This is a genomic window from Burkholderia pyrrocinia (genome assembly GCF_003330765.1).
Taxonomy (GTDB): domain Bacteria; phylum Pseudomonadota; class Gammaproteobacteria; order Burkholderiales; family Burkholderiaceae; genus Burkholderia; species Burkholderia pyrrocinia_B.
On record NZ_CP024902.1, the window covers coordinates 2,713,394 to 2,767,397 of the forward strand.

64 protein-coding genes, 2 tRNA genes and 1 pseudogene (2 of these 67 cut by a window edge) are annotated in these 54,004 nt (G+C 62.5%); 26 read left to right on the forward strand and 41 right to left on the reverse strand.

Annotation, left to right across the window (positions count from 1 at the left end):
• The 4 genes in view from CUJ89_RS13125 to CUJ89_RS13140 are tightly spaced (at most 5 nt apart) and all read left to right on the forward strand, a layout consistent with a single transcriptional unit that may run on beyond the window.
• Window positions 1–162: the 3' end of a DUF4123 domain-containing protein gene (locus tag CUJ89_RS13125; protein WP_114177694.1), read on the forward strand. 342 nt of this gene lie to the left of the window's left edge; the window shows 162 of its 504 coding nt (coding positions 343–504); its start codon lies off the left edge, out of view; the stop codon is at window positions 160–162.
• Window positions 155–622: a hypothetical protein gene (locus tag CUJ89_RS13130; protein ID WP_114178603.1), complete on the forward strand. Its 468-nt coding sequence runs from the start codon at window positions 155–157 to the stop codon at window positions 620–622. The genes CUJ89_RS13125 and CUJ89_RS13130 overlap by 8 nt, the downstream gene beginning before the upstream one ends.
• Window positions 510–1,097 carry a restriction endonuclease fold toxin 5 domain-containing protein gene (locus CUJ89_RS39080; protein WP_201752239.1) on the forward strand — a complete coding sequence of 196 codons (588 nt, stop codon included), beginning with the start codon at window positions 510–512 and terminating at the stop codon, window positions 1,095–1,097. Before CUJ89_RS13130 ends, CUJ89_RS39080 begins: the two co-directional genes overlap by 113 nt.
• 5 nt (window positions 1,098–1,102) lie before the next feature.
• Window positions 1,103–1,837 (forward strand): immunity 52 family protein, encoded by a 735-nt coding sequence (locus CUJ89_RS13140; protein WP_114178604.1) that lies wholly within the window; start codon window positions 1,103–1,105, stop codon window positions 1,835–1,837.
• A 39-nt stretch (window positions 1,838–1,876) separates the two neighbouring features.
• Here the strand turns inward: CUJ89_RS13140 and CUJ89_RS13145 are convergent.
• A pseudogene (locus CUJ89_RS13145) lies at window positions 1,877–2,453 on the reverse strand (DNA adenine methylase); the annotation flags it as partial.
• Window positions 2,454–2,558: 105 nt separating this feature from the next.
• Here CUJ89_RS13145 and CUJ89_RS13150 point away from each other — a divergent pair.
• The 3 genes from CUJ89_RS13150 (at window position 2,559) to istB (ending at window position 6,150) form a co-directional block, all read left to right on the forward strand.
• Window positions 2,559–3,947 carry an ATP-dependent nuclease gene (locus tag CUJ89_RS13150; RefSeq protein ID WP_114177696.1) on the forward strand — a complete coding sequence of 463 codons (1,389 nt, stop codon included), beginning with the start codon at window positions 2,559–2,561 and terminating at the stop codon, window positions 3,945–3,947.
• Window positions 3,948–4,351: 404 nt separating this feature from the next.
• A complete protein-coding gene (istA, locus tag CUJ89_RS13160) occupies window positions 4,352–5,380 on the forward strand; it encodes an IS21 family transposase (RefSeq protein WP_114175274.1) in 1,029 nt (342 codons plus the stop codon).
• Window positions 5,377–6,150: an IS21-like element ISBcen13 family helper ATPase IstB gene (istB, locus tag CUJ89_RS13165; RefSeq protein WP_114175276.1), complete on the forward strand. Its 774-nt coding sequence runs from the start codon at window positions 5,377–5,379 to the stop codon at window positions 6,148–6,150. Before istA ends, istB begins: the two co-directional genes overlap by 4 nt.
• 157 nt (window positions 6,151–6,307) lie before the next feature.
• Here the strand turns inward: istB and CUJ89_RS13170 are convergent, their stop codons facing one another.
• The 32 genes from CUJ89_RS13170 to CUJ89_RS13325 form a co-directional block, all read right to left on the reverse strand.
• A complete protein-coding gene (locus tag CUJ89_RS13170; RefSeq protein WP_114177697.1) occupies window positions 6,308–7,099 on the reverse strand; it encodes a DNA adenine methylase in 792 nt (263 codons plus the stop codon).
• Window positions 7,100–7,266: 167 nt separating this feature from the next.
• Window positions 7,267–7,761, reverse strand: a complete 495-nt coding sequence (locus CUJ89_RS13175; protein WP_114177698.1) for a DUF2514 family protein — start codon at window positions 7,759–7,761, stop codon at window positions 7,267–7,269.
• On the reverse strand, window positions 7,758–8,252 hold the full coding sequence (locus CUJ89_RS13180; protein WP_114177699.1) for a glycoside hydrolase family protein: 495 nt from the start codon (window positions 8,250–8,252) through the stop codon (window positions 7,758–7,760). The genes CUJ89_RS13175 and CUJ89_RS13180 overlap by 4 nt, the downstream gene beginning before the upstream one ends.
• Window positions 8,253–8,254: 2 nt before the next feature.
• Window positions 8,255–8,539: a holin gene (locus CUJ89_RS13185; RefSeq protein WP_114177700.1), complete on the reverse strand. Its 285-nt coding sequence runs from the start codon at window positions 8,537–8,539 to the stop codon at window positions 8,255–8,257.
• 86 nt (window positions 8,540–8,625) lie between these two features.
• On the reverse strand, window positions 8,626–9,675 hold the full coding sequence (locus CUJ89_RS13190; protein ID WP_114177701.1) for a phage late control D family protein: 1,050 nt from the start codon (window positions 9,673–9,675) through the stop codon (window positions 8,626–8,628).
• 9 nt (window positions 9,676–9,684) lie between these two features.
• The gene (locus CUJ89_RS13195; RefSeq protein ID WP_114177702.1) at window positions 9,685–9,891 is read right to left on the reverse strand and encodes a tail protein X; all 207 of its coding nucleotides are present in this window, start codon (window positions 9,889–9,891) and stop codon (window positions 9,685–9,687) included.
• On the reverse strand, window positions 9,866–10,744 hold the full coding sequence (locus tag CUJ89_RS13200) for a phage tail protein (protein WP_114177703.1): 879 nt from the start codon (window positions 10,742–10,744) through the stop codon (window positions 9,866–9,868). Before CUJ89_RS13200 ends, CUJ89_RS13195 begins: the two co-directional genes overlap by 26 nt.
• Window positions 10,745–10,756: 12 nt before the next feature.
• Complete coding sequence (locus CUJ89_RS13205) at window positions 10,757–13,192, reverse strand: phage tail tape measure protein (protein ID WP_114177704.1); 2,436 nt, start codon at window positions 13,190–13,192, stop codon at window positions 10,757–10,759.
• 80 nt (window positions 13,193–13,272) lie between these two features.
• A complete protein-coding gene (locus tag CUJ89_RS13210) occupies window positions 13,273–13,575 on the reverse strand; it encodes a phage tail assembly protein (protein ID WP_114177705.1) in 303 nt (100 codons plus the stop codon).
• 86 nt (window positions 13,576–13,661) lie between these two features.
• Window positions 13,662–14,165, reverse strand: coding sequence for a phage major tail tube protein (locus CUJ89_RS13215; RefSeq protein WP_114177706.1), 504 nt, complete (start codon window positions 14,163–14,165; stop codon window positions 13,662–13,664).
• Between the two features lie 10 nt (window positions 14,166–14,175).
• Window positions 14,176–15,345 carry a phage tail sheath family protein gene (locus CUJ89_RS13220; protein ID WP_114177707.1) on the reverse strand — a complete coding sequence of 390 codons (1,170 nt, stop codon included), beginning with the start codon at window positions 15,343–15,345 and terminating at the stop codon, window positions 14,176–14,178.
• Window positions 15,346–15,418: 73 nt separating this feature from the next.
• On the reverse strand, window positions 15,419–16,198 hold the full coding sequence (locus CUJ89_RS13225; protein WP_114177708.1) for a tail fiber assembly protein: 780 nt from the start codon (window positions 16,196–16,198) through the stop codon (window positions 15,419–15,421).
• Window positions 16,199–16,213: 15 nt separating this feature from the next.
• Complete coding sequence (locus CUJ89_RS13230) at window positions 16,214–18,208, reverse strand: phage tail protein (protein ID WP_114177709.1); 1,995 nt, start codon at window positions 18,206–18,208, stop codon at window positions 16,214–16,216.
• The gene (locus CUJ89_RS13235; RefSeq protein ID WP_114177710.1) at window positions 18,196–18,774 is read right to left on the reverse strand and encodes a phage tail protein I; all 579 of its coding nucleotides are present in this window, start codon (window positions 18,772–18,774) and stop codon (window positions 18,196–18,198) included. Before CUJ89_RS13235 ends, CUJ89_RS13230 begins: the two co-directional genes overlap by 13 nt.
• The gene (locus CUJ89_RS13240; RefSeq protein ID WP_114177711.1) at window positions 18,764–19,660 is read right to left on the reverse strand and encodes a baseplate J/gp47 family protein; all 897 of its coding nucleotides are present in this window, start codon (window positions 19,658–19,660) and stop codon (window positions 18,764–18,766) included. Before CUJ89_RS13240 ends, CUJ89_RS13235 begins: the two co-directional genes overlap by 11 nt.
• Window positions 19,657–19,992: a GPW/gp25 family protein gene (locus tag CUJ89_RS13245; protein WP_114177712.1), complete on the reverse strand. Its 336-nt coding sequence runs from the start codon at window positions 19,990–19,992 to the stop codon at window positions 19,657–19,659. Before CUJ89_RS13245 ends, CUJ89_RS13240 begins: the two co-directional genes overlap by 4 nt.
• Entirely contained in the window at window positions 19,992–20,192 is a 201-nt protein-coding gene (locus CUJ89_RS13250; protein ID WP_114177713.1) for a hypothetical protein, read from the reverse strand. Before CUJ89_RS13250 ends, CUJ89_RS13245 begins: the two co-directional genes overlap by 1 nt.
• A 60-nt stretch (window positions 20,193–20,252) precedes the next feature.
• Window positions 20,253–20,933, reverse strand: a complete 681-nt coding sequence (locus CUJ89_RS13255; RefSeq protein ID WP_114177714.1) for a phage baseplate assembly protein V — start codon at window positions 20,931–20,933, stop codon at window positions 20,253–20,255.
• A 3-nt stretch (window positions 20,934–20,936) separates the two neighbouring features.
• Window positions 20,937–21,461 carry a hypothetical protein gene (locus CUJ89_RS13260; protein ID WP_114177715.1) on the reverse strand — a complete coding sequence of 175 codons (525 nt, stop codon included), beginning with the start codon at window positions 21,459–21,461 and terminating at the stop codon, window positions 20,937–20,939.
• Window positions 21,451–21,981, reverse strand: a complete 531-nt coding sequence (locus CUJ89_RS13265; RefSeq protein ID WP_114177716.1) for a phage tail protein — start codon at window positions 21,979–21,981, stop codon at window positions 21,451–21,453. Before CUJ89_RS13265 ends, CUJ89_RS13260 begins: the two co-directional genes overlap by 11 nt.
• Before the next feature lie 2 nt (window positions 21,982–21,983).
• Complete coding sequence (locus CUJ89_RS13270) at window positions 21,984–22,271, reverse strand: hypothetical protein (RefSeq protein ID WP_114177717.1); 288 nt, start codon at window positions 22,269–22,271, stop codon at window positions 21,984–21,986.
• 1 nt (window position 22,272) lies between these two features.
• Window positions 22,273–23,268, reverse strand: coding sequence for a major capsid protein (locus CUJ89_RS13275; protein WP_114177718.1), 996 nt, complete (start codon window positions 23,266–23,268; stop codon window positions 22,273–22,275).
• A 73-nt stretch (window positions 23,269–23,341) separates the two neighbouring features.
• A complete protein-coding gene (locus CUJ89_RS13280) occupies window positions 23,342–23,686 on the reverse strand; it encodes a head decoration protein (protein WP_114177719.1) in 345 nt (114 codons plus the stop codon).
• A gap of 30 nt (window positions 23,687–23,716) precedes the next feature.
• Window positions 23,717–24,805 carry a head maturation protease, ClpP-related gene (locus CUJ89_RS13285; protein ID WP_114177720.1) on the reverse strand — a complete coding sequence of 363 codons (1,089 nt, stop codon included), beginning with the start codon at window positions 24,803–24,805 and terminating at the stop codon, window positions 23,717–23,719.
• On the reverse strand, window positions 24,802–26,292 hold the full coding sequence (locus CUJ89_RS13290) for a phage portal protein (RefSeq protein WP_114177721.1): 1,491 nt from the start codon (window positions 26,290–26,292) through the stop codon (window positions 24,802–24,804). Before CUJ89_RS13290 ends, CUJ89_RS13285 begins: the two co-directional genes overlap by 4 nt.
• Window positions 26,289–26,495 carry a phage head-tail joining protein gene (locus tag CUJ89_RS13295; RefSeq protein ID WP_114177722.1) on the reverse strand — a complete coding sequence of 69 codons (207 nt, stop codon included), beginning with the start codon at window positions 26,493–26,495 and terminating at the stop codon, window positions 26,289–26,291. Before CUJ89_RS13295 ends, CUJ89_RS13290 begins: the two co-directional genes overlap by 4 nt.
• Before the next feature lie 9 nt (window positions 26,496–26,504).
• Window positions 26,505–28,616, reverse strand: coding sequence for a phage terminase large subunit family protein (locus CUJ89_RS13300; RefSeq protein WP_114177723.1), 2,112 nt, complete (start codon window positions 28,614–28,616; stop codon window positions 26,505–26,507).
• On the reverse strand, window positions 28,501–29,022 hold the full coding sequence (locus tag CUJ89_RS37710) for a MarR family transcriptional regulator (protein ID WP_152036618.1): 522 nt from the start codon (window positions 29,020–29,022) through the stop codon (window positions 28,501–28,503). Before CUJ89_RS37710 ends, CUJ89_RS13300 begins: the two co-directional genes overlap by 116 nt.
• Before the next feature lie 505 nt (window positions 29,023–29,527).
• Entirely contained in the window at window positions 29,528–30,115 is a 588-nt protein-coding gene (locus CUJ89_RS13310; RefSeq protein ID WP_114177725.1) for a zinc finger-like domain-containing protein, read from the reverse strand.
• Window positions 30,116–30,337: 222 nt separating this feature from the next.
• The gene (locus CUJ89_RS13315) at window positions 30,338–32,851 is read right to left on the reverse strand and encodes a VapE domain-containing protein (RefSeq protein ID WP_114177726.1); all 2,514 of its coding nucleotides are present in this window, start codon (window positions 32,849–32,851) and stop codon (window positions 30,338–30,340) included.
• Window positions 32,852–33,125: 274 nt separating this feature from the next.
• Window positions 33,126–33,509, reverse strand: coding sequence for a hypothetical protein (locus CUJ89_RS38520; RefSeq protein ID WP_114177727.1), 384 nt, complete (start codon window positions 33,507–33,509; stop codon window positions 33,126–33,128).
• 1 nt (window position 33,510) lies between these two features.
• Entirely contained in the window at window positions 33,511–34,038 is a 528-nt protein-coding gene (locus tag CUJ89_RS13325) for a phage regulatory CII family protein (protein ID WP_201752311.1), read from the reverse strand.
• Window positions 34,039–34,427: 389 nt separating this feature from the next.
• On the opposite strand from CUJ89_RS13325, the gene CUJ89_RS13335 reads away from it, so the two are divergent.
• From CUJ89_RS13335 to CUJ89_RS13380, 10 genes are all read left to right on the forward strand, one after another.
• Complete coding sequence (locus CUJ89_RS13335; protein WP_114177730.1) at window positions 34,428–34,856, forward strand: transcriptional regulator; 429 nt, start codon at window positions 34,428–34,430, stop codon at window positions 34,854–34,856.
• Window positions 34,857–35,312: 456 nt separating this feature from the next.
• Window positions 35,313–35,531, forward strand: coding sequence for a hypothetical protein (locus CUJ89_RS13340; RefSeq protein ID WP_114177731.1), 219 nt, complete (start codon window positions 35,313–35,315; stop codon window positions 35,529–35,531).
• A 50-nt stretch (window positions 35,532–35,581) separates the two neighbouring features.
• Window positions 35,582–35,944, forward strand: a complete 363-nt coding sequence (locus CUJ89_RS13345) for a beta-hexosaminidase (RefSeq protein ID WP_114178605.1) — start codon at window positions 35,582–35,584, stop codon at window positions 35,942–35,944.
• Window positions 35,944–37,293 (forward strand): ParB/RepB/Spo0J family partition protein, encoded by a 1,350-nt coding sequence (locus CUJ89_RS13350; protein ID WP_114177732.1) that lies wholly within the window; start codon window positions 35,944–35,946, stop codon window positions 37,291–37,293. The genes CUJ89_RS13345 and CUJ89_RS13350 overlap by 1 nt, the downstream gene beginning before the upstream one ends.
• On the forward strand, window positions 37,290–37,739 hold the full coding sequence (locus tag CUJ89_RS13355) for a hypothetical protein (RefSeq protein WP_236654893.1): 450 nt from the start codon (window positions 37,290–37,292) through the stop codon (window positions 37,737–37,739). The genes CUJ89_RS13350 and CUJ89_RS13355 overlap by 4 nt, the downstream gene beginning before the upstream one ends.
• 1 nt (window position 37,740) lies before the next feature.
• Window positions 37,741–38,199 carry a hypothetical protein gene (locus tag CUJ89_RS13360; protein WP_152036619.1) on the forward strand — a complete coding sequence of 153 codons (459 nt, stop codon included), beginning with the start codon at window positions 37,741–37,743 and terminating at the stop codon, window positions 38,197–38,199.
• A 12-nt stretch (window positions 38,200–38,211) separates the two neighbouring features.
• Window positions 38,212–38,913: an ead/Ea22-like family protein gene (locus CUJ89_RS13365; protein WP_114177735.1), complete on the forward strand. Its 702-nt coding sequence runs from the start codon at window positions 38,212–38,214 to the stop codon at window positions 38,911–38,913.
• The gene (locus CUJ89_RS13370) at window positions 38,910–39,140 is read left to right on the forward strand and encodes a hypothetical protein (RefSeq protein WP_114177736.1); all 231 of its coding nucleotides are present in this window, start codon (window positions 38,910–38,912) and stop codon (window positions 39,138–39,140) included. Before CUJ89_RS13365 ends, CUJ89_RS13370 begins: the two co-directional genes overlap by 4 nt.
• Window positions 39,141–39,219: 79 nt before the next feature.
• A complete protein-coding gene (locus tag CUJ89_RS13375; protein ID WP_114177737.1) occupies window positions 39,220–40,641 on the forward strand; it encodes a hypothetical protein in 1,422 nt (473 codons plus the stop codon).
• Between the two features lie 2 nt (window positions 40,642–40,643).
• The gene (locus CUJ89_RS13380) at window positions 40,644–41,555 is read left to right on the forward strand and encodes a DNA adenine methylase (RefSeq protein ID WP_114177738.1); all 912 of its coding nucleotides are present in this window, start codon (window positions 40,644–40,646) and stop codon (window positions 41,553–41,555) included.
• A 6-nt stretch (window positions 41,556–41,561) separates the two neighbouring features.
• Here the strand turns inward: CUJ89_RS13380 and CUJ89_RS13385 are convergent, their stop codons facing one another.
• Window positions 41,562–42,698: a site-specific integrase gene (locus CUJ89_RS13385; protein ID WP_201752240.1), complete on the reverse strand. Its 1,137-nt coding sequence runs from the start codon at window positions 42,696–42,698 to the stop codon at window positions 41,562–41,564.
• 174 nt (window positions 42,699–42,872) lie between these two features.
• Between CUJ89_RS13385 and CUJ89_RS13390 the strand changes: the two genes are divergently transcribed.
• From CUJ89_RS13390 to CUJ89_RS13400, 3 genes are all read left to right on the forward strand, one after another.
• Window positions 42,873–42,947, forward strand: a tRNA-Arg gene (locus CUJ89_RS13390).
• A gap of 297 nt (window positions 42,948–43,244) precedes the next feature.
• Window positions 43,245–43,321: transfer RNA gene (locus CUJ89_RS13395), tRNA-Met, on the forward strand.
• A 202-nt stretch (window positions 43,322–43,523) separates the two neighbouring features.
• Entirely contained in the window at window positions 43,524–43,868 is a 345-nt protein-coding gene (locus CUJ89_RS13400) for a hypothetical protein (protein WP_114177740.1), read from the forward strand.
• A gap of 43 nt (window positions 43,869–43,911) precedes the next feature.
• Here CUJ89_RS13400 and CUJ89_RS13405 read toward each other — a convergent pair whose 3' ends face one another.
• Entirely contained in the window at window positions 43,912–44,652 is a 741-nt protein-coding gene (locus CUJ89_RS13405) for an SDR family NAD(P)-dependent oxidoreductase (protein WP_114177741.1), read from the reverse strand.
• Window positions 44,653–44,767: 115 nt separating this feature from the next.
• On the opposite strand from CUJ89_RS13405, the gene CUJ89_RS13410 reads away from it, so the two are divergent.
• Entirely contained in the window at window positions 44,768–45,382 is a 615-nt protein-coding gene (locus CUJ89_RS13410; RefSeq protein ID WP_114177742.1) for a TetR/AcrR family transcriptional regulator, read from the forward strand.
• Between the two features lie 39 nt (window positions 45,383–45,421).
• Here the strand turns inward: CUJ89_RS13410 and eco are convergent, their stop codons facing one another.
• Window positions 45,422–45,922 (reverse strand): serine protease inhibitor ecotin, encoded by a 501-nt coding sequence (eco, locus tag CUJ89_RS13415; RefSeq protein ID WP_114177743.1) that lies wholly within the window; start codon window positions 45,920–45,922, stop codon window positions 45,422–45,424.
• A gap of 143 nt (window positions 45,923–46,065) precedes the next feature.
• Here eco and CUJ89_RS13420 point away from each other — a divergent pair, with 143 nt between their 5' ends.
• Window positions 46,066–46,389, forward strand: coding sequence for a hypothetical protein (locus CUJ89_RS13420; protein ID WP_114178606.1), 324 nt, complete (start codon window positions 46,066–46,068; stop codon window positions 46,387–46,389).
• Window positions 46,390–46,594: 205 nt separating this feature from the next.
• Here CUJ89_RS13420 and CUJ89_RS13425 read toward each other — a convergent pair whose 3' ends face one another.
• Window positions 46,595–46,996 (reverse strand): hypothetical protein, encoded by a 402-nt coding sequence (locus CUJ89_RS13425; protein WP_114177744.1) that lies wholly within the window; start codon window positions 46,994–46,996, stop codon window positions 46,595–46,597.
• 117 nt (window positions 46,997–47,113) lie between these two features.
• Between CUJ89_RS13425 and CUJ89_RS13430 the strand changes: the two genes are divergently transcribed.
• The gene (locus CUJ89_RS13430) at window positions 47,114–47,494 is read left to right on the forward strand and encodes a DUF5594 family protein (protein WP_114177745.1); all 381 of its coding nucleotides are present in this window, start codon (window positions 47,114–47,116) and stop codon (window positions 47,492–47,494) included.
• Window positions 47,495–47,653: 159 nt separating this feature from the next.
• Entirely contained in the window at window positions 47,654–49,021 is a 1,368-nt protein-coding gene (locus CUJ89_RS13435; RefSeq protein WP_114177746.1) for an MFS transporter, read from the forward strand.
• A 31-nt stretch (window positions 49,022–49,052) separates the two neighbouring features.
• On the opposite strand, the gene CUJ89_RS13440 is transcribed toward CUJ89_RS13435, so the two are convergent.
• From CUJ89_RS13440 to CUJ89_RS13450, 3 genes are all read right to left on the reverse strand, one after another.
• The gene (locus CUJ89_RS13440; protein WP_114178607.1) at window positions 49,053–49,646 is read right to left on the reverse strand and encodes an AAA family ATPase; all 594 of its coding nucleotides are present in this window, start codon (window positions 49,644–49,646) and stop codon (window positions 49,053–49,055) included.
• Complete coding sequence (otsA, locus tag CUJ89_RS13445) at window positions 49,639–51,060, reverse strand: alpha,alpha-trehalose-phosphate synthase (UDP-forming) (RefSeq protein ID WP_114177747.1); 1,422 nt, start codon at window positions 51,058–51,060, stop codon at window positions 49,639–49,641. The genes CUJ89_RS13440 and otsA overlap by 8 nt, the downstream gene beginning before the upstream one ends.
• 141 nt (window positions 51,061–51,201) lie before the next feature.
• Window positions 51,202–51,399, reverse strand: a complete 198-nt coding sequence (locus CUJ89_RS13450; RefSeq protein WP_114177748.1) for a hypothetical protein — start codon at window positions 51,397–51,399, stop codon at window positions 51,202–51,204.
• A gap of 286 nt (window positions 51,400–51,685) precedes the next feature.
• Here CUJ89_RS13450 and CUJ89_RS13455 point away from each other — a divergent pair, with 286 nt between their 5' ends.
• Both CUJ89_RS13455 and CUJ89_RS13460 read left to right on the forward strand, forming a co-directional pair.
• The gene (locus CUJ89_RS13455; RefSeq protein ID WP_114177749.1) at window positions 51,686–52,237 is read left to right on the forward strand and encodes a hypothetical protein; all 552 of its coding nucleotides are present in this window, start codon (window positions 51,686–51,688) and stop codon (window positions 52,235–52,237) included.
• Window positions 52,234–52,728 (forward strand): hypothetical protein, encoded by a 495-nt coding sequence (locus CUJ89_RS13460; protein ID WP_114177750.1) that lies wholly within the window; start codon window positions 52,234–52,236, stop codon window positions 52,726–52,728. Before CUJ89_RS13455 ends, CUJ89_RS13460 begins: the two co-directional genes overlap by 4 nt.
• Before the next feature lie 69 nt (window positions 52,729–52,797).
• Here CUJ89_RS13460 and CUJ89_RS13465 read toward each other — a convergent pair whose 3' ends face one another.
• Window positions 52,798–54,004 carry the 3' portion of an AAA-associated domain-containing protein gene (locus CUJ89_RS13465; protein ID WP_114177751.1) on the reverse strand. It continues 131 nt past the right edge of the window, so the window shows 1,207 of its 1,338 coding nt (coding positions 132–1,338); its start codon lies off the right edge, out of view; the stop codon is at window positions 52,798–52,800.

A 54,004-nucleotide genomic window follows, 5' to 3' on the forward strand; every position in this document is an offset into this window, starting at 1 on the left:
CCGGATGGACGCACTGCCCTTCTCCGCTTCTACGATGCCCGCATCATGACCGACATCGCGTCGCTGATGGAATTCACGCAGCGCATGCAGTTCTTCGTCTCGACGTTCAACTGGCTCGTCGAAGTAAATGGAAAACTGAATGGAGTACACCCGCATGCTTGAGCTGACAAGCGAACAGATCGCCGGCCTTGCCGGGATCGACGCACGCGGATATGTCGAACGCACTCGACAGGATCTCGTCAAAACGGACCCAAAGTTGGCAGACGACGGCACCCTACCCACGCGCCTTTGGAACGCATACATCGCTGCTCGACAGCTCGGCATTCAGTCCGATGAGAACGTCGCGGCGTTTCTTCGAATCGAGGTATACGCTCCGAAGTTTTACGAGAAGCCGGCCACGCGCGCGTGGCTGACTCGGCCCGGACGCTCGGCCGACGAACGTTTTCACGATTACCTACGCGTCATGAAATGGCGCATCGAACATCAGGACGACAAGGGAGGGGCTGAGCATGGCGGGATTGGTGGTGCCGGCGATCGAAGCGGCGATAGTGGAACTTGGACCAGTCTTGGCTCGCGCTGGAACCGCCTTATTGGGCGGGGCCGCAGTGGCCGGGACGGCTAGTCTGTCGGGAGACACATCGAAAGACGCAAGTAAGGCAGAGCCTGCCGTCCGTGCCATACCGCGTACAGGAGAGAGTTGCAAGAAGTGCCCACCTGAGGCGGGGAGCATGCAGCGCCGCAACTGGAGCATGAGTGACAACTCCCGAGAGTATCAAGGGCGAATTACGGGGTTCCCCTATAGCGTTGAAGAGGCCTGGAGCATGGAATGGGCCTGGCAGCGCGACTTCGACGGCTTTCGACCGGAAAGCTGTTTGTTGATAGAAGCGAAGGGAAAGTACGATCAGTTCTTGAAGAAGGACGATGTACCGTACACCAAGACCTTTGATGACATGGAGGAGCAGGCTGGAGCTCAGGCCGCGGTTGTAGATGATCATCCTCCTGCGAGGTTGAAATGGTATTTTCAGACGGAGCGGACTTGGAACTACATGAGAACGCCGCTTGCCCGTCTTCGCGTCGAATCAGAATGGGTGCCCTGACAAACATGGAAATAGTTACGCAATTTCGTAGCCCTGCCGATTTCGCCCAGCTTGGCGATTTTGCGGCTCACCTTGTCCGTCTATGGCCAGTGGTTGAGGCCATGTCACGCGAGGACGAACGTTTAGGGCAGTGGTGGCTGAAGGCGGATACCGAGGAAGAAGCCCGTCTGTATCCCATGTATGAAGCGCCCGGCATACCTTCGACAGCCGTTTTGGCAGTCTTGGCGCAACGGTACGAAAAAAAGGTGGACCTTCCTAAAGTATTTGGCTTCTGGAATGGTCAGATGGACGCGGCCGACAGCGCGAGGCTGAAGTTTGCCATCGATGCGAAGAGGCGGCCCAGCGAGGTAGAAATTGGGCTACCGGCACAGAGCGCAGTCTCGGCGGACGAGCGCAGCTATGAGGGCGTGGCTAAGATAGTGTCCGCGATGGTCTCGGTTTATGACCCGATGTATGTCTCTGTTTCACCACGAGAGTATTTTCCCCGGCAGGTGTTTGATGACAAGCCGGGCGTTGGCTGGATGCTGTATCTCCCGAAGCTCATCACGGCACAGCAAGTCCCGGAAGCACGCGAATTGATTCCAGTTCCCGAAGCCGGTCGGAAGCAGACCGGGACGATCATTGTGAGCGTCCCAGATGCCGTTTTTTCAGTGGACAACTCCGAACACGTCGAGGTTGCCAACCGTATCGAGATTCGGCTCGTCGACCAGGACCTTCTGCCCAAATTCGCTGACCTGTAAGCACAATGCCGGCGCGAGAATCCGCGCCGTCATCGTCGGTTAGAACAGCCCCACGGGCTGCGCCGCGTCATCCCAACTGAAGATGATCAGCTCGTTTCGGTCGACAGCCTCAACCCCGACCGTGTACTGGATCGGCACGATCTCGATGTAGAACCCATCGAATACGCGTCGAATGTCAGGGTGATCGTTGAGACTCACAATCGCGCGACCTTTGAGACGACGCAGTCGTTCGGCCATCTTTTCGTATTCCACGAACGGGAACGGCACACCATACCCCTGCGTCTCGTGATACGGCGGGTCGAGATAGAACAGCGTGTGCGGCCGATCGTATCGGTCGATACACGCTGCCCAATCCAAACGTTCAATGAAGGCGTTCGCCAACCGATGATGCGCCGCCGACAGATCCTCCTTGAGACGAATAGGATCAATCCCGGCGGGGCCAACGTCTTTGACCCGAACGTCTGCCCTTCGAGCTTCCCGCCAAAGCAACTTTTCTGCGGGTAGTAGAACCAGCAACTTGCTAGATACTGGTGAGGGTATCCGGGACCACCTGTTTGAGCCGCTCAACCACCTGTCGGCTCTTCAGCGCCGGCTTGAACTGACGCACAAACTCCTCCGGAGGAGGCTAGACATCGTGACACAAGCCCCGAAGCAAAATCGGTGACAAAATTGCAACCGAGGAAGTACTATTTACGCACCACTACTACGGGACCACAAGAATATGGCGTTCTTTGAGAACTCAAGTCGCAAGGACGAACTTGGCTACGAAGACAATAAAGAGATACCAATCAAGTCGATCGCAGGCATTGAAATTAAAAATTTCCGATCATTCAAGGATCGCGCCGTGCGGCTAGGAAGTCAGGTAACTGTAATATCAGGTCGAAACGGAACAATGAAGACCTCGATCATGGGCCTAATTGCGCACCCTTTTACCAGCGATGCAATTGATACGTTTGGAAAGCCTCTCAAAACAACACTTCGCAACGTTTTCAAATTATCACCAGATTTCGACAAAGAAACGTACGAATATAATCTCGTTATTGATACAGGCAAGGATACGCTTTTAAGCGAGCCAGTTCAGATCTACCCTGATAGCACTGATCGACACCGAGTCGTTGTTTCAGGGGCAAAAGATGGGGATGGCAACTTTACCTACAACACATCCTTCCTCAATCTGAGGCGATTGTTTCCACTCATTGACACCCGAGCGGAGCCGACCAATTCAACGATGACATTGAAAAATGACGAAGGAAGTCGCCTAAAGGATTATTACGAAACGATTTTTCCTAGCAGCGCATACGATCAATTTACACCGGTTAGCGACGCAAAAGGAACACTAAAAACGACGTTCGCGCCCGTTGGCAATCAAGCAAGCTACGACTGGCATTCAATTTCCTCTGGCGAGGACAATCTCGGCGCAATTTTTAACCGACTCATCGGATTTCAACGCGCCTACGATAAAAAGCAAAAGACTGGAAACGGCATTCTTTGCATTGATGAATTCGAAAGCAGCCTACATCCCGTGGCGCAACTTCGCCTATTCGACTATCTCTATCGATGGTCCGGCGAACATAATGTCCAAGTGGTGATTTCAACACACTCACTACACTTAATATCACATGTGTACGCAAAGCACGCACCAAACCTGACGGCCGGACGCGTGGTCCTAAATTTTGTTAGCAAATCGACCGCCAGCAACAAAAATTATCCGATCCTCCACAACCCGCCTTACGAACTCGCTTATAAAGAGCTAACTCTGCAAAACCCCATACAGGCAGCAGAGGCCAGAAAGGTAAACGTCTACTGCGAAGACGACCTTGCGATCCATTTTGTCAAACACGTTGTTAAATCAAGGATCGTACTCAGTGCAATTAATTTTCACAGCTCCCTAGATCCCGAATCAGGAAAACCGGGAACTGGTTACTCAGCATTGAGATCAGTATGCATGCAGTACCCCTTGCTTCTAGAAAATTCGCTTGTAATATTTGACGCAGATGTCCCAGCAACCGTGACAGACAAAATCAAGAAGAAAAATCTTTTCCTGAAACTCCCTGACGCGGAAAATCTTGCGATCGAAAGGCGAATTATCGCCTTCATAGCAGAATTATAAAATGACGATCATTTTTTTACGAAATTCAATCGCGAGCAAGAGGCGTTTTTTGACAGCTTCAAACAAAGTGGCATTAAATCTCTCACACCGGCCCATATCAAGGATGCGAGCAGAATTAATATTGAAGCGTGTAAGCGGTGGGCGAACTCGGACAAGGCAGCTTTCAAGCGCTATGTGACTTACTACTGCAACAACCACCTAGATGGCGAAACGTTTCAAAGTGATTTCATTCACCGACTGAACAACATCATCTCCTCTTTTGGTCTCCCGAACCTAACGGCCTAGCCGACCTCCGAGAATAGCCAGGGCGATTGTTGGGCGCAAAGTAATAATGAGCCACTTCGCGCGAAGTAAATCTGAGCCACCTTTCAGTACAGTCAGCCTTTTGCGCGCAAAGGCTGGCGATGCTCCAGAAGGAACAGTGGATGCAAATCCATGTGCTCAAAGCCCAGGGCGTATCGGAGCGCGAGATCGCGCGGCGCCTGGGTATTTCTCGCAACACGGTGGCGCGGTACCTGTCGGCCGAGGAAGTGCCTCGCTACAAGCCGCGTGAACCGCGACCAACCAAGCTCGGAACGTTCGAGGCGTACATCCTCGAGCGCATGAGCGCGGCAGCACCCGAGGTCATCGCCGCGCCGGCGCTATTGCGCGAGTTGCGTGCGCGCGGCTACGACGGCCAACTGCGAAGCCTGCAGGCCTTCATGAACGCGCATAAGTCCGTGCCGAAGCCGGATCCGGTCGTGAGATTCGAGACCGAGCCCGGCCGGCAGATGCAGTGCGATTTCGTTGTCTTCCGCCGAGGCACCGACCCGCTTTACGCCTTCACCGCCACGCTCGGCTTCAGTCGGTGGCGCTGGGCACGCTTCACCACCGATGAACGCGCCGAGACGCTGGTCGCCTGTCATCATGCGCTGTTCGAAGCCTTGGGTGGCGTTCCTTGCGAGATCCTTTACGACAACGCCAAGACCATCGTTGTCGAGCGCGATGCATATGGCGACGGTCAACACCGCTGGCACGCCGGCATGCTCGATCTGGCCAAGCGGTACGGCTTCCTGCCCAGACTGTGCCAACCGTACCGCGCGCAAACCAAAGGCAAGATCGAGCGATTCCACCGCTATCTGCGTGGCAATTTCTATGTGCCGCTGGCGAGCCAGCTCAAGCAATCCGGCTTAATGCTCGACGCCGTGACTGCGAACGTCGAGGTGAGTAAATGGTTGCGCGACGTGGCCAACCAGCGAGTGCATCCGGTTACAGGGCTGGCACCCGCGATTCTGTTGGAGCAACGAGAACGGGCTTGCTTGCGCGACATGCCAGGCTACGCGGTGCCCCGATTGCCGGCTCGTGCCGTCGCTCGGCCGCGCGTTGATCCCGCGATGTCGATCCAGCACCCGTTGTCCGTCTACCAGCAATTACTGACCGAGGTGCGCGCATGAACTTGCAGCAGGAACGCATCGACGGGCACTGCCAGAGTTTGAAGCTCGAGGGGCTCATGCACCGATACATCGCTCTGGCCAGCGACGCCGCGGCCAAGCAATGGAGTTTCCTCGACTTCCTCGAGAACGCGCTCGCGCACGAACGAGAGACGAGGCAAGTGCGTTCGCGGCAAACACTGGTGCGCATGGCGGGGTTTCCCGCTATCAAGACACTGGATGACTACGACTACAGCTTCGCCGTCGGGGCCCCACGCAAGACGATCGACGAGCTTGCCACCCTGCGCTTCATCGAGCGAGGCGAGAACGCCGTGTTGCTTGGTCCGTCAGGCGTGGGCAAGACGCACCTCGCGATCGCCATCGGATACGCCGCAACGCAGGCCGGCATCAAGACGAAGTTCATTACGGCGGCGGATCTAATGTTGCAGCTCGAGGCCGCACGCCGACAGGAGCGATACGACGCGGTACTTCGACACAACATTCTCGGCCCGAGGTTGCTCATCGTCGACGAGATTGGCTATCTGCCGCTCTCGGGCGATCAGGCCAGCCACTTCTTCCAAATCGTCGCCAAACGCTACGAGCGCGGTTCAATGATCCTGACCAGCAACCTTCCGTTTGCGCAGTGGGACGAAACCTTCGGCGGCAACACCACACTGACTGCAGCGATGCTCGACCGCATCCTGCACCACGCCCACATCATCCAGATCAAAGGAGACAGCTACAGACTGAAACAGCAGCGCCAGGCCGGTCACGTCTGGTCATCGAAGAAGTAACGACTGGCTCAGTTTTACTTTGCGCGATCAGGCGCGAAGTGGCTCAGATTTCAAATGCGTTTGACACGATTGCACCATCGCCCTGACCGAACTCCTAAATTGACGCTCGCGGCCTTCTGGTCAGCGCAGCAAAACTAGGACGCCGAGCGCCCTTTGCCTAGAAAAGTCCAACAGGCTGCGCCGCGTCATCCCAACTGAAGATGATCAGCTCGTTTCGTTCAGCCGCCCTTCCACCTCCACCAACGGTGTATTGAATCGGCACGGTCTCGATATGAAATCCGTCGAACACGCGCCGAATGTCGGGATGGTCGTTGAGGCTCACGATCGCGTGCCCCTTGATCGACCGCAGACACTGCGCCATCTTCTCGTACTCCGAGAACGGAAACGCCACGCCGTACCCTTCCGTCTCGTAATACGGCGGGTCCAAGTAGAACAGCGTATGCGGCCGGTCGTATCGATCGATACAGACTGCCCAATCCAGACGCTCCACGAACGTGTTCGCCAAACGTAGGTGTGCCGCAGACAGTTCCTCCTCGATGCGCAGCAAGTTCAGGCCGGGCGGCGTTGTCGTCGCCGTGCCGAATGACTGCCCTTCCAGCTTCGCCCCAAAGCAACTTTTCTGCAGGTAGTAGAACCGGGCAGCCCGCTGAATATCGGTGAGGGTTTCTGGAAGTGTCTGCTTGAGCCATTCGAACACCTGCCGGCTCGTCAGGGCCCATTTGAATTGCCGCACGAACTCCTCTAGGTGGTGCTGCACGACGCGATACAGATTGATTAGCTCGCCGTTAACATCGTTGACTACCTCGACCTTCGCTGGCGGCCGAAGGAAGTACAGCGCTGCCCCGCCCGCAAACACCTCGACATAGCAATCGTGTGCCGGGAAACGCGGGATGATGTGATCTGCGAGACGGCGTTTGCCGCCGATCCAAGGAATGATGGGAGTTGCCATTGTGAAAGCCGATTTTAAACTTGGTGTAGAATCCGGCCCGCCTACGTAGGTAAGCAGGGCCATGGCTGATTCACTGGCACAAGCAGTGGAAAGGCGGCCGGGCGAATGCGCAAACATTCTCCCGGCCGCCCTGTTTCTTTCGAAGCCTCCCGGCCTCGATTGCCGCGCTACTGCGGCAGGTTGGTTTGTGCGTCGCCGTTCAATGCGTTGTAACTACGCTCGCACTGCTGGCCGGCGATGCCTCGCTCGTCAGCAATCTTCGCCAGCTCTCCCGCGCGGTCGTCAGTCCGGCCGAGCACGTCGGCAAGCAAATCGATGGCGTCGCCGGCTGCCGAGCCTCCGGCGGAAGCGCCGGCACGCCGAACGTCGGCAACGAGCGCGGCGACTTGCTTGCGCAGGCCGTCAGCAGCACCATCGGCAGCGCGAGCATCAGCGCGTGCCTGATCACGTTCTTTCGCAGCATCGGTTGCGATCTCCTGTTGTGCCGCCAACCGGCGGCGAATTTCGTTACGCTCGGTCGTCAGGTCATCGATCTGCCGCGCCTGATCCGCGACCTTCGCGGACTGGTCGGCGTCACGATGCCCCTTGAAATACCCGCAGGCCGATCCGGCAACGATGCCGGCGATGACGAGCAGCCAGATACGCGGATCGATCCATGTCATGCGATCACCTCCCCGCCGGCCGCGCGATACGCGGCCAGCAAATGCTCGATGTCGTTCTCATGCTGGCCGTACCCGGCCCCCGGCAGACTGGCCCATACGTTCGACACCTTCGCGACCGCCTCACGAAACCGCCCGGCATCAATCAACGGCAACGCGCCGTGCTCGCGGAGCTGCTGCAGCGCGTACCTGTCCTGCGACACCGGCCCGAAGTCCGGCAGCTTCATCTGCGCCTGGTAGATCCGCCACCAGCGCGTGAGAATCTGATAGCGGCCGGCCGCCGTCGACGGCACCCGGATCTGCCGGTTGAGAACGTTCGGATGCGTCGCATAGTCCGAGAACAGCAGCGGCCGCGACGACGTCGAACCAACCAACACGTTGTAACCGTCGTCTGACTTCGCCAGCAGCCCCGACCCGATCTCGCTTACCGCGATGGCGTCGAGAAACGCCACACGGTTCTTTCCACCTGCACCGGCCACACTCATTCGTGCCATCTTCATTTCTCCCCAAACAATCGCTTCGCATTCCGACGCAGCAGCACTTCGAGGTACTGCGACCCCACAATGCCGAGCGCACTCCCGAGACCGAGCAGCGCGAGCGGCGGCAGATCCGGGATCTGCAACAGCGCAAGCCCGGCCACCATCGACGTTGCCGATCCCAACACGGCCCGGCCGGCAACGAGCCGAAGCGTCAGTTGCTCCCCGCCTACCAACACCTTCGCGATGCCGATCAATCCGCCCAGGATGATCAGCTCCAGAATCGTCTTTTCGTGGTCTTGCATCGGTTCCCCTTAGCCCGATAAAAAGAAAGGCCGCTCCGGTTGCCCGTGAGCGGCCTGCACATACAGCGCACAACGTGTGACTGGCGTTACTGCGGCGCCGGCACCACCAGATTGATTTTCTTGCCCGGCTTCTTCCCGTGTCCGACCTTCGCCTTCCCCTTGTTCCCTCCGTTCAATGTAACGACCGTGATCCACCCCCGCGACGCGTACGTGTGTTCGACCGACTCGATCAGAAACTCGCCGTCTACGCCGGTCTTGAACCCCTTCAGCGCGATCGTCTTCTCGGCCGACAGATCTGCGCGGCCGCGCATCGTGAGCCTGCTCGTCGACGTGTGCCGATTGAGCGTCGCCAATCGCGACGTCGCACCGGCTTTCGCCGCCTCAGGACTCGCGAATGCGTGGCGCTCGGTATGCACCGCGGACGCACCTGGCGGGGCATCCGGATTCGGTATCGTGAGATCGATCTTCTTCCCCGTCTTGCGGTTGTGCACCTTCGTACGAACGGCCGCGAAGCTCGCGCGATCCGGGAAGTTGATGTCATAGTCGAGCAGATCGCCGGGCGTGAGCGTCACGACCGGCAGCGGCTTGCCGCTCGCGCTCTTGCCGCCACCGCGCGGCAGCACGATCAGCTTGCCGGCCTTGACCGTCGCCGTTGCACCGTACTGCCGAGCCACGCGCGTGATGAAGTGCAGGTCGCTCTCACCGAACTGATCGATACGCGGCACGACGACGTCGACGTCGCACGCGGCCGACCATTTGTTCCGCCGCGCGATGTCGCCGACGATGTCCGCCAGCTTCACATTCGACCAGCTCCCGTATCGTTGCGTTTTCGATGTCGCGCGCATGTTCGCCGGTTTGCCCTTGATAACTACGCTGGCCGGCGGGCCGCGCACGCCGACCTCGTCGACCGCATACTCGCCGAGCATTGACAGCCCCTGCCCCTCCCAGCCGATCGACACCTTCAGCGTCGCGCCCTTCGGTGGAAACTCGATGCGGCCGTCGCGATCGTCGAGCGTGATCGTGCACTCGTCTGCGTCTAGACCGGGTTTGTCGATCGACCGTATCTCCAGCACGCGATCCTGTATCACCTTGGTCACGTCCGCGCCGTTCGCGATGATCTGAAAAATCGCTTCCATCGCACCTCTCTATGTCCAGAGCTGGACCGATTCAACACGCGGCGCTTCGAGATCCGGCAGCAATATCTCGACGCCGGCCGTGAACGGCTGCGCTCGAGCCGCAAGCCCCGGATTCGCGTCGTACACGGCCTCGACCGTTCCCTGCAGCGTCCCGTAATACCGAAAGCAAAGCGTGTCGAGCACGTCGCCGTCAGACGTTCTTAAAGTCTTCGCCATAGCGGCCGAACTCCACCGAGAAAGTTTGCTTGCGCGGCAAGCCGTCGACGAGCAGCGCGTCCTGCTCCTCCTCGATCGACTGCAACAGCCAGCGACCGAGCACTTCGCCGTCGCCCGTCGTGAGCTGCACGGGCTTCATCCGGCCGCCGATCGCCCGCAATCGGTTGATCTGCTTCGTACCGGCCCCGAGCGCCGGGAACACCACGCCCGACAGCGTGATCGTCTCGCCCCCTTCGCTGACCGCCTGCAACGCCTCCTGACGATTCAGACGCTCCTGCGTTGCCACGCGATACCGCGTCGCTCGCCGCAGCTTGTCGTGAGCCGCCGTCGACAGGTTGAAATGGAACGCTTCGCCCGCGTCCGTCGTCATCGACATCAGGTGCGGCGTGCTCGACGTCGCTCCGTCGAACAGTCCAGACAGCATCGAGCCGACGCCTGTCGACTTGATCACGTCCATCACCGCTGAGTCCTTCAGACCGACCGCCGCGTTGAACTGATTCCACGCACCGCCAAGCGCCGACTTCACGCTGTCGGCGGCAGCCTGCACAAGGGGGAAATTCGATCCGTCGACGGCCTTCAGAATCGAGCCGATCGACGCCTGCGTCGCGTTGAAGCTGCGCACGACAGCGCCGACCTGCGGAAACAGATCGGTCGCCACGGACAGCGCGCTCGTCGCGCCTGTCAGCAGCTCGGCCGCGCTGCTCAGATTGCCGGTCGCGAGGCGTTGCAGCACCTCGACCGTCGACATGCTCGCCGCGCGATTCCGATCGAATATGCGGACCATCTGACGCACACGCTCGGTCGCGATACCTGCCTGCGTCGCCGCCCCCGTGATCTGCCGAATCACATCCATTGCACCCTCCCCTTACATATGCGGCGCATCGAACATTGCCGTTCGACTGTTCGCCTTGCGTTGGTGCTCGTCCATCATTCGCGTCAGTTGCGGGCTGACCTGCGCAAGAAACTTGCTCGCCATGTCGGCGTCGTTCGCCTCGATCTTCACGTGGAAGACCGGCGCGAAAGTGTTGGTCTGCTCGATGCGCGGCCCCGGCCGAGCGCCGACACCCGCCCCGTCTGGCGCGAGTGCCTTCGCTTTCGCAATCGCCGCCACGCTCGCAGGCGTGTCGTCCGTCTTGCGGTCCAGCACCTTGCGCGAGATCGCGCTGAACAGCTTGTCGCCGGCAAACGTCCCGACCGCCCCACCGATCACACCGAGCACCGCCGATCCGATCGGCCCGCCGAGCGCACCCACCATCGCGCCGACCTTCGCGCCCATCACGCCACCGGCAAGGCTGCCCGCGATCCCCGCGAACCGGTTCGCCTTCTGCTTGCTGGTGTCCGTGCTCGACGCGACGGCGTACGCCTCGCGTGCCGCCAGACCGAACTTCAGCACCGTGCCCGCCACGGCGAGCTTTCCGGCGTACGGCGCAACACGGCCGAACAACGCCCGGCCAGCGCTGAAGATGCGCCCTATCCGACCAGCCCGAGCAGTAGCACGACGTGCGGCGCGGCCGGCCCGCCCACCGCCGAGCAGATCGCCAAGCCCGCCCCCACCAGCGCCCCCGCCGGGCATGTTGACGACGAACACACGCTGCACACTGCCAGCGGCACCCGCAGCCCCGCCGAGCGCATCGAGCGCCCGCCCAACGACCCCGCCCCGAGCACCGGATCGCCCCGCAGCCGCTCGGCCGCCACGCGCGAGCACCGTGCCGCGTGCGATGTCGAACAAGCCCCGGCCGATGCTCCAAAGTGCCTTTGCCCCACGAGCGGCGATCACTGCCCCCGCGACGCCCACAACAGCGGCCGTCGTTTTCGGGGCAGCGTCTGCCGTCGACTGGATGCCGCTACCGACCGCCTTCGCAGCATCGCCCACGCGATCGGTAATCGGACGAAGCGCGTCGCCGATGCTGCGCATCGCGTCGTCCCATCGCTGCCCGACCTCGCTCCAGATCTGCTTTGACGTCTCACGACGGGCCTCCAGATCCTTCTGGATCTCGCCGCTCGCCTGCTGCGCGTTGCGCTTCAGGTTGCTGTACAGCTCCGCGTTCTGCATATATGCGGTCAGCGCGGCCTTGACCTGCATGTCGTTGAACAGGTCGCCGGTCTTCATCGTCTCGGCGAATGCAGCCATCTGCGCCTGACGCTTGGCCGGGTCCATCTCCGAATTGAACTGCTTCGCCGCCGTCGCGAGCTGCTTCGCCTTGGCCGGATCGACGCGCTCGATGTACGCGCGTGCGAGCACGAACGACGCCTCCAGCGTCGACCAACCCTTGCCGATCGCCTCGCGCATCTTCGCCTGATAGTCGACGCCGGCCTTCGCATAGTTGCGTTCGGTCTCGCCCGAGCCGATCTTCGAGAACCAGTTTTTGAGGTTGTTCGCGGCTTCGTCCGAACTGCCCGCCGTTTTCATCTGCACCTGGAGCATCGCCCCGAGCTGCGTGACGGAATCCTGACCCGTGATACCGATCTTCTTCATTTCGGCGAGCAGGACCGGAAACCATCGCGCCATATCGACGGATTCGAACGACCCTTCCTTGCCGAGATACGCGATCGCTTCCAGCGCCTTCGCCATCTGGCGCGGGTCGACGATCTCCGCGTTTTGCTGCAGCGCTTGGATCATCTTCGCGGTCTCGACCGTCGTCGCGCCTTGGCCGATCGAGAACTTCGCGACCAGCGGCGCGAAGTTGAGCGCCCGATTCAGATCCATGCCGCCCGCGACCATCTGATTGACGGCGTCGGCCAGCTCGTTGCGACCGATACCGTTCGCCCCGGCATCGCGCCGGATACGCGAGCCCATCGCAGCCTCTTCCTGCGTGCGCGCAATGCCCGCCTTGATCGCGATATCGCGAATGATCGCCTGATAGTTCGCGGAGATCGTCGCCGGTACAGCGACGGCAGCCGTCAGCTTCATGGCGTCGCCCACCACACCGCGCCCGGCCTCCTGACCGGCTGCCAGTCGCTCGTACCCGGACGCCTTCAGATCCAGCCCTCGCGTCGTCCGGCCGAGCCGCGCATACGCGCGATCGAGCCGGTCGACCTCGATGCCGGCATCGCGCAACGACTTCAGATTGCTATCCAGCTTGCGACGGATGCCCTCCGCCGCGCTGTCGCCCGTCGACTGCAGCCGGCGGAACTCATCCTGCAGGCGCATCGTCTCGCCGATCTGGCGCTGCCAGAGCCGCGAGTCGTTCGCCCGCTTCTTCATCGCGTCGATCTTCGACGACGTGTCGGTGATCGCCTTCCCGAACGTCGCCGACACGGCCCCGCCGATCACGATGCCAAGCGCTAAGTCTTTCGCCATCCCGGCCCCCTCAATCCGTCAACCACCACAGCATGTCGTCGACCGTCATCTCGTCGATCGACATCGACGACATACCGAACTCACGCACCAGCCGCTTCGCCAGCGCCTTGAGCGTTTTTGGGTCCAGCTTTGCGTACGGGTCGAAAGGAGTAATAGGCGTCCTGCACGCGCTCGTAATCGGCCATATCCATCGCGTCGAGATCGCTCGGCGCAACATCAGCGAGCGACGCGAACAGGATCAGCTCCTGTTCCTCGGCATCGTTAGGCGCGAGCTTCTGCGCACCGCGCATATCGCGCACCTTCGGCCGGCGCATCGTGAAGGTGTCGCATTCGACGCCGTTGAGATTGATCGGATAGTCGAGCTTGACGATGACCTTTTCCATTGCGGTTCCTGAAATGAAAAATGGCGAGCCGTCGGCTCGCCATTGATTGAAGAAAGTAGCTTTGCTACGTGTCCGTCGAATGACGGTTACATGCCGAGACCCTTGCGGACCTCCGCGAATTGGTCGACGCCGTTGATCACGCGCTTGCACGCGAAGACATCGATCTCGTGCACGATCGCACCGGCGACTTCCATCTTGTAGTAGTCGCACGACACGCTGAACTTCGCGTCGACCTTTTCGCCGGGCTTCCATTCGCCCGGATCGACTTCGTACAGCATGCCGCGCAGATATACGGCGACGTTCTTCGTCTTGCCGCGACGGTCCATGAAAACCGCGCGAAAGACACCGTTGAACGCCCCCTGATCCACCAGCCCGAAGAAGCGCAGCACCTCGTATTCCATCGTCGACATTGCGAACGACGCATCGAGCGCTTCCATGCCCTGATCGGTCTTGACCGTCGCGTCCATGCCGCCCGCGCGGAAGTCATCCGTCTTGATCTTCAGTTTCGGCGGCGTCATGCTCGTCGCGCGGCCAGCGTACCCCCGCCCGTCGACGAACGCATTGCAGTTGTGCAGAGTTTCCGGAATCATCGCATCTCCCTTAGATCTGGTTGTCGAGCACTTCGGTCAGCCACTGGTTCGTGACCTCGAAGCGGAAAATCGGGTTCTCGGCCGGCGGGACATCCGTGAAGCGAATATTCCAGTACACCTTGCCGTCTTCGAGCTGGCTCGCCGTGTTCAGCAGCGGGTCCGGGTAGACCTCGAAGTTGATCACGGCGCCCTGACGCTTCAGGTCGCGCATGAACGCCTGCAGGCCCTCGGTAACGTCGCTGACGTACGTCGCCGTGATGCCACGGTCCACCGCCCACTTGTGCCCGGCCTGAACGGCGTCCATCACGATATCGAGCGTGCGCACACGCGTGACGAACTTCCATTTCGGATCGGCCGACAGCGTGCGGTTCCCCCAGAGGCGATAACCGCCGTCGCGAATGATCGTCGTGATGTTCGCGTTGTTGAGCAGGTTCGCGCGGCAGGTCTCGTCGCCGTCGAGGTATTCGATCGGCCGGCCCGTGCCCGTGATCTCGACGATCTCCTTGTTCGACGGCGACGCCCAGAAGCCGATCTTCGCGTCGGTCTGACAGAACAGACCCGCCGTGTACGTCGACGCCGGCAGCGAGATCTCGCCGTTCGTGGCGTTGTCCCATGCCTTCGCGCCGGGGTCGACCATGTACAGGCGCTTGCTGCCGAAATTCTTCGCGTAGGCAATCGCTGCCTCGTCGTCGACGTTCGGGCCGTCGATCACGGCGATCGCTCGCAGCTTGCCGGCGAGCGAGTCCGCCGCCGTCGCGACCGGTTGCTTGGACGTATGCCCAGGTGCGATCAGCAAGCGCGGTTGCGCATTGAAACGCGACTTCGCATCCAGCAGTGCCTGCATGCCGGTGCGTGCGCCGCCGGCCGACACACCCCCGATGATCGCCGACGTGAGCTGCGCAGCATCAGCCGCTGCCGGCACACCAACCGCGATCACCACCGCGCTGCTCTGCGCATAGATCGCACGGGCAGCCCGAGCGATCGCGCTGTTCTCGCCGAACGCTCGGACCGCCTCGCCGGGGCTCGTCAGTTGCACCGGGACATTCGGCTGCGCCAGATCGGGGCCGGGCGTGTAGGTGTCGGCCATGCCAACGACCGACGACGACGGCACCGCAATCGTGCGCGGGCCGCTGTCGACGATGGTCGTCGTGATACCGTGAAAAAAGGAAGTCGCTGCCATGCGGATCTCCGGAAATAAAAAGGCCGCTCATCGAGCGGCCTGAAACAAAACGACGCGAACCGCGTCGGCAAAGTTACTTTTTGATGGGCACGGTGGACGCCTTCGGTTGCTCCGATGCCGTGTCCGCATCGGGCTTCGCCGCTTCATCGGTGCGCACCTGCATCGCGGCATCGGCCGCCGCGCGATCCTCTTCAGCTTGCTTCGCAGCGGCCTCACGCTGCGCAGCCTCCTCCGCTTCACGCGCCGCTCTCTCGGCACGCTCGGCCTCGACCTTCGCGAGAATCGCATCCGGATCGGGTTCGGCCGGCCACGCGATCTCCGCCGGGAAACTCGGCGACTCAACGACACGTACGAGCGCGACCTGATAGTCGGTCCACGCGTCGAACGTCGCTTCTTCGAGATCCGACAGTCGCCCCGTCACCCGCGCATCCGATTTGCCGAGATTCTGCTGACGCGCCTTCTCCAGCCGCGCGAAGAAATCATTCATCGCCAACTCGCGCGCCTTGTCTGCGACGATCTTCTCGTCGACAGTCCATGCCCCGTCGCGCCAGACATGCGTATCGGACGGACGCGGCACTTCGGTCAGCTCAGCGTCTTCCGGCGTCACGCCAGCGACGGTGATCTCGGCAGTCGCTCCGGACTCCGTGCGATAGAGGCGTACACCGCGATAGTCGGGCAGCATCTCCCATTTTTCACCACGCCAGAACGGCCACGTGCGCGGCGGCCGCTCGGGCACCGGCTTAAGCGTACAGAACGCCGGGACCAGATAGCGGCTGGAATTCATCGGATCAACATCGGCGAGAAAGCTGACGATGTATTGCCCTGTCAGGCTGTCGTACTGATTGCAAAGCATGCTCTACCTCACTAATTAGAAAGCGCGAATCATGGCAAGCACGGCGACGTTACGCATACGCGCTTCCGCACCACCGTCTGCCGCGACGCTGATCGCATGCGAGTGGCCACCGCCACCACCGATACCAACGCTGTGGCCGTGTGCTCCGTCACCGGCAATCCCGATGCCCGTGCCTGAAGCAGACGATCCAAAGTCATCGCCTTGACCCCAGTTATACGGGCCGGTGCCCTGCCCGTAGCTCGTACCAACGACCCCGACTCGACCAATTCGTGTCGCGTGCGCGTGGCCGGGATCGTTCACGCCGTGCCCGTGATATCCGTTCGCATCAGTCCAAGCGTTATGCGTGTGATCACCAACTGCGCCGGCCGATGCGCCGTGAGCATGCGAGCGGTTTTGACTGTCCTGCCACGTGCCGACTCGCCGACCGGAATCGGCACCACGCCCCGCGTCCGCACATCGAATTCCCTCACCGCGAAACTCGGGAATTCGAAAGGTTGTCGCACCGTCACCGGTCGAGAACGAACCCCAGTTGCCGTTCGTCCAGTCCTTTTCTTCGACCAGCGCACCGCTTCCCTGTGCGTATGCCCACAAAGCCGGATAGTCGACACGCTTCAACTCCGCGCCATTCAGCGCGAGACAACCGGCACGCGGCGCAGTACGTGCCTCGAAAATGATCTGCCCGATCGAGGCCGACGCAATTGCGTCAACGACGAACGCCGTCGAAGCCGCGTTGCTCGACCGATCTCCAGACGCAGGAGTCGGAACCTGCACAGCGCGATCAAAGATCGTCCCTTTGTTGGCCGTGAACCGGACATTGACCAACCCGTTACACGTCACGCCGAAGTCGCCGTCACCGATGTGGTAGAAGCCGGTATCCGGTGCGCCATCCTTGTCGAATGCAAGTGACGGATTCTGCGGCGTACCTTCAGACAGGAAAATTCGCGCACCTGCCGCGAGCCAAAGCGCCCCCTTCAGGGTTCCACCGAGGTTCAGATCGAGGGGCGTCAGATTGCCCGAATGCCACACTGGCTGACCATCGATGCGAAATGTTCGATTGCCGAAGAAGTACTGAAACGCACCTTTCGATGCCGAATACCATCCGACGGTCTCTGCGTTCGCGTAGAAGTAACCGTCATTCTGGCCAGCGAAGATTCGCCCCTCTCCGCCTCGCTTGATCGCAATGTCGCCGACAACTTCAACGGCGCCACCCAATCGCGTCCCACGCCCCGAATCATCGAGCCTCACCAGCCCGGATTCGAGATCCCACGACAACGGCCGAAAGTCATTCCACGCCCCGTATGGATCTCCTTTGCTTGTCTGGAGCAGATAGAAAGTCCTGTCGTCGTTACGCAGCATCACGCCATAGTCGGCTCCTGCGGCCCGATACTGCCCACCCAACCCTCCCAGATCCATCCCGGACGAACGCACGCCTTGCGAAAAAGACGCACGGTACGCTACCTGCATACCGTCCCGGCCATTGTCAGCCGTCGTGCCGATCAGCAGACGCCCCTCCGGAGTCAGACGCATCCGCTCGGCGCCGCCCGAAATCAGCGCGAGCCAACCACTCGAAACTGCTGGCCCGACGAAGCAGTTGTTGACCTGCACTTCGAAGTGCGAAACCCCCTGCGCACCGATCTGCAAGTACCCGTCTCGCGGCGAGAACATGCCCGTATCCGGATCGCTGTCAAAGCCGAAGCCGGCGTTATTGGCGTTATTTGGCGTGATTGCGCCCGCCTTCGCCTTCAGCACGCCCTTCAATGTGCCGCCCGTAAGCGGCAATTTGTCGGTGCCGAGCGTGTCGACCTGCTTGCCAAGCGCGTCGACACGTTTGTCGTTGGCGTCCGCCCTCTTGTCATTGGCGTCTGCACGGTCTTTGAGGTGCCGCGTCCGATTCGCAAGTTGCTTTGTCGGCACGTTGTCGACCCCATCAGGGCCGCCCTGTACGGGGTCCGACGTCTCGAACTGATAGACCCCGTCCTCCCACTTACTTTCTTCTTTCAGATTGGCCATGTACCGATCACCCCTCGCGTAAATTGACCATTGCGCGTCGCGACACCGTTGTGTCGGATCGCGACCTCAGAAAAGTCGAGCCATGCGAGCCGGCTGCGAGCCGGCGCATAGCGCTCGATTGCCCGCTTCAGGTTCTCGCCCTGATCCCGCGTTACCGCCCGCTGCAGCTTCACGATGTACTCGGCCCACGCGGTCGAGCCACCGTGCAGATATCGACCGTCACGCGTCACCGAGCCGTCTCGGCGCTTGATCTGCCGCCCCTCTTGAATGGCGATCTCGCCGAACCCGAGCCGCCGAACAATTTCGCGGATCGCCCACGGCGTACCCTTCTTCTGGTAGATCGCGAGAGACGACTTGATCAGTGCGCGTCGCGCGTCGTCCGACTCCGCCAGCTCCCATCCGTCGACCGCGAGCGACCATGCGAGCCACGGCAGGAACGCCGCAGGACACCGATCCGCATCCCACAGCGTGCGGATCACATCCGGATCGACGCTCGGGCGCATCACCTGCGCGAGTGCGGCTTCGAGGCTCGTTTGATTCGTTGGCAGCAACGCTTCAGTCGTCATCGTTCACCTTCGGATTCAGCACGATCGATGTGCACCGCGCGAACTGATCGATTGCGCAAACGACATCAGCAGCGGGTGACTTCAGATCGACTCTCACGACACCCGACGCCTTCGGATGCAACGCCCCCGTGACGGCCGATTGCGGCATGCCGACGCGCAGCGCCTCGCCTGCAGCGACTGCAATATCGAGATCCTGCCGACGCGCGGCGAGCACGACACCCGGGTCCGGCCCGCGTCCGACGTACACGTCAGCAACGATCGCGTAATTGATCGGTCGAGCCGGCACGACCAGCAGCTCGTCGTTCAGTGGTCGGCGATCTTCTGGTGATAGCGCACGGCGCACCGTATCGAGCAATGCCGCACTCGCGATTCCATCGTTCGAATACGACTTCACGACCACACGCACCACACCCGGCTCGGGACGATCGACGCGCACGTCGGCGACGTCCGCCGACGCGTCCATCGCAAGCGACCGATACGAACCGAACGGCCCGGCCGTCGACGACCGCTCGATCCCCATCTGCGTGCGCAATCGCAGCCGCTCGTCGCGCTCGTACGTCATCGGAATCGGCGGATGCGCTTCCGGATCGCCGGGATCGACGATCTCCCTCTTGATGTTCCAGAGCGCCGCGAGATGTTCCTGATCCGCGCCCGTGGCATAAGCCAGCAACACGGCGCGACCCACATCGTTCACGCGCGCACGAAACCGCAACTCGTCGTATGCGGCCAGCTCAATCAGCTTCACGACCGGGTCAGACTCAAGGGCAGCCGTCCAATCTGAATAGATGCGCTTGAAGTGCTCCAGCTTGCGCTGGTACACCTCCTCGAAGTCGAGCGTTTCGACGAGATCCGGCGGATCAAGCGCCGACAGATCGATTACTGTCATGTCGTCACCTCAAATACGACGTCATCGCCGTTGTAGCGCCCGGCGATCCGAAAAGTTACTTTGCCGTCCACGACAGACAGCGCGTTCACACGATCGAGCGCGATGCGCGGCTCCCATCGACCGATCGCGCGTGCGGCTTCGGCCTGCGCGGCCGATATCCATCCGCGCGTGACGGGCAGGTCGACCATCGCAGGGAGATCCGAGCCGTAATCGGGGCGCTCGCGGCGGGTTCCCTTGCGCGTACTGAGAATGTCCGCGATGCTCTGCACCAGATGATCGAGTCCGCCGATCAGTCGGCCCGTACGGCGACACATACCGACCAGCGCGACCATCACTGCGCCTTTGTCGGAATACGCTTGAAGCACTCGCGCGATTCGAGATACGCGACATGCTCAGGCTCTGTCACCTCCGTTTTGCCAGCCAGCACGGCAACGTGCGAGCCGTCCGGGAACACGATCACGCGACTGCGGAACTCCGTATCGATGAACGTCACGGGAGCCGTCACCCCGCCTTGCTGTGCGTCTTTCGCCATAACCACCCCCACAAACGAAAAACCCCGCACGGGGCGGGGTCCAAAGTCACTTTGATACATTCACACTGGCGGGCCAACCAGCTCGCCGTCGCCTTGCTCACGGTGCCTGTGCTTCGTGAGCGACTTACCGCCGGCCACGACGTCTTCGGTATATTCTGCACTGCCAGCGATCTTCATCGCGACACCACCGCCCTCGCCCGGCTTGCCCTGCATGCCGCCGTTGAACGTGAGCATTTGCTCGGTCGTCGTGTTACCCGTGAACGTCGAGTCCGGAATGTCCGCCAGCAGCTTCGCACTGCGCAACGTTGCGCCGTCCGCCTTCAGCTCGAACTCCGTCCCGCCGATGCGAAACACGATCCGACCACCCGCCGGCACCGACAGTACGTATTCATGGCTTGCATGGTTGTACTGCTCGAATGCGCCGTCCGGGTAATCCGTCGCCGTCTCGTCCGGGCTCGACCTGCCCGAGCCTCCATGCTGGTCTGTGTAGTAGCCCGGCGCGACGAACGCGCCCGCGAGATCCCCGGACGGTGCCCACAACGCAACCTCTTCGTCGACGGACGGCGGACGCCACTGCCTGACCTTGCCGGCCGCACCGGCTTGCCATTTCAGCCAGTCGCTCACCCAATCACCGACACGCACCTTCACGCGCGGCGGGTCGTACGTGACGGCCTCGACGATGGCCGATTGCGTCAGACACGCCATGCGGCGATCCATCTCGCCAAGCTCGAAGTCGCTCACACGTCACCCCGCACCCTGATCCGCCGGATTCCAGTAACGGTCTTCGTGTCCCGGCCCGGTCTCCGGATCGACGCCCCACAGCACCGATCGACCCTTCGTCGGCGGCTCGAACACTTCACCCAGGTCAAATTCGTGCACCCATTCGACGAGCCAGACGAGATACGTATCCAGCTCGGGCCGGAACGGATCTTCACCTGCTGAGCCGATTTGCTTGCCGGGCGTAACCGGCAAGCCCCACGTTTCGCCGTGCACCGCCTGCAGCACGCGGGCGGACAGCTCGCGCACCTGCAGCTCGGCGTCGTCCACCAGCGGGTCGACGATCACACGCGCCTGCATGCGCGCGATCAGCGGCACCCGGCCCGTTCCGTCATCGTGTCCCGGCTCCAACTCGGCCAGTTCGATCGCGACGAATGGTGTCTCGATCGACTTGCCGATCTTCGGATACGCATGGATACGTTCGAGATCCGGCAGGCGCGCACGCAGGCCGGCCTCGATGCCGTCATGAAATTGTTTCAAGTTATCGAGCACGATTCGCCGCCTTCTGGATCTCGTAGTTCACTTCCTGCCGCAGCACCGTCATCAGCCGCGCTTCGCACGCCCGCGCGGCCCGTCGAAATGCCGGATCGCCGGTCTGCGACCACTCGACCGTCACGACCTCGAACGGCGTTCGCGCCTTGCCAGTCCGCCGGTAGATCGGACCGTCCGGCTGTACCTTCGTCTTGCGCCACGCACTTTCGAACACCGATTTGCCGGCCCGGATGCCCTTCTTCGTGCGCCGGACCGAACCGAGTCGGTGCGCCTCGATCGGATTCAGCCCGAGCCACACCTTCCCGGTATCGGCCGACCGCATGAAGAAGTACATGCGTTGCCGCAACAGCTTCTGCTGGATGCCCGTCGCGCTGCCGACCTCCTTCGCCGTCTGACTTCGAATCCACGCGCCCGTCTTGCGCAGCGTCCGACGCCATGCCGCCTGCATCGCAGCAGGCGGCAGGCCCGCGAGCGCTTCGAGCGCCCCCTTCACATCGATCTCGACCTTCAGCAGATCCATCGTCACCTCAGAATCAGGACAGTCCAGCCCGTGCCGGTCGGGTGGATCTCGAAGACACGGAAGCGCTCGCCACCCGCGACGACGATGCTGCCCACGGACACACGGGCCGCGTCGTCGTCGGTGATGTCGAGGATCGGCGCAACGAGCTGCGTGCGTTGCGTCCCGAGATCCGGGCCGAGCCAAGGTGCCTTGAACATGCCCAGCAGCGGCTTGCCGTCGATCGTCACTTCGTCTGACAGGTCTCGCTTCACGGCCGTGTCGACGTCGGCCATCAGATCCCGGAACGCCATGTCACGCCTTCAGCTTGATCAGCGCCTTCGGGCGCGTGCACAGGTGGATCGGATTCGACTGCGCTTCGATCTCAACGCCCTTGCCGAAGTCCATCAGCTCCTGCTTCGCGTAGTACGGCAGACCGGTCGTGTTGACCGCCTCGACGTAGTCGGCCGGCGCGAAGCGCGTGATGAACAGATCCGGAACGCCTTCGGGAATCGCATGCGCCTCGTCGTCCGCCACATAGCCGATGTCACCGACGCGGCCACGATATCGCTCGAACGTGCAACCGCCGAAGTCGAACGCATCACGTGCGTCGCCGCGCAGCGACGCCGCCATTGCAGTCGCCAGATACGTTTCCTTGACCGTCTTCGCGACGATCAGCTTGTTCCAGAACGCGCGACCACAGAGCACGCGCACGCCGGTGTACGTCGTCGCGCCAAGGGCATCCTCGATCGCGTCCTGCACCTCGACGCACTTCACACGGATCTCCGTGTCGGCCTTGCCCAGCTCAAAGGAGATCACCGTCTGCTCGATGCCGAAGTACTGCAGCAGGTCGATCAGTACCGTCTTGCCGTCCGCGTCCAGCACCGCGCCCTTGATCGCACCGATGCGATGGAATTCGTGCGTGGCGTCGAGCTGGCGACGCATCTTCGCGAGCCGGCGATTCACGACAGTCTGCAGCGCCTCCAGCTCGGTTTCCGAACCGAACGCGCGCAGATTCTGGATCTCGTCAGCCTTGATGGTCGCGCGTTGCGGCAGGTGCACCGTATTGAACGGGATCATCTTGCGCTTGCTGCCGCCGACGACGGCGGCCGGCGACCCGCGCTCGCCAGCCGCAACGAGCGACAGCGTGTCGCCGTCGCGCTCGATCTGGATCGTCGTCGTCGTGATGCCGTCCTCTTCGAACAGCCCGAGCGTGCCGATCCGGCCAGGAACGTACGGCTGCTCGTTGATCGCAGCACTCAGGGACGACAGCGAGAACGCATCGTCATTAAACAGGGCGATATCCGCCATACAACCTCCGACATGAAAATGGATACAAAAAAGGCCACGCGCTCTGCGTGGCCTTGAATGGCGCCTGCTACGTTCAGCGGACGATGACGTGCCGCTCGGCGAGATCACCACGACCGGCAGCATCCAGCCCGGCCAGCAGCCCGCCCGCGACCTCGGCGAGCCGGACGATCCCCGTCGCCGGGCGTGGCGACTCGGACGCCGCCAGCGGGGCGTAGAGAATTGCCGCAGCGACTTCCGAACCGTCGTTCGCCGCGTTGTCGTACGGCGCATACTCGCCGGTACTCGTCACGCCGAGCACTTGCCCGGCTGGCAGCGCCGGACCGGCCTTGACGATGATGTGTTCGCGCGAGATCTGCCCGTTGCCTTCCGACACGAGAAATTCGGCCGGCAGAGTGGCCTGTACTTTCCAGTTCGACATGAGTTTTCCCCTCCTCGGGTTACGTCAAAGTTACTTGCCGCTCTTGCGAGCCGCGTAGATGGACGCCGCGCGCGGCGCATTCGCGACCACGGGCGCGTCTTGCGACGCAACCGGTGCAGCACGATGGTTGATCGGCTTCTGCGAGGCCGTTACGCGCTCGAATAGCCGCGCCCGTACCTGATCGGGCGTCAGGCCGTCCGCGACGAAGCCGGCCGTCAGCTCGGTCAGGCTCGCAGCCAAACAGATACCCGCGATGTCCTGTGCACCGCGGATCGCCGCGTCGACCGTCGCGCGATCGCGCAGGCCGGTCGCGAGCACGATGCCTTCGGCGCAGTGCTCGATCCGCGCGTCACGACATGCCGCGTACACGTGCGACGCCAGCGCCGTGACGTCCGGTGTTGCCGGCGGCTGCGGCTGCGGCTGCGGCGCAGGATCGGCCGGCGGATTGGGTTGGGGATCGGCCGGCGGCACCTCGCCGTCGCCCTCCAGCACCGCCCGGATCTCGGCAGGGACAGCCGAGAAGCGTGCAGCGAGCCGCGCTGCGCCCGCGTAAGCCGCGATGCGGATCGGATCGGCAATCGCGTCGCAAAAACCTTGCTCCTTCGCTTGTGCTGCCGTCAGCCAGGTCTCGGCGTCCATAATCGCGCGGACCTCATCGTCGGTCCGGCCGCTGCGCTCGACATACGCCGCCAGCATGTTGTCGGACGTGCTTTCGAGTAGATCCGCGAGCTTGCGCAGATCTCCCGCCTCGCCGGCTGCGACCGTGTGCGGGTTGTGAATCATCAGCATCGCGTTCGACGGCATCTCGATCGTGTCGCATGCCATCAGAATCAGCGACGCAGCCGACGCGGCAACGCCGTCGACACGCCCCGTCACCTTGCCGGCATGCCGACGCAGCGCGTTATAGATCGTGAACGCGTCGAACACGTCACCGCCCATTGAGTTGATCGCGACGACGATCGAGGTCGCAGTCGACGCTACCTCATCGAGCTTCGCAGCGAACAGATCGGCGTCGGTGCCCCAGAATCCGATGTCACCGTAGATCTGGATCTCGACTGCCTTCCCGCCGTCCGCGTTCGCCTGTGCGCGGATGTCCCACCAGCGTTTCTTTCCTTTCATTCGCCATCCCCATTTGAAAGATCGCCCGCTCCGTCGACCGGATCGAGCGTGTCATATCGAATCCCGAGCCGGCGCTCGCGCGCGAGATCGTCCACGTTCTCCCGATCGACCTGCTCCGGGTCATCGCCGCGCGCAAGCACGGCACCCGACCGGCTCGCCAACCCGGACCGGATCTCCATCCGCTTTGCAGTAACGTCCTGCACTGGATGGATGTACGGCCAGCCCTGCGGCACCCACCGCACGCGCAGATAGTCGCGCCGGTTGCGGTAGTAGTCCGGCATCGGCATCGCGCCCGACAACGCGCACGCATCGACCCACCATCGCCAAACCTTCCGGCAGAACTGGTGGATAAACACGTTCCACTGGATCTGTTCGACCGAGCGCCTGAACTCGTTCAGGATCACGCGCAGCACGCGATCGCTCACGTCGCGCAGATCGCCTGTCATGACTTCGTACGGCATGCCGACCGATGCTGCCGCCGCCATCAATTGCTGCCGCATAAACGGCCCGTAATCGGTCCCGGCGCCCGGCGGCTCCGCAAACGTGACGCTTTCACCCGGTGCCAGTTCCTGCATGCTCCCCGGTTCGAGCGACACGACCGGCGAGAAGCCGTCGACGTCGTATTCCATTGCGCCGCCCGTGATCGGATCGCCCGGCATTCCCGGTTCGGCAGGCGGCTTCGTGATGAAGCCCGCAAAGAGGTTGCTGACCTCCTGCCGGAACAGCACCGCGTCGTCAAAGTTGTCCAACGACTTGAGCCGCAGCAGCACTGTCGACAGCTCGGGGACGCCCCGCACCTGGCCGGGCCGAAGCGCGAGAAAAACGTGCGCGATCTCATCGGCCGGTACGCGAACCGTCTGCATGTTTGCGACCGACGCACGGCCGTACTCGCCGGGATGCCGCTGCAGGAGGTGGTACGCAACCCGCCGACCGTCCGAATCGAACTCAACGCCGTTGACGATCTCCCCGCCCGGTACGATCTCGTTCTTCTCCATCGGCAGCAGGTCGCCTTCGAGAAGCTGGATTTGCATCGGCACGGCCAAGCCGTCGCGCGGACTGCGCAGCCGTCGACGCACAAGCACCTCGCCGTCGCTGAAAAACGAACGCGCGGCGAGCGTCTGCACCCCGGCGATGTCGAACAGCTCGTCTGCGTCGATCTCCTGCCCGCTGTCCTCCCAAAGTTGCTTTTGCATCTTGCGAACCGCATCGTTCGGATGCTGCGGATGCGCTTGGATGCCGTTGCCGATCGTGTTCGAGACGAGTCGCGCGATCGCCGTTTTTGCCCACGGGTCGTTACGGATCGCGTCGCGAGCGCGAGAACGCATCAGCGGCAGGTTTTGCACCGCCGCCGCATTCGGTCCGGCGCCCGATGCCCGCCACGACTTCGCACGCGCCCCGACCGTGCTCGCCGATTCGTAGGCCGCCGCCTTCAGCCGCGTCGGCACCACGAACCCACGCTGCGCGAGCGACGGATAACCGCGCTTCATCGCACCCCCTTGCCAGCGTGACGAATCCGGACGATCGACGAGCGTCCGGCAGCCCCGTTCAGGTCTCGAATGATCTCGGTGCGCGCCTCGCGCAGCTCGGCGATCGAGCGATACTTCACGCGCCGGTCGGCGTACTGCACCTCCAGTTCGCCCTTCGCGATCGCGGACTGGATGCGCTCCAGATCCTCTTTTTTGTATCCCATGAACACCTCCTAGCGGCGCGTCAGATAGGTCGACCTTCCGACGCGACGCCCCTGAATGCGCGAAACCCCGCTCGGGGGCGGGGTTTCGGCGGGTTTTGCTACCGGCGGCGACGGCCGCGGTGCCTCTACAACTTCCGGTTCACCGGGCGGATCGGGCAGTGCCTCGACAGGCAACGCCGAAGGCAGCACGTCCAGCACGGGAACCGCGTCGAACAGCGAGACCTGCGAGACGCGATGCTGCTCGACCTGCCAGTGCGCCTCGGTCATCAGGTGCACCTTGACGCTGCGGGCCGCGTGAAGCGCGTACCCCTCGCAGTCGAGCGCCTCATTTCGCGGTCCGATCTTCTTCCACACGCGCTTACCACCTCGCGGACCCGGAACCTTCACCTCAGCGGTGAGCTGCGTCAGATAGTCACCGCGAACTTCGCGATACCAGTGCATGCGGCCCGGCCCGTCGCCCTCAAGCTTCAGCCGATTTTCGAGGATCAGATCCTTTGCCTTGCTCACCCCGACCATGTAGGGGCGCAGACCGTACTTCGCCGCCTTGCTGTTGTTGCGCGTCGAATCTATCGACGCCTTTGGCACGCTGAAGATCTCGGCATCGGCGTTGCTGCTGCCCTTGACGGCCATCACGTGATGGCCGGCCTGCTGCGCCGCGCGCACATACTTGTATACGGCGTCCGACGTCGAGCCATCCGACGAGTCGATCGACGTAGCACGCACGCGCAACAGCCCACCGTTCTCATGCCGGTACGCGTGCGTCAGGAGTGTCGTCAGCACACCCCATACCCCACCCGTCAACGCATCTTGCTGCTGTTCGAGCACGTTGCCGTGGATCTCGCCCCACACGACAAGCCAGCTCTCCTCACCCCGTCCCCATGCGCGCAGAATGATCGCGAGACGGTCGTGCTGCACGTCGACGCCCAGCGTCAACAGCAGACCGCCAGCCGGCACCATCAGCTCCGTGTACGGCAACGCACGTTCGGCGAGCACGTCCAGCTCCGGCAGTTCGCTCTTGTACTTGTACGGCCGTCCCTGCGAGTTGTTCACGAACGAACGCATCTTCGTATCGTCGCCTTCGCGCAGCGCCTTGTCGGCCGTCAGCCACTTCTTCACCAGCGCGACCATGTTTGAGCCTGGGAAAGGCGAAACCAGCTCGTTGATACGAAAGCCGGCCACACCGTGAAACGGCGCCGTCGCGACCCACCGCCCGCGACGGACAGCGCGAATGCGCATCGCGTCGTCCCACAATGTCCCGCAATGCGGACAGGTATAACGGGCCGACTCTGGTCGCGCTCGGCCGTAGACTTCATGCGCGACCTCGGCGTCTTCACTCCAGGTCACGTTCTCCCACGCCAGCTCATGCTCCTCGTTGCAATCGGGGCACGGAACCAGATAGACGCGCTGATCAGAAGCCGCGTACGCCTGCTGGATACGCGACAGACCGTCGACGGTCGGCGTACCACCCAAGATCATCTTGCGCCGCCTGTCCGAATAGCTCTTGTTCCGCTCCTCCAGCAGCGTGATCGAGTCGCCCTGATCGCGCACGTTCGTGTTCGCGTCGTCCGGCTCTTCGACCGCAACGACCGGGGCCGGCGTCGACTTCACCTCATCCGGTGCGTTCGACGTGATGAACTTCAGGAAGCCTCGCGCGAACGTCTTGTGATCCCACAAGTTGTTTTTGTCGCGGGCCGCGTGGACAGGTAATTTCGCCGACAGGCGTGGCGTCACCTCGACCATCGGCTCAAACTTTTCGAGGTTGAACTTCTTCGCCGTTTTCTCTTTCGGGAACATGACGATCATCGGGCACGGATCGACGTCGATCCGCTTCGCGATGTAGTTCAGCAGTACGCCATCCGTCCACGCAACCTGCGCGGATTTCATGCACACCACCTTCTGCGCGGCCGGATCGTCCAGCGCATCGTGCATGCCGATCACCCACGGCGTAATGTTCACGTTGTAGCGGCCCGGACTCGCCGACGCCTTCGCGCTCAACCGCCGATGCTTAGTCGCCCACTCCGTCGTCCCGATCCGTTCCGGCGGTCGCAGCAGCGTCGCGATCCGTCGAATCACTGCGCGGACTGTCTGGGTCGTATTGAGAAAGCTGCTCAAGGGATCCATAGATATGCTCGTTCAGCCATTCGACATCGACCTCGATGCCGTATAGCGCGTACAGCTCCGGCACTAGCTTGTCGGGCAGCGCCAGCAATTCCGTTTGAAATGCGCCGACCATGAGGCCATACGCCTGTTCGAGCTGCGCCGCATTGACGAGCTGCCCTCTCTTCTCGGCCAGCGTCAGCAGCTTGATCTCGCGATCGACACGTTCGGTCATAGCGCGTTCAGCGACGAGATCGATGCCGGTCTCGCTGGAGCGGCCAGCGGCCATCTCGCGAAGATGCCGGATATACGCGACGCGGATCTCGTCGATCGACGCCACACGATAATCAAGCCGGACCTTGTCGACGAACCGCGAAACGGCTGACTGATCAAGGTCCAGGTGCTCGGCGATCTGCTGCTGAGTCGGCATGAATATGACCCCCTATGGAGACTCGCCAGTAGAGAAAAAGCGCGGGTCTGCAGCCCCGCGTGTCGGCGGCCTCATAGGGTCCCCGCCTGCTCAAAAAAATAGGCAGGCCCGCCCCGATCGCGAGATCCGCGATCGCGCGGTCGCCCGCCCGGTCCATCGCCCACACAATGCGGTCCATCGCATCGTCAAACGCGAAGCACCGCGCGGTCACGCGCCCCATGCTTCGATCTTCATCCCACGTCAACCAGACCTCACGCGGCCCGGCGCTCGTCGACTCGATTCGCATTTCAGCGCCCCAATGCAAAAAGCCCTGAGGGCTTTCGCACTCAGGGCTTCGGTATTCATTTCGTAGGGACGAACGCCCCCACACGACCTAACGGGCTCCACTATGTGTTCTTATGTCCCGAGAGGTTTGCACGACTAACGCGCGGTGCCAGCGAATATCCAGTGACGCGGTAAAGGATGTACGAAGTTTACGCGATCTACTCTTGGAATGAAAGATGTTTCATTCTCGCAATTGGCGGCGCATTGTGTCGGACACCGATCCATTCACGTGATCGAGCAACGAATGCATGTCGTGAAAACGACGCGACCAGTGCCGGCGGTATTCGTCGAGTGGGATACCGAGTGCATGCGCTCGTGCCGGTTCATCGATTGGACGCTTACCGGACCCCGAGCAATCCGGGCAGATATATCGACCGTCTCGACGCACAATGCCGCGTCCTTCGCACCGCACACATTGATCGTTGATCCATTCATCGAGCAGACGCAACGCGAAGCGCTCGACGATATCAACCTTCGCACGCTCGACTTCGTGTCCTGCCCTCTGATCGCGGCGTTCGTCACGATTCAGGCCCGTAAACCGATTGCGCTTAAACCGACCCGACAATCTGATCATCTGCGCAAATAGCAACGTGGCCTTGCGGATCGTCGCGGGCTTCGTCTCTTGCCCCGCCTTGATCCGGACCAGCAACCGACCGAGATCATTCGCAAAGGCGAGTGCGCCCAAAGTAACTTTAGGATCGGCAATAGGATCAGTGAACTGACCACGAACACTCATTGCAACGCCTGCCCGCTCCATCAAATCGATCATGACTCTCTCCTATTCGTCCTAATGTCTTAATGTCCCAAGGGAAAAGGCTTGCAGGGGTGCGCGCCTGCGACATGCGCGACATGCGCCGCTCACGTCGCGCATGTCGCGCCCCTGCACCCGCGCCCGAGACCGCGCCTTGGGACATTGGGACATGGGACGTCCACAGCGCGCCAAGGCGGGGCAAGTGGCGCGCTTACCGTGCAGGCACAGCGCGCCACGCCATCACAGCGGACTGTCGTCATCGCCCGCCGCTACCAGTTCACGCTCGACTTCCAGTTCCTGCTCCGGCTCCTCGCGCACGTAGTACCATCCGCGCGAACCCGTCGACTCACGCTTGCGCACCCAACCGAGCGACTTCAGCGCCTTGCCAATCCGGCGCTGTTCCGGCAATGTCCATTTCGACGTGTCGAGCTTCAGGATGTCTGAGAGGATCTCTTCCATCGTCGTGCGCGCAACGTATTCCAGGGCCTTGGCGATCTTGTCCTCGTACACGTCACCCTCGTAGCGCTCAGCCTGCTCGATCTCGAACAGCGGTCGCTCCTGCTCGGTCACGTGCCACACGACGCCCGAGCGGTATAGGTGCACGGCTTCGGCCCAAAGCTGATCACGCACAGCCACGATGCCGTCGATGTCGACGAGAGCACTGACACGCAGCGGCCAATAGCGCCGGTTGCCTGATTCGTCTTTCAGATACGTGTCAAAGTTGACGGAGCCCGCGAACACGCATTGGCGCGGTACGTCGGTCGCCCGCTTGCCGTAGAAGTTACGGAACCGGTCGACGGCCGTCGCGAAGAAGCTCTTCACCGCCGACGAATCGGCCTTGTTCAGCGAGTCCAGCTCGGCCAGCTCGATCACCCACTTGCCGGCCAGCACCGCGTATGTGTCCTTGTTACCGATCTGGATCGGCGTATCGGTGAACCACGGCGCACCGGCCAGCACCTTCAGCGCCGTCGATTTGCGGTACCCCTGCTTGCCTTCGAGGATAAGCACGTTGTCGACCTTGCAGCCCGGCTCCATCACGCGAGCCACGGCCGCGATCATCCACTTCATGAACGCGAGCTGCACGTAGTCGCTATCGGCCACACGCAGGTATGTCGACGGCATCGTGCGCACGCGCGGTACGCCGTCCCATTTCAGCCCTTCGAGATATTCGCTCACGTCATGAAAGTGGGTTGCGTCCGCGACAAGCAGGACCGCGTTCATCACGATATCGGTGCGTACCGAGAGGCCGTACCGCTGCGACAACCAGAGCACGCAGCGTTGATCATCCATGTCGGTCCACTCACCTGTCGTACCTTGCGGGAACGGCGGCGCACGGCGCTTCATCACCCGGCCACCGAAATCGTCCTGCTCAATGACGCCCTGCCATGCCTTGTGGTTCGACAGGATCAGGTGCACGTTTCCAAGCGTCGGCAGCAGTGTGCCCTTGTCCGACCGCGCGAGATCCTGTTCCCACGTGTGTGCGCCGTTCTCTGCCTCGCGCCCGTCCCATTCCGACAGGTTCGCGGCAGCGGACGTCGCGGCGGCTTTCGATTGCGCAGCGTCTGCGGCCGTCACGGCCATCACCGCCGGTCGGATGTCGTCATTCGCTGGCGCGATGACGCGCAGGATTGCGCCCTGTATCTGAGCCTCAACGGCTTCGAAGCCCTCTTCAACGTGCAGGTCATTGAAATCGGTCAGCTTGCGCTCGCCGCGATTGGCGAACGCCGGATAGATGACGCTGACGTCGTCGACCGACGCTGCCGCCTCGTACGCGCGCTTCAGACCGGTGTTCTCGAAGCGCTTGCGACGAAGCGGCATCACGTCGTTACCGTAACTCACCTCGACGTACGGCACGCCGTTGTCGTCACGACGACGCGACGCGGCGATCATGTACCACGTGTTCTTTGCCTCGATCCGCACCGGATCGGCACCAAACACCAGCTCGCCACGGAACGTGAACTCGTCGGCGAGCCAGTCGCGCATGCGTTGCTCGATCTTCCAGTCATCGTCGGCGCAGACCAGCACGTGCACATCAGGATACGTTGCACGCAGGTAGCGCACGGCCGGGAGGATGCCGCCCGCGTCAAAGCAGATATTGACTGCGAACGCGTCGTCGATCGCCATACGGATCGCACGCGCGGTTGCGTAGCCTTCGGCTACCAGCACGACCTGGTCGTCTGCGCAGACCTCGCCGAGCAGATACGAAGCCCCCTTCTTTTCCATGCCCTTGTTGAAGCGCTTCGCGCCGTCCTGCGTGATCTTCTGCAGGCCGACGAGACGAGCGTCGTCGCCGTACTGATACATCGGAACGAATATCGTGCCGTCCGCATCGAAGCGCACGCCTTCAGCCGTGATGTGCTTGCGGTCCAGGTATGCGGACTCGCCATGCTCTGCCGCACGACTCCACTGATCGCTCGCCCGGTTCGCGGCGAGCTTTGCCTGCCGAGCCTCCCGCTCGGCCTGCTCGCGCTCGGCCACCTCCTGCCGACGACGGGTTTCGGCGAGCGTTTCCTCGCTCAACGGTGCACCGCTCCATTCGAAACGTTCGGTGCCCGGATCGTCGCCCGAAAAATGGCCGAACGTGCCGCCATAGCCGATTACCGCGCCCTTGCTGACAACCTCTCGAAGCTGATACCAGTATTTCTTGCGCGGCCCGTACCGATGATGCTTACCGTCCGCGACCGGATGGCCGGTAGGCAGGTCGGGATGCCCCGCCGCGCGCAATTGCTGAATGATCTGGTCAAGTGTCGCCATACGAAAATCTCCCCTCAAAAAGTTGCTTTGGCCGCAACTCGCGGCCCGATCCTCAAATTCCCTCAGCCGCGCCCGTGGCAGGCCCGGCGTCCCATTAGCTCTTACCGCCCGCCAGCAAAGCGAACCGAATATCCCGCGCGAGCTTGTGGGAAAAATTGCGCCAGATACCGCGCCCGGCCGCATAGCATTGCCGGCTCGTCGGCACGCGGGCGTAATGCGACGCGCCTCGCCGCAACGCACTACTGGTTCCGTTCACGTTCACTTCGGTCTCCGGTTATTTGCCGCGCAGTCGACGCCACTCAGCGGTCATGCGTTCGTCGAATGCGGAAAGGTCGGCCGCGCAGAGCTGGCCGACGATCTGATCGCGGAACGCGTGACGTTCCGCCTTGGTAGAAAGTGCCGCACACATGCGAGCGGCCGTGACGTTGAACGCGTCGACTCGACCGACGCGCTGCGCTTCCGCGAGGAACACGCCAATGCGATCTGGAAACGTCGCGATCAGGTCGGCGAGGAGCCGGCCGGACTGATCCGGAGCGACATCGAACCGTTCGGCGAGCGCGGCCGTTGCACATGCAAGCTGTTGCGCGTGTCCACAGCACAACTCGACCTGCTCGCGCGCTACGCGACAACACCCCATGCCAGGCTTGAATCGCTCCATTTCAGCGACGACGACGTTTAGCGAGGTTGCGGGCCGCGTGGATCAGCTTCTGGAACAAGCGCTGTCCCTTTCGCCCCGTCGCGATGATCTCCTCGGCCTTGCGGTCATCGATCCGCTGATCTTCAAGCGCGCGCGTCACGTCGTCGGCAACGCGACCGACATGCGCCTGCAGGTGCAGGGTTGTCGAGACAAGATGCATCGTGCCCGGCTCAAGCGCTTCATCTACCCCGTGGTCGTCGACATGCTCGGCGACCAACCCAAAGCGAGCGTTCAGGGCGTGCAGCGCGTCGAGCGCATGCACGCTCGCCTCGGTCTTTTCCTGCATCCACTCGATCAACAGCTCGAACATTTCCATCGACAAGCGGCTGTCGCCAACACCACGAAGGCGCAGACGCAGCGACTCGGTCGTGACGTTCTTACCGCGTCGGATGGTCAGGTAGTTCGCCGCGTCGGCAACGCCGCCGGGCGTGTCGCGAACGGACGTATAGAGGACGTCCAGCCATTCGGTACTGTCGTATCGGCAGGTCATAGGGGGAGATTGGTAGACAGTGGCTTTCATCCTGTCGCGCACTCGAAGCCACAACTAAGATTTGGCTCATGAGGTGCGTAACGGCTGCGGTCACGCAACAGCGAGTGCTTCACAACGACTCGTCGTGTGAATCTAGAGAGGCAAACAGGTCGGGACGCGCGAGCTTCAAGAACAACAGACGCGCTCGCGGAATGCCGTTTCGACGCCATTCCGATACGGACGGCATCCGGACTTCGCAAAGTTGAGCGGTTGCAGCCGTACCGCCAAATGCTTCGATCACGGCGCACGCGTACGGGTCTCGATTCAGGAGCGTATTCATGCCGTCATGTTAGGCGCTCCTTATACGAAATGCAAGGCATTCCTAATGCCCATTCAGTTAGGCTTTCCTAATGACGACACTAGCCGAACGCCTGGAACAGGCAATGAAGTTGCCGCCCGAGAAAAAGGCTGCGGATCTGGCGCGAGCGTGCCGAGTGCGAGCGCCCTCGGTCAGCGACTGGTTAAGCGGTAAGACGAAAAAAATGGAAGGCGCGAATTTGCTACTCGCGGCCGAATTCCTGAACGTCGATCCCTGGTGGCTTGCCACCGGTGAAGGACAGATGGAGCGCCGAGCCAATGCACCCGCCCCACAGAGACAGGAGACGCTAGGCGCACATGCTCAAGCGCTGGTCGACGCGCTCGCCAAAGCAGATAAGGTCGGGTTGCCATCTGCAGCGTTTGTCGCGCTGCTTGAAACCCTCAAGGTGTTTGAAGACCTGCGCGGGCGGCAGTCTGGTGATCTTCTCGATCTGAATGCCCCTGACCCACAAGAGGGGTAAGGTTCCAGTCGAATACTGCAGCTCTACGGTGCGTTCCGACCTGCCCGGAACGTATTCCGCGACCTCTGATCGGGCCGCCAAGAAGCTCCACATCCCAATCGAAGTCTTCACTGCCATGCGGGCCGATGACCCGCACTAGCACACCGATACGCGATCGATTCCGGCATCGACTGACGATCGCCACATCGCCCGGTTTGCAGCGCAATTCCCCTGTTGACATAGCCCCGCAACAACCTCCCCTCGGCAATATTTTCGCTTAATCACTGTATAAACATACAGTATTTAATCGTAAGAATACAACACCTTTCAAAGAGATTCGCTGTGTTCGCCTCATGCCGAACACGACGACGAATCGCGATGCCATCGAAAGAGTTAGGAATTCCTATTGCAAATTGACAAAGGAATGCCTAACATTCGACTCCAACGCTGCCGTTCGCGCAGTCATCGGAGAAGCCCATGAAAATGTTCGACCATCAGTCCACCGATCGCCACGAATGGCTTCGTGACGAACACGCGCCCCGTATCACGCCATCCGAGCCGGCCCGTCAAAGCAACTTTGAGAAGTCGAAGATCTTCCGCTGGACGGTCGTCGCCGCTTTGCTGTTTGTCGTCGTGAACGTGTTCCAAGACGACCCGGTCGTCGCACCGACGACCGCGTACCACGTCACCGTCTAAACCGCCCCGATCCTGCCGGGGCGAGCGCCTCCGGCGTCATGGAGACCACCATGCCGCGTTTCAAAGTCAAACCCCTTCCCCTCGTCGACCTCGAACGTCGCGACACCCTGTCGCTTCGCACGATCGTCCACTACGACCCGAATGCACGACGCCCCTCGACGCCAATCCTCGTCGGCAAGTACGTTGTGGGCCGCCGCCCCTTGCCCGATAGCGTCCATACGCTTTACATGATCCTCGACGGGGCCGAGATCGCCCACTCGCAGATCTCGATTCCGAGCGAAGGCGACTGCGCGTCCGCTATCAAGCGCCTGCGCGATGCGAAGCGCGCAGCGGGCTTGGCAGCATCGAAGGCGATCAACAAGGCGAAGAAACCCTCCAAGGCTCGCAGCCAGACGGCCGAGGAGGTTGCGTAATGGACGACCGCACGCAACAACTCGACCTGACCGCGCCGATCCCGACCGGGAACACGAAGACTGCCGCAGCCGCAGCGGGCGCAACGTCGGCAGACCTGTGGATGGTCCCCTACGGTCAACTTCACTATGATCCGGCCGACAACATCCGACCGGTTGACCCCGAGTGGGTGACGCACCTCACTGCATTGATCGTCGAGAACGGGTACGACAAGGGCTCGCCGCTGCATTGCTACGCGCGAAAGGTCGACGGGAAGGATCTGCTTTACGTGTACAAGGGGCAGCACCGCTACCTCGCGGCCGGCAAGGCAATCGAGGCCGGCAAGGACGTCGGCAAGATCCCCGTCGTCGTTCGTGATGCAAAGACGGTTAACCGCGCCGACATGGTGATCGACGGCTACCTGAGCAACGACAGCAAGCGATCGTCGCCGCTCGATCTGGCGGCCGCTGTTGCCGAGCTTCGCGACATTCACGGCATGACCCTCGCGGCGATCTGCAAGCGCCTGAATGTCACTGACCAATCAATCCGCGACGTCGGCCTGCTCGAACGCGCACCGGTCGAACTGCACCAGATGGTTCGCGACGGCGCGGTCGCCGGCACGCTCGCGATCGAACAGATCCGCGAACATGGGGCAGACAAGGCACTGGACCGGCTGCAGAAAGGCGCGGCGAAGGCCGCTGCGTCAGGCAAGGCCCGCGTAACGAAGAAACACCTCGACGCAGCGCCCCAGCCGTCGCCGGCCGCAGACGCGCCTGTCGAGGCACAGGCGCCAGCCCAAACGCCCGCACGCCCGACCGCGCCCACCAAGATCAGCGAGAAGCAATCAAAGCAGCTTTTGCAGGCACTGCAGGCCGTGCTGCATGACCCGGTATTCGGCAAGCTTTCTCCGGGCACTATCGACGCCGTAGATATCGCGCTCAAGCCGCTCGCAGATATGCTCGATGCAACGTCGGTACGCAAAACCGCGTATGCAATTGCCACCGCGAACGAACACGGCGTCTATACGCCGACAGACGTCGTAACCGCGCCGAAGCAACAGCGCACCGGACGAAGCCCGGCAGAAATTCGTGTCGCGCTGATTGCGGAAGGTGAGTGGATCTACGGCATGGATTACACGATCGGGATGGCCGGCGGCGCATCGCCGTGCTCATACCACGAGGGAATGCCGACCCATCCAACCCGCGTGCAGGCAATTCGCGGGGCCGTGCGCGACCTCACCCGCCGCATCGAGACGAGCCCCACCATGTCGAAAGCCAAGGAGACTGCCAGCGTGCGTAAGTGGCTCGACAAGCTGTATGCGATGCCCGACCCCGACTGGACGTCGGAAATGGCGCTGGAGACGCCCAAATGACCTCGCGCCCGGCCCTTTCTACCCTACGTCCGCTGCCGCGAAAGCGGGAACACGCGAAGAACCGCCCGGCTATCGCACTGGCGAGCGTCAACGGCACTTCGATGCAGTCGAACAGCGACGGGCTGACGCCCGCAAAAGCGATCCAGAAAGACGAAGCGCCGCTCGCGCGGCGCAAACCTATCCAGACGAACGAAGCCTTGGCGGATGCCCGCCAAGGCAGGCTCGCGCGACTCGACGCCCTTCGCATCGAGATCCGCGACCTAATCACCGAGATCTCGCACGCAGCCGACGTCGAGCTGCTGGACCTGATGGCCAACGAGATCGGATCGTTCGCTCGCCACAAGGCAGCGCAGGATGCGCGCGCCTGGGCCGCAACCGCCGGCATCACGCTGGAAACCGGTTTGATGCAGCTCGGCCGCGCACTGCCACAACACAAAGCAAAGTGAAATGACCCGACGCAACAGTCCTTTTGAAGTCTGCGGGCTCAAACCAATCAGGCAGGACAGCGAAGGTCCCCTCTTTAACCCTGCCGAAGCTGCCACGATGGTTGCGAATTACATCAATGCAGACACACACTACTTTCAGCGAAAAACAAAAGATATGAATACCGATTTTGCAAAAGCCGAATCCGCCACCCAAGATGCGATCGCACTCTTCGAGCGTTCACTGTCTCGCATGGTCGACGCCGAAAAGCAAGTTGCTGAGTCCACGAAAAAAGCAGCGGGGAGTGTTCGGAAGTCTGCAAACGAACTCGGCGATACGATGCAACGTCTCTTGAAAACGGCGGATATCGACCGCCTTGAACGGTACGCAACCGTCCTCGAACGCATGGCAACCGCTATGCACGCATTGGCTACCTTGGAGATCGACGGCAAGCTCGATCGTATTGTCAGCGCCATTCGATAACCGGGGAAAGTCATGGAAAATTTCACCAGCAACTACGATGCCCTGCAAGCAGCCGCCGAACGCGCCACTAAGGGGAACTGGATCAATGTCGGCGCATGGGTAGAAAACGAGCGCGACGACCTGAAGGATATTTGCGACTGCCGCCCAAACGGGAACGAAGACGACGAGCAGGCGCTGCTCGACGCCGCCTATATCGCCCTCGCGAACCCTGACACCATCCTTCGCCTTCTCCGTGAATGGCGTACCGCGCGAGAAGCCACCTCGCAGCATCCCACGCAAGCGAGCGTTGCAGCCAACCAACTTTGCCTCTGCGGCACCGTGCTCGCCCATACGCACCACCACTGCGCCACGCCCGTGATGTGGCGTATGTACGAGGAATCCAATGCGTTCCGGAACACGACCGCAGCAGCACGCGACATACTGACGGAACGCCACCGACAGATTCAGCATGAAGGTCTGACGCCTGATCGCGACGACGGCTATACCGAGGCGGAATTACCCCGTGCAGCCGCCGCGTACGTTCTCAGCGCCTGCGGGTTCAGCAACGCCGTTACGCTGGATTTCTGGCCGTGGATCACGGACTGGTGGAAGCCGACAACTCCTCGACGGAATCTCGTGAAAGCCGCCGCATTGATCCTCGCCGAGATCGAACGCATCGACCGAGATCCGGGCGATGAATCCCACCATGACCACCTGAACGGGGGATCACTGTGAGCCTGTTGACCCGCGCATACATCCTTGAGAAGTACGGCCCGCGCATGACACTGGCGCAGCTCGCGCGGCTACTTCTCATGTCGGAGGGAACCATCCGCAATCAGATCAGCGCCGAAACGTTCCCGATCCCGACTTACAAGGAAGGTGGCGGCCGCTTTGCTGCATACGACGCCGTCGCAGAGTACCTCGACGATATGTCCCGTCGCGCCCGCGCCGAAGCCGCATAGTCCACTTGTGAGCGACTGGTGGCGCGCCGCGTTAAAATCATGTATATCCTCACCAACTTAATAACATCCGGGGCGAAAGATGGCAGTTAGCGAGCCGTGGTCGACCGCAGAACTCGATCCCAAGAAGATTCAACTGGACCTACGCAATCCTCGTATCGAAATTGAACCGAACGCCAAGCCGGCCGAGATTCGCGCGAAACTTCTGAAATTCGAGGACGTGCTTGACCTCGCACGAGGAATCATTCGGAACGAGGGCCTCTTTCACGGCGAGCGCATCATCACCGTTGTTGAGGGAGGGAAGCACATCGTCCTCGAAGGAAATCGCCGCGTCGCCGCTTGCCAAATGCTTCTAGACCCATCGCTCATTCCTGAGGAGTTTGTCGGCCGATTCCCTGCCGCCCCGCCCGCTGTCAAAGCTACTCTGCGCAAGCTGAGCGCCGACGTAGCGCCGAACAGAGAAGCAGCCGATCCGGTGTTGACGAAACGCCACACAGAGCGCAGCGCAAAACCTTGGTCGCCGGTAGCGAAGATGCGCCGAGCGGTGCGCATGCTCGAGCACGCCCCAATCGACAAAGTCGCTGAAGCACTCGGCACAACGCCGGGCGCAATTCGAAAACTTGTGAAGCCATACCGACTCCTCAAGTACGCACTCGATCTGGATACGTGGACCGATGACGAACGCGCGGTACTCGAGAACGAAAAACTTGTCACCAACCCCTATACACGCTTCTTCACGTTGGCAGACACCCAGCGTATCTTGCAGTTATCGTTCGACGCCGATCAGAACCCCGTCAGCGCACTGCCTCCGAAAGTTTTCAAAGAGCAGATGATCGCAATAGCACGCGACTTTCTGCTCCCCGACCCCGAGAAAGGCAAGCCACGTTGCGATACCCGTACGGAACCGATGAAGTATTTTGAACGGTTTCTCGAATCGCCCGAAGGCAAGAAACACATCAAGCCAGCGGAGCCACGTCAGCAACCCAAGGGTGATGGCAAAGACCCCAAAGCGCCGGGCCAGCCCGCAGGTGGCCCCAATGCCGGCGCACCGCGTCCAAAAACGCAAAAGATATCTATTTTCTTCGAAAAACTTGAGTGCCACGTAACTGAAGACAATCTGATTGCATTGACTCGGGAAATCCGCGGAATCAACCACAAGACCACACCGATTTCGGCTTCTTTAGTTCTACGAGCGCTATTCGAATGCGCCTTGGGTTATCAAATAAGGAAGGCCAAAAAATGGGGTGAACTCATGAAGCTCGAAAAGCAACCGGGCCGTGACCCTGCGCTCGCCAGCATGATCAACTTTTGCTCGAACTTCAATAACGGGGTGTTTTCGGAGAATAAGATTTGCCGAGTTCTCTCTGCCGGCACCACGAAGCAAGCCAAAGATTATCTCGACTCAATGACGCACCTCAAGTATCAACAGGCCGACGCACCGACACTGGAAACGATTGCAAACAATATTCGCGGCGTCATTCAGTATATTTTGGAAGGAAACTGAACATGCCAAAGAAACTCCTCCCTCGCAACGAACCTCTTAGCCCACTGCGATACCCAGGTGGGAAGGCGCGGCTAGCCGCCTATATCAGCGGTGTCATTGAAGAAAATTATCTGAATGGCTGCACCTTTTACGAACCCTTTGCGGGTGGCGCCTCGGTTTCGCTGGAACTGCTTCGTCTGGGCTTTATCTCTAGTGCAGTACTGATCGAGCGTGATCCATTGGTATATGCGTTCTGGTGGTGCGTCTTCAATATCACCGATGACCTCTGCGCAGCCGTCGAAGCATGCCCCGTCACGATGGAAACATGGACTCAGTTGCAACCCACAAGAGAGGTAGCCTATCCCGCGGACGGGCGTTTTACGATACTGCAGCTCGGTGTAGCTGGACTATTCTACAATCGAACAAATTTTTCCGGCATTCTCGGCGCAGGACCAATTGGCGGGGAAGCTCAAACTTCTCGCTACAAGATCGACTGTCGCTTTAACAAAGAAAAGATCGTTCGACAAATTCGCTCAGTGGCTCGCTTTGCAGACCGAGTTAGAATTTATTGTGATGACGCAATTTCCTTCATGCGCACCAACGCAGAAGAGATCGCAACAGGATTTGCGTTTGTATACGTCGATCCGCCATATTATCAACAAGGTCCGAAGCTGTATCGACACCACTATACCGACGCGGATCACGTTGCGCTCGCTCAATTTCTGCAAACTCAAGGCTATCCGTGGCTGCTGAGCTATGATGACCACCCTCGTATTCGCGAACTGTACGACGGAAATACTGTTCAGCCGATCTATCTCGACTATAACGTCAAATCAAGTCGCACCGCTCGCGAACTTGCCATTTCGAACCTGATGATTCCGGTTCCAGTATATGAAGGTATGCCGGAATTGCTGGGTATAGAGGTAGAAGCGTAACGCGCTCTACTCGTTCACCAACTTCAATTGCCCCTTCTTCGCAACCTGATCCGGCCGCAAATTCGTGTAGCGTTTCAGGTTGCGCCAATCCTTGTGGCCGGTCACGGCCGCGACCTCGGGAATATCCCACCCGTCCTCGAAAAGTGCGCTTGTCGCTTCGTGCCGAAGGTCGTGTAGCCGCAGGTCGACGATCCCCTTGTCGACACACGCCAGCTTGAAATACTTGCTGGCCGTGCTCTTGTCGAACCGGAAGATGTACTCGTTCGGATGCGGCTCGATTGTCGGGTCCGCCTTGCGTTTTGCCTCGTACGCTGGCGGCACCGGATATCGGGCCTGACGCAGCAACACTTCGAGCGAATCGCCGATCAGCGGCACCCACTCGTCGTTGCCCTTCTTCTGTCGCGGATGCTTGCGATCACGGACGAGCGCGAGACGGCGCTCGACGTCGAGGTCCGACCACGTCAAGCGAAACAGTTCGCCACGCCGGAATGCGCTTTTCATCGCAACTCGGATCACATCCGGCACCGCTTGTTCGCGCTCCGGATGCTCCGCAAACCACTGGAAGATTTTTACGATCTCGTCGCGAGTCGGCCGGCGATCCCGATGCTTGCCGGGGCCAATGAGCTGCAGGTGATCAAGTGTCGGACGCGCAATGCTCGGGGCATGTGGCAATCGCAGATCCAGTAGCGACGCCATGTGTTTGTACACGGTCCCGAGCTTCGAGATATCCATGTCGATCGTGTACTGCCCGGCCCCCTCTTTCTTACGCTCCTGCGCGAACTTGACCAGCCGCTTAGTCGACAGCTTCGCCGCCACTTCATCATCAAAGTGACTTTCCAGCCGCTTGAGCATGTAGGCTTCATTCGACTTCTCGGCGACCGGTCGACCAGAGTCATTCCGCGCGCTTCGATACAAGCGCACCAGCTCGCCGACCGTGATCGTCTGTTCGTCGACGGCACCCTGCCCCTTGTCGATTCCGCCTTCGATCTCACGCGCCCATGCTTCAGCCGCGCCCTTGGTTCGAAATGTCTTTGCTATACTCTGTCCCCGTCGGCGGATTTGAGCCCGCCAACGGTCGCCGATCTTGAGGATCGAAGCCATGGAATACCCCGTTTGTGGACTGTAGCAATGCGTCATCCACATACACTGCTACAGGGTCGATTTGTAGCAGAATTGTAGCAGGCGGGGCGTTAAACTATGCTTCACAGCCCGTCATTTCGCGTCATGCGCGGATAGACGGGAATCCCGGAAAGGCAAGCGGGACAAGGCTAAGAGCCTGATTCATAAGGGTTCGATCCTCCCCGCTCAAACTATCCGCTCCCCGTAGTTCAATGGATAGAACAAGCGCCTCCTAAGCGCTAGATACAGGTTCGATTCCTGTCGGGGGGACCAGACATCCTCCATGGTTCGCCCCACTTCCCCACGAAAACCGCATCACGCCTGACGGCTTGTTACGGGCGTTCCGCAAAGCGCCATGACGATCGTGGCCTCCTGTTATTGAATCCGCCTGCAGCAGGTAAACGCTCGACGCTCAAGTACCGCGCCAACGGCCAGGGGAAGTGCCTGGCCTCGAAGCAGATCGGGGAACGGAAGCATTCAACGCACACGCCAATCGCCGAACCGCAAACTCCGTTCTACGCCGATCACGAATCGTTTGACTCACCGCAGCTGTGCAAGTACACTACGCGCCGCGGGGTGGAGCAGTCTGGCAGCTCGTCGGGCTCATAACCCGAAGGTCGTAGGTTCAAATCCTACCCCCGCAACCAACACCGAAGCCCGCTCTGCGAAAGCAAGCGGGCTTTTTGCTGTCCGGGTGCACTGCTCGCGTGCAGCGTCGCACACGAATGGCGGGGCATTCCAGCCACCACCGTGACATGCGACACACGATCGCACCTTGTCCGATCCTCACGGACACGCGCCGAACATTGCGTAGAATTCCGAACCTTCGTCAGCATACGGACTCCGTCAATGATTCGAGCGATCGCGGCACTGGCCGCGCTTTCAGCGATGACAGGCACCGCAAACGCCGCCGATACCGGCACCGCATCCGGCACGGCGCCGGCAAAACAGCGCTACGTCAGCCCGGGCATCGCCAACGTCACCGGCGCAGCAACACCGCGCCCGGAAAACGCGTCCTCCGACGCACGCTGCAGGGAACTGGCCGCCGGCATCGACGCAGTAACGCACGCACCCGACCGCGGCCAGAAGGTCGTGCGCGGGATCGGCCCGGACGGCAAGCCGCGCAACGAACTGCGCGCTTACGACAAACGGGCCGACCTCGAAGCCGAGCATCAACAACTCGGCTGCCGATAACGAACGTCACGCCGCCCGATCGAATCACGCCGGGCATCGGCGTTTACGCATTCGCACCGCCATCGATCGTCAACCCGGCCCCGTTGACCGACCGCCCTTCCGGCCCGACGACGAACGCAACGAGCGCCGCGACATCGTCGGCCTTGCCGTACTGCGGAATCGCCATCCGCGAGCGCTGCGCACCCGCATGTTCGCCGTCGGCCGGATTCATGTCGGTATCCGTCGAGCCCGGATGCACGATATTGACCGTGATGCCGCGCGAGCCGAGATCGCGCGCGAGCCCTTGCGTCCATCCGATCAGCGCGGCCTTGCTCGCCGCATAGAGGCTCATCCCCGCATCGGGCACGCGTGTCGCGAGGCAACTGCCGGTCGACACGATGCGCCCGCCCTCCCCGAGATGCCGCGCCGCCGCCTGCGACGCGACGATCACCGCGCGCACGTTCACGTTCAGCGTCGCGTCGATATCGTCGAGCGTGAGGTCGTCCAGCGCACCGGCCCGGAAAATCCCCGCGTTGTTGACGAGGATATCGAGTCCGCCGAACGCCTCCGCGGCACGATCGACTGCGTTGCGCACGGCAACCGGATCGGCGCTGTCGGCCTGGATCGCAACGGCGCGACGGCCCAGCGCCTCGATGCCGGCGACGACGGCCTGCGCCCGCTCGGCCGATTTTTCGTAGGTAATCGCGACGTCCGCACCATCGGCCGCCAACCGTTTCGCGATAGCGGCGCCGATGCCGCGACTGCCGCCCGTGATAAGTGCACGCTTGCCCTGAAGTCGGTCCATGTCCGTTCCTTTCCTCATTTATGTAATGACCGACACAGAATGTGGCAGGTTGCGCGGCACAGTCAATTGATTTATTTTATCGATCGATACAGATATCGACGAAGGAACGGACGCAATGGCTGAACGAGGCCGACCGAGAAGCTTCGACAAGGAAGCGGCGCTGGATCGCGCGATGGAGGTGTTCTGGCGCCTCGGCTACGAGGGTGCGTCGATGGCGGACCTGACGGCCGCGATGGGCATTGCGTCGCCGAGCCTGTATGCGGCGTTCGGCAGCAAGGAAGCGTTGTTCCGGCAAGCGCTCGAGCACTACGGCGCAACGGAGGGACGGGAAATCTGGGATGGGGTCGAACAGGCCGGCAGCGCGCACGACGCCGTGCGGAACTACCTGATGGATACCGCACGCGTGTTCACACGGCGGTCGAAACCGGCCGGCTGCCTGATCGTGCTGTCGGCGCTGCATCCGGCCGAGCGTTCCGACACCGTCCGGCAAACGCTGATTACGATGCGCGAGCGCACGGTCAAGGATCTGCGGGAGCGCCTCAGGCGAGGCGTCGCAACCGGCGAGATCTCGGCGCACGCGAACCTCGACGCGATCGCGCGGTACTACGTGACGGTTCAACAAGGGATGTCGATCCAGGCGCGCGACGGCGCAAGCCGTCGCGATCTGGAAGCCGTCGCGCAAGCCGCGCTGGCCGCGTGGCCGGCGCTCGTCGGCGCGAGCGGCGCCTAGCGACAGGATGCCGCAGCCGCACGCGGCCGCGCCGGCGCGTTACTGCTTCGCCGCGTGCTGCACGTCCTTCGACGCATGCCACACGCGATAGCGCACCTCGAAGCCGTCCGGCACATAGACGACCAACGGCAGGCGGCTGTTGTAACGCAGTAGCTGGCCGTCGCCGCGCACCTGCACGAACCGTTGCTGCGGCGCCTGGCCCGGGCAGGCCATCAGCGTCGACGCCGGCCCCTTCACATCGGTGAGCTGGTAGTACGTATAGCCCCAGCCCTTCACGTCCTCGGCGGTCAGTTCGCCACCGAACCACTGCTGGTTGCAGTCGGTCTGCAGCGTCTTGCCGATCATCAGTTCGACGCGCGCATCGCCCTCGTTCTCGAGCGCGGGCAGCGCGATCGCGACGCGCTGCTGGCCGGCCGCTGCCTGCGGAAACATCTTGATCGACTCGGCCGGCACGGCGGGCGCGGATGCCGGCCCGGCCGCGCACGCGGCGGCAGTCGTCACGCAGAAGGCGGCCAGCGCGGCCCGGATCGCGAATTTCATCGATGTGCTCCTGAAAAACAAATGAGCCGAGGATGCTAACACTTTCGTCGCAAGACCTTACGACGCTGTAATTTGACGACACAATTGCAAACAGCCAGCAATTCCCTTGCGCGGTATTTATAGGGGAATCAATGGAGAACATCATGCTGAAGCTCATTGCTGCCGCCGGCGTCGCGACCTTGCTGGCCGGCTGCGTCGTCGCCCCGGACGCCGGATACGGATACGGCTACGGGCAGCCCTACTATTCCGATCCCGGCTACGCGTACGGCCCGTCCCCCGTGTACGGCACGGTCAACATCTGGGGCGGTGGCGGCGGACGCGACTGGGATCGCGGCCGGCGCGACGGCCACCGCTGGGACGGTGATCGCGGCAACCGCGGCGGCGGCTGGGGGCGCGGCGGCGGACACCGCGGTGACTGGAACGATGGCGGCGGCGGGCACGGTAACGGTGGTGGCCATCGTCACTGACGTGCAATTGCAACCGTTTGTATCCGTGCACGGCCCGCCGACGGCCGGCGCGTCACGCAGACGAACGGACGGCCGCGGAAAAACAAAGGCCCTCGCATGAATGAAGCGAGGGCCTTTCCTTTTGTCGTCAGGTCCGGCGATGCAAACACCGGTTGATGCCGGCCCGTCCGGCACCAACCCGTTCACGCGTCGCGCGCCCGCCCGCTTACCAGCCGGCCGGTTGCGCGTAGCCGCCCGACACGGGCGCGCCGCACACATACGCGCGCTGGTAGCGGTCGTAGCAATAGTTCGGGCCATCGTCCTGGTACTGCGCCTGCTGATAGGTCGGATAGGCAGGCTGCTGGTACGCGGGCGCCTGATAGTACGTCGGCGGCTGATAGGCCGGTGCCTGGTACGCGGGCGCCTGATACACGACGGGCGGATTCATCGCGGACGTCACGATCGCGCCCAGCACCGCGCCGCCGATCAATGCGCCGATGACGGCGCCGCCGTCGCGGCCATGCGCGGACGCCGGGCCCGCCACGGCGAGCGAACCGGCGAGGACACACACTGCGGCAATCTTTTTCATGATGGACTCCCACGCGAAGTGGTACTGGATGCGATGCATTGTGGCGGCACGCGGCCGTAATAGATGCAGCAAGTGGTAACGCGCCATTACGGGTCTCACGCACGCCGAAACGCATTGCCGCCGTGCTACGATTTTCGGCACACAGGAGACGCCTTCATGCAGCCCGAAACCGCCCGCCGTTTCGATACCGAATTCGCACCGCGCATCGCGCAGGCGATCGCCGCCTTCTTCGCCGATCACGTGCTGACCGACGTCGTCCCGTACGGCGGGCACGGGCACCCGACGCGCGTGCAGATCCACAGCGCGCCGCACGAGCACGTGAGCGGCTTCGTGCATCCGCTGAACCTCGAGCTGACCTGGGACACCGACGAAATCGAGCGGCTGATGGAGCCGGACGGCCCGCAGCGCTTCGAGCACTACCTGGCCGCGCTGCCGAAAAAGCTGGGCGCGTGGCAGGGCGCGCGCGACATCGATCTCGCGTCGCGCACGCAGGCCGCCCCGCTCGTGCGGCTCGGCGGCCTCGACTTCGAAGGCTGAGTGCCGGCGTCGCGCAATGGGGCCCGGTGATACACTCGACCGGCCCCGGTCCGGTGCAGCCGCGCCGGCCGGGCCGTTCCTCGCCGCCTCCACCCTTCCGCATGGTTGCGCACGCAACCGGCAACCGGGCGCGCGGACAACCACGCTCTCGCTCCCGCCATGAACGCCGATACCGGCCTGCCGCTTCCGCAACGCTACTGGGCGATCGTCTGCGTCGCACTGGGCATCACGCTCGCCGTGCTCGACGGCGCCATCGCGAACGTCGCGCTGCCGACGATCGCGCGCGACCTGCACGCGTCCGACGCCGCGTCGATCTGGATCGTCAACGCCTACCAGCTCGCGGTTACGATCACGCTGCTGCCGCTCGCGTCGCTCGGCGAGCGCATCGGCTATCGCCGCATCTACATCGCCGGGCTCGCGCTGTTCACCGCGGCGTCGCTCGGCTGCGCGCTCGCCGGCTCGCTGCCGACGCTGGCCGTGATGCGCGTGATCCAGGGTTTCGGCGCGGCAGGCATCATGAGCGTCAACGCGGCACTCGTGCGGATGATCTACCCGTCGTCGATGCTCGGGCGCGGGCTGTCGATCAACGCGATGGTGGTGGCGCTGTCGTCGGCGATCGGGCCGACGGTCGCGTCCGCGATCCTGTCGTTCGCGTCGTGGCCGTGGCTCTTCGCGGTCAACGTGCCGATCGGCATCGCCGCGGTATTCGGCAGCCTGCGCGCGCTGCCGGCCAACCCGCTGCACGACGCGCCGTACGATTTCCTGAGCGCGCTGATGAACGCGTGCGTGTTCGGCCTGCTGATCACGGCCGTCGACGGGCTCGGCCACGGCGAAGGCCATGCGACCGTCGCGGCCGAGTTGGCCGTCGCGTGCGTCGTCGGCTACTTCTTCGTGAAGCGCCAGTTGTCTCAACCGGCGCCGCTGCTGCCCGTCGACCTGATGCGCATCCCGATGTTCGCGTTGTCGATCTATACGTCGACGGCGTCGTTCACGTCGCAGATGCTGGCGTTTGTCGCGCTGCCGTTCTGGCTGCAGAACTCGCTCGGCTTCTCGCAGGTCGAGACGGGCCTCTACATGACGCCGTGGCCGCTCGTGATCGTGTTTGCCGCGCCGCTCGCGGGCGTACTGTCGGACCGCTATTCGGCCGGCATCCTCGGCGGGATCGGGCTCGCGCTGTTCGCGGCCGGGCTGCTGTCGCTCGCGACGATCGGCGCGCATCCGGGCACCGTCGACATCGTGTGGCGCATGGCGCTGTGCGGCGCGGGCTTCGGGCTGTTCCAGTCGCCGAACAACCGTGCGATGCTGTCGTCGGCGCCGCGCGAACGCAGCGGCGGCGCAGGCGGCATGCTGAGTACCGCACGGCTGACCGGGCAGACACTCGGCGCCGCGCTCGTCGCGCTGATTTTCGGGCTCGCGCCCGATCGCGGGCCGACGATTGCGCTCTATGTCGCCACGGCATTCGCGGCGGTGGCCGCGGTCGTGAGCATGCTGCGCATCGCTGCGCCGCGGCCGGACGCAGCGACCTGACACCGCCGCACGCCGCATGCGCGTACGCGCGTCATGCGGCGTCGAGCGCGTCCATCACGAAGCGCACGCGTGCCTTCACGCTCACGCGCGGCAACTCGATCAGCCGGTAGCCATACGACGTGTAGCAATCGACCATCGCGTCGTAGGTGCGCATGGCTTCCGCGAAATCCTGCCGGCGCTCGGTGTCCTGCGCATAGATGTCGGGCCACGGCGGCGCGATGAACACGCGCCGGTGATAGCGGAAACGGCGGGCCGCGGCTTCCGCGTGCGCGGGCACCGCCAGCCCCGTCAACCGCAGGTAGCCGATCACGTCCGGCACGCCGCGGTCGAAGAACACGGGCCCGCGCGCGTGCCGCGCGAGATGGTACGAGCGCATCTCCCAGCTCAGCATCAACTCGGCGAACGCGGCCGGATCGCGCCACGGCAACGCGTGGCCGTCGACGGCCATCTGGTCGCGGATCACGCCTCGCCCAGCCTCCTGCGAGCGCGCGAAACCGGCGCGCTCGAGCGCGTCCAGCAACGTGCTCTTGCCCGAGCCCGGGCCGCCCGTCACGACGAAGAAGCGGCCGGTTGCGTCGTCGGCCGCGCCGTCCTCGGCACCGGCCCGCCGCGCGGACTCACACATGCGCAACCCGCCGGCCCGCACGCTGCGTGACCGACGCGGCCGCCGCGACACTGCGCAAATCGGCGACGAACGTATCGCGCCACACCGACAGGTCGTTCTCGCGGAGCCGCGCGAGGTTCTCCTCGTGACGCGCCTGCCGCTCCGCGAGCGGCATCGACAGCGCGCGCTCGAGCGCCTCGGCCATCTGCGACAGGTCGTACGGATTGACGAGGAGCGCGCCGGTCAGCTCGGCCGCCGCGCCCGCGAACTCCGACAGCACAAGCACGCCCGGATCGGCCGGATCCTGCGACGCGACGTATTCCTTCGCGACGAGATTCATCCCATCGCGCAACGGCGTCACATAGCCCACCTGCGACATCCGGAAGAACGCCATCAGCAGGTTGCGCTCGTACTTGCGGTTCAGGTACTGGATCGGCGTCCAGTCGAGCTGCGAGAAGCGTCCGTTGATGCGGCCGGCCTCGCCTTCGAGCGTTTCGCGAATGTGCTGGTAGGTCTGCACGTCGGAGCGGGTCGGCGGCGCGATCTGCACGAGCGACACGCGGCCCTGCCAGCCCGGCGCGTTCGCGAGCATCCGCTCGAACGACTGGAAGCGCTCGACGAGCCCCTTCGAATAGTCGAGCCGGTCGACGCTCATCACGAGCTTGCGGTCGCCAAGCGCTTCGCGCAGCATCTTCACGGGCTTGCGCGCGCCGTACTGGACGGCCGCCTGCGCGATCGCGTCGGGATGCACGCCGATCGGATAGGCGGCGACTTTCACGACGCGGCCGTGCGCATGCAGCATCCCGTCGTCGCTTGCCGCGCCGATCCCGCGCCGCTCGATATAGTCGGTGAACGCCTGCTTGTCGGCATCGGTCTGGAAGCCCGCGACGTCGTACGCGCACATGAACTTCACGAGTTCCTCGTGCGGCGGCACGAGGCGCAGCATGTCGGGCGACGGAAACGGGATGTGCAGGAAGAAGCCGATCGGGTTCTTCACGCCGAGCTCGCGCAGGTAATGCGCGAACGGCAGCAGATGATAGTCGTGTACCCAGATCAGGTCGTCGGGCCGCAGCAGCGCGGCGAGTTGCTTCGCGAGCATCGCGTTCACGCGCAGGTAGCCCGCGTACTCCTGCCGGTCGAAGCGGGCGAGATCGCCGCGGTAATGGAACACCGGCCACAGTGTCGCGTTCGAGAAGCCGCGGTAGTACTGGTCGTAGTCGCGCCGGGTCAGCCCGACCGTCGCGTACGTGACGTTGCCGTCCCGCTGGATCGCGGGTTCGGCGTCGGGCGCACCGACGATCTCGCCGTTCCAGCCGAACCAGACGCCGCCGGTTTCCTTCAGCGCGTCCATCACGCCGACCGCAAGGCCACCCGCGCTCGGGCGCGTGTCCTCGCCGGCGGCGACACGGTTCGATACCACGATCAATCTGCTCATGCGGCTTCCCCTCCTCGATTCGATAGGCTGGCGGCGCGCGGCGCGCGCCAAGGCGGACGCGGCTGCCCGAAGGCGGCCGCGCGGCGATTCAGATCCGAGAAATGCAATGAAATACGGCAGCGGAATGCGGTGACGACGAGATCAAGCGTCCTGCTCCTGGCCGAGGTCGCGTTGATAGTCGAGCCCTTCCGGGCGGGCGCCGCCCTGGTTGTGATCGCCGTCGGATGGCGTCTCGTCGGGCGCGCCGGCAGGCGGTACGGACGGCGCGTCGGTCTGCGGACGCGGGCGGTCTGCCTCCGCGTCGGGCGGCCGGTGTGAAGATCGTTTCGAACGGCGCATGGTTGGGTGTCTCATATGCGGCGCGGCTCGAGGCCGTCGTAGAAACATTCCATAACAAAACAGTCTAGGTCGGTTCCTCGCACATCAAGGTAACAATTACCTTCAATTTGTAACGTTTCGACCCCTCGCCAGCCATCTATCCGACAATAGCGCCGCGCGTACGCGCGCCATGCCGTCCGGCGATTTGTCAAAGCTTTGCAGTTTTCCTGTGACAATTGCGAAACAATGACGCGGCATGAGGGCGTGCATGCGTCGCCGCTCCCCCAGACAGGACTTGCACTCAGGGATGAACATTCGTTTCGAATCGCCGCGCCGGGCCATGCCGACGCGCGTCGTGCTGGCCGCGATCGCCACGGCTGCACTGCTGTCCGGCTGCAACTCGCTATACAGCGAAGGCGCGACCGCCGGCGCGGGTATCGCGGGCGCCGCGATCGCTTCCAAGGTCACCAACAATGCCGCCGTCGCGACGGGCATCGGCCTCGGCGCCGTCGCCGGTGCGCGGGCGGGCGTCCAGTACTCGCAGCGCGTCGCGCATCGCTACTCGCAGGATCAGATCGCGAAGGCAGCCGGCCCTCTCGACGTGGGCGGCGTCGCGCCGTGGTCGACGCACCACTCGTTCCCGATCGAAGACGACGAGCAGGGCCGCGTGACGGTCAGCCGGATGATCAGCGTCGGTCCGCTCGACTGCAAGGAAATCGTGTTCGCGGTCGACACGCCCGCGAAACCCGACAAGCCCGCGCAATCGGCGTTCTACGTCGCCACGATCTGCCGCGACGGCCCCGTATGGAAATGGGCATCGGCCGAACCCGCGACCGAACGCTGGGGCGCGCTGCAATGAGCGTCGCGATCCGTATCGCGGCAATCGGCGCGCTTTGCGCGGCGGCAGCCGCGCTGTCGGGCTGCGGGTCGGTCGGCGCGGCGAGCGGCGCGCTCGCCGGCGCGGCAACGGGCCTCGTCACCGCGAACCCGGCGGTCGGCGTCGGCGTCGGGATCGCCGTGCAGGCCGCGACCGACGAGGCCGTCAACCGCACGATGAAGCAGCTCCATCAGAACCAGCAGGACGCGATCGCGAAGGCGGCCGGCAGCCTGGCCGTCGGCGAAGTGAAACCGTGGAAGGTGAAGAACACGCTGCCGCTGGAAAACGGCGAAGGCGAAGTGCGCGTCACGCGCGCGTACGCGTCGGCGCTCGCGCTGTGCAAGGAATTCGCGTTCTCGGTGAAGGACGGTGACAAGGCCGACTGGTATTTCGCGAATGCATGCCAGCAAGGCACGCACTGGAAGTGGGCGTCGGCCGAACCGGCCGTCGACCGCTGGGGCAGCCTGCAGTAACGGCGCGATGCCCCGCTCATCGGCCACACATCGCGCGCGGATGCCGGGCCGTACGGCCCGGCGTGTCGATCAGGACTCGACGTCCTCGAGGCTGAAGATCTCGGTCTGGTCGTTGTACGAGAAGATCTCGCCGTAACGGCCCCAGTCGATCACCGCGTCGAGCGTCTCCTCGGCCGCGCCGTCCGACAGGGAATCCTCCAGCTCCTGCTCGAAGCGCACGCGCGGCGCGCGATGTCCCGGGCGCTCGTTCAGCACCTTCTTGATCCGCGCGGCGAGCGGCACATGCTTCAGCAGGTGATCCGCGAACATCAGCTTGCGCTCCTGCGTGCCGAATTCCGCGAACACGCGCCCTGGCGGCGTCAGGAACACGTCGCCTTCCCGCACGTCCGCGAAACCGAGGTACTGCAGCACTTCGGCAATCGGGAACAGGTCGTCGACTTCCAGATGCAGCGTGCGCGCGATTTCCGGCATGTCGGCGCGGCCGTGGTACGGCGCCATCGCGAGCGTTTCGATCAGACCGGCCATCAGGTTGGTCGACACCTGCGGCAGCCAGCTGCCGAGTTCGAGCCCCTTCTTCGTCGCCTCGCCGGTCTGGCGGGCCGTCATCTTCGCGTAGATGTCGTCGACCAGCTTGCGAAACGCCGGGTCGAGACGGTTGCGCGGATGCTTGAACGGCACCTTGATTTCGGCGATCACGCGGCCCGGGTTCGACGACAGCACAAGGATCCGGTCGCACATGAACACGGCTTCCTCGATGTTGTGCGTGACGATCAGCACCGACTTGATCGGCATCCGCCCTTGCGTCCACAGGTCGAGCAGGTCGGTACGCAGCGTCTCGGCCGTCAGCACGTCGAGCGCGGAGAACGGCTCGTCCATCAGCAGGATCGTCGGATCGACGACGAGCGCGCGCGCAAAGCCCACGCGCTGCCGCATGCCGCCCGACAGCTCGCGCGGGTACGCGTTTTCGAAACCGTCGAGACCGATCAGGTCGATTGCGGCGAGCGCACGCTCGCGCCGCTCGCGCGCGCCGACGCCGAGCGCTTCGAGGCCGGCCTCCACGTTCTGCAGCACGGTCAGCCACGGAAACAGCGCAAAGGTCTGGAACACCATCGCGACGCCTTCGGCCGGGCCGCGCAGCGGCTGGCCGAGGTAGGTCACTTCACCGCCGGTCGGTTCGATCAGGCCGGCGATGATCCGCAGCAGCGTCGACTTGCCCGAGCCGGAACGGCCGAGCAGCCCGACGATCTCGCCTTCGCGCAACGCCAGGTTCGCGTCG

Bases quoted from the DNA above. Each gene is read 5' to 3' on its own strand.
- CUJ89_RS13130 (WP_114178603.1), top strand. From the start codon at position 155: ATGCTTGAGCTGACAAGCGAACAGATCGCCGGCCTTGCCGGGATCGAC.
- CUJ89_RS39080 (WP_201752239.1), top strand. From the start codon at position 510: ATGGCGGGATTGGTGGTGCCGGCGATCGAAGCGGCGATAGTGGAACTT.
- CUJ89_RS13140 (WP_114178604.1), top strand. From the start codon at position 1,103: ATGGAAATAGTTACGCAATTTCGTAGCCCTGCCGATTTCGCCCAGCTT.
- CUJ89_RS13150 (WP_114177696.1), top strand. From the start codon at position 2,559: ATGGCGTTCTTTGAGAACTCAAGTCGCAAGGACGAACTTGGCTACGAA.
- istA (WP_114175274.1), top strand. From the start codon at position 4,352: ATGCTCCAGAAGGAACAGTGGATGCAAATCCATGTGCTCAAAGCCCAG.
- istB (WP_114175276.1), top strand. From the start codon at position 5,377: ATGAACTTGCAGCAGGAACGCATCGACGGGCACTGCCAGAGTTTGAAG.
- CUJ89_RS13170 (WP_114177697.1), bottom strand. From the start codon at position 7,099: ATGGCAACTCCCATCATTCCTTGGATCGGCGGCAAACGCCGTCTCGCA.
- CUJ89_RS13175 (WP_114177698.1), bottom strand. From the start codon at position 7,761: ATGACATGGATCGATCCGCGTATCTGGCTGCTCGTCATCGCCGGCATC.
- CUJ89_RS13180 (WP_114177699.1), bottom strand. From the start codon at position 8,252: ATGGCACGAATGAGTGTGGCCGGTGCAGGTGGAAAGAACCGTGTGGCG.
- CUJ89_RS13185 (WP_114177700.1), bottom strand. From the start codon at position 8,539: ATGCAAGACCACGAAAAGACGATTCTGGAGCTGATCATCCTGGGCGGA.
- CUJ89_RS13190 (WP_114177701.1), bottom strand. From the start codon at position 9,675: ATGGAAGCGATTTTTCAGATCATCGCGAACGGCGCGGACGTGACCAAG.
- CUJ89_RS13195 (WP_114177702.1), bottom strand. From the start codon at position 9,891: ATGGCGAAGACTTTAAGAACGTCTGACGGCGACGTGCTCGACACGCTT.
- CUJ89_RS13200 (WP_114177703.1), bottom strand. From the start codon at position 10,744: ATGGATGTGATTCGGCAGATCACGGGGGCGGCGACGCAGGCAGGTATC.
- CUJ89_RS13205 (WP_114177704.1), bottom strand. From the start codon at position 13,192: ATGGCGAAAGACTTAGCGCTTGGCATCGTGATCGGCGGGGCCGTGTCG.
- CUJ89_RS13210 (WP_114177705.1), bottom strand. From the start codon at position 13,575: ATGGAAAAGGTCATCGTCAAGCTCGACTATCCGATCAATCTCAACGGC.
- CUJ89_RS13215 (WP_114177706.1), bottom strand. From the start codon at position 14,165: ATGATTCCGGAAACTCTGCACAACTGCAATGCGTTCGTCGACGGGCGG.
- CUJ89_RS13220 (WP_114177707.1), bottom strand. From the start codon at position 15,345: ATGGCAGCGACTTCCTTTTTTCACGGTATCACGACGACCATCGTCGAC.
- CUJ89_RS13225 (WP_114177708.1), bottom strand. From the start codon at position 16,198: ATGCTTTGCAATCAGTACGACAGCCTGACAGGGCAATACATCGTCAGC.
- CUJ89_RS13230 (WP_114177709.1), bottom strand. From the start codon at position 18,208: ATGGCCAATCTGAAAGAAGAAAGTAAGTGGGAGGACGGGGTCTATCAG.
- CUJ89_RS13235 (WP_114177710.1), bottom strand. From the start codon at position 18,774: ATGACGACTGAAGCGTTGCTGCCAACGAATCAAACGAGCCTCGAAGCC.
- CUJ89_RS13240 (WP_114177711.1), bottom strand. From the start codon at position 19,660: ATGACAGTAATCGATCTGTCGGCGCTTGATCCGCCGGATCTCGTCGAA.
- CUJ89_RS13245 (WP_114177712.1), bottom strand. From the start codon at position 19,992: ATGGTCGCGCTGGTCGGTATGTGTCGCCGTACGGGCCGACTGATCGGC.
- CUJ89_RS13250 (WP_114177713.1), bottom strand. From the start codon at position 20,192: ATGGCGAAAGACGCACAGCAAGGCGGGGTGACGGCTCCCGTGACGTTC.
- CUJ89_RS13265 (WP_114177716.1), bottom strand. From the start codon at position 21,981: ATGGATCTGCTGAAGGTCGAGATCGATGTGAAGGGGGCGCTCGAAGCG.
- CUJ89_RS13270 (WP_114177717.1), bottom strand. From the start codon at position 22,271: ATGGCGTTCCGGGATCTGATGGCCGACGTCGACACGGCCGTGAAGCGA.
- CUJ89_RS13275 (WP_114177718.1), bottom strand. From the start codon at position 23,268: ATGGCGGATATCGCCCTGTTTAATGACGATGCGTTCTCGCTGTCGTCC.
- CUJ89_RS13280 (WP_114177719.1), bottom strand. From the start codon at position 23,686: ATGTCGAACTGGAAAGTACAGGCCACTCTGCCGGCCGAATTTCTCGTG.
- CUJ89_RS13285 (WP_114177720.1), bottom strand. From the start codon at position 24,805: ATGAAAGGAAAGAAACGCTGGTGGGACATCCGCGCACAGGCGAACGCG.
- CUJ89_RS13290 (WP_114177721.1), bottom strand. From the start codon at position 26,292: ATGAAGCGCGGTTATCCGTCGCTCGCGCAGCGTGGGTTCGTGGTGCCG.
- CUJ89_RS13295 (WP_114177722.1), bottom strand. From the start codon at position 26,495: ATGGGATACAAAAAAGAGGATCTGGAGCGCATCCAGTCCGCGATCGCG.
- CUJ89_RS13300 (WP_114177723.1), bottom strand. From the start codon at position 28,616: ATGGATCCCTTGAGCAGCTTTCTCAATACGACCCAGACAGTCCGCGCA.
- CUJ89_RS37710 (WP_152036618.1), bottom strand. From the start codon at position 29,022: ATGCCGACTCAGCAGCAGATCGCCGAGCACCTGGACCTTGATCAGTCA.
- CUJ89_RS13310 (WP_114177725.1), bottom strand. From the start codon at position 30,115: ATGATCGATTTGATGGAGCGGGCAGGCGTTGCAATGAGTGTTCGTGGT.
- CUJ89_RS13315 (WP_114177726.1), bottom strand. From the start codon at position 32,851: ATGGCGACACTTGACCAGATCATTCAGCAATTGCGCGCGGCGGGGCAT.
- CUJ89_RS38520 (WP_114177727.1), bottom strand. From the start codon at position 33,509: ATGGAGCGATTCAAGCCTGGCATGGGGTGTTGTCGCGTAGCGCGCGAG.
- CUJ89_RS13325 (WP_201752311.1), bottom strand. From the start codon at position 34,038: ATGACCTGCCGATACGACAGTACCGAATGGCTGGACGTCCTCTATACG.
- CUJ89_RS13335 (WP_114177730.1), top strand. From the start codon at position 34,428: ATGACGACACTAGCCGAACGCCTGGAACAGGCAATGAAGTTGCCGCCC.
- CUJ89_RS13340 (WP_114177731.1), top strand. From the start codon at position 35,313: ATGAAAATGTTCGACCATCAGTCCACCGATCGCCACGAATGGCTTCGT.
- CUJ89_RS13345 (WP_114178605.1), top strand. From the start codon at position 35,582: ATGCCGCGTTTCAAAGTCAAACCCCTTCCCCTCGTCGACCTCGAACGT.
- CUJ89_RS13350 (WP_114177732.1), top strand. From the start codon at position 35,944: ATGGACGACCGCACGCAACAACTCGACCTGACCGCGCCGATCCCGACC.
- CUJ89_RS13355 (WP_236654893.1), top strand. From the start codon at position 37,290: ATGACCTCGCGCCCGGCCCTTTCTACCCTACGTCCGCTGCCGCGAAAG.
- CUJ89_RS13360 (WP_152036619.1), top strand. From the start codon at position 37,741: ATGACCCGACGCAACAGTCCTTTTGAAGTCTGCGGGCTCAAACCAATC.
- CUJ89_RS13365 (WP_114177735.1), top strand. From the start codon at position 38,212: ATGGAAAATTTCACCAGCAACTACGATGCCCTGCAAGCAGCCGCCGAA.
- CUJ89_RS13375 (WP_114177737.1), top strand. From the start codon at position 39,220: ATGGCAGTTAGCGAGCCGTGGTCGACCGCAGAACTCGATCCCAAGAAG.
- CUJ89_RS13380 (WP_114177738.1), top strand. From the start codon at position 40,644: ATGCCAAAGAAACTCCTCCCTCGCAACGAACCTCTTAGCCCACTGCGA.
- CUJ89_RS13385 (WP_201752240.1), bottom strand. From the start codon at position 42,698: ATGTGGATGACGCATTGCTACAGTCCACAAACGGGGTATTCCATGGCT.
- CUJ89_RS13400 (WP_114177740.1), top strand. From the start codon at position 43,524: ATGATTCGAGCGATCGCGGCACTGGCCGCGCTTTCAGCGATGACAGGC.
- CUJ89_RS13405 (WP_114177741.1), bottom strand. From the start codon at position 44,652: ATGGACCGACTTCAGGGCAAGCGTGCACTTATCACGGGCGGCAGTCGC.
- CUJ89_RS13410 (WP_114177742.1), top strand. From the start codon at position 44,768: ATGGCTGAACGAGGCCGACCGAGAAGCTTCGACAAGGAAGCGGCGCTG.
- eco (WP_114177743.1), bottom strand. From the start codon at position 45,922: ATGAAATTCGCGATCCGGGCCGCGCTGGCCGCCTTCTGCGTGACGACT.
- CUJ89_RS13420 (WP_114178606.1), top strand. From the start codon at position 46,066: ATGCTGAAGCTCATTGCTGCCGCCGGCGTCGCGACCTTGCTGGCCGGC.
- CUJ89_RS13425 (WP_114177744.1), bottom strand. From the start codon at position 46,996: ATGCATCGCATCCAGTACCACTTCGCGTGGGAGTCCATCATGAAAAAG.
- CUJ89_RS13430 (WP_114177745.1), top strand. From the start codon at position 47,114: ATGCAGCCCGAAACCGCCCGCCGTTTCGATACCGAATTCGCACCGCGC.
- CUJ89_RS13435 (WP_114177746.1), top strand. From the start codon at position 47,654: ATGAACGCCGATACCGGCCTGCCGCTTCCGCAACGCTACTGGGCGATC.
- CUJ89_RS13440 (WP_114178607.1), bottom strand. From the start codon at position 49,646: ATGTGTGAGTCCGCGCGGCGGGCCGGTGCCGAGGACGGCGCGGCCGAC.
- otsA (WP_114177747.1), bottom strand. From the start codon at position 51,060: ATGAGCAGATTGATCGTGGTATCGAACCGTGTCGCCGCCGGCGAGGAC.
- CUJ89_RS13450 (WP_114177748.1), bottom strand. From the start codon at position 51,399: ATGCGCCGTTCGAAACGATCTTCACACCGGCCGCCCGACGCGGAGGCA.
- CUJ89_RS13455 (WP_114177749.1), top strand. From the start codon at position 51,686: ATGAACATTCGTTTCGAATCGCCGCGCCGGGCCATGCCGACGCGCGTC.
- CUJ89_RS13460 (WP_114177750.1), top strand. From the start codon at position 52,234: ATGAGCGTCGCGATCCGTATCGCGGCAATCGGCGCGCTTTGCGCGGCG.